A 44964-nucleotide genomic window follows, 5' to 3' on the forward strand; every position below is an offset into this window, starting at 1 on the left:
GGAGCCCGAGCCGGGCCACGACGACCAGCCCCACACCCACTGACGTTCCGCACGATCCAAGCAGAGGAGGACGCGATGAGCACGGACGCGGTGTCCGGGCGTATCGAGCTGGCGATCGGCGGTATGACGTGCGCGTCGTGCGCCAACCGGATCGAGCGGAAGCTCAACAAGATGGACGGCGTGACCGCCACGGTCAACTACGCCACCGAGAAGGCCAGGGTCGAGTTCGGGGAGGGCGTCTCCCCCGACGAGCTGATCGCCACGGTGGAGAAGGCGGGCTACTCCGCCGCCCTCCCCGCCCCGCCCAGGGCCGCGGACGACGCGGCCCCGGAGCCGCCCGACGAGCTGCGCCCGCTGCGGCAGCGGCTGGTCACCGCGGTGGTGCTGTCGATCCCGGTGATCGCGATGGCGATGGTCCCGGCGATCCAGTTCGAGGCGTGGCAGTGGCTGTCGCTGACGCTCGCCGCCCCGGTCGTGGTGTACGCGGGCTGGCCGTTCCACAAGGCCGCGGCCGTCAACCTGCGGCACGGCGCCGCGACCATGGACACGCTGATCTCGCTCGGCACACTGGCCGCTTTCGCGTGGTCGCTGTGGGCGCTGTTCTTCGGCACCGCGGGCGAGCTGGGCATCAAGCACGGGTTCGAGTTCTCCATGACCCGCTCCGACGGGTCGATGAACATCTACCTCGAGGCCGCGTCCGGCGTCATCATGTTCATCCTCGCCGGGCGGTACTTCGAGACGCGCTCCAAGCGCCGCGCCGGCGCCGCGCTGCGGGCCCTGCTGGAGCTCGGCGCCAAGGAGGTCTCGGTCGTCCGGGACGGGCGCGAGGAGCGGATCCCGGTCGACGCGCTCGCGGCGGGGGACCTGTTCGTCGTCCGCCCCGGCGAGAAGATCGCCACGGACGGGACGGTCGAGGAGGGCTCGTCCGCCGTGGACGCGTCCATGCTGACCGGCGAGTCGGTCCCGGTCGAGGTCGGGCCCGGCGACGCCGTGACCGGCGCGACCGTGAACGCGGGCGGGCGGCTGCTGGTGCGCGCCACCCGGGTCGGCTCCGACACCCAGCTCGCGCAGATGGCGCGGCTGGTGGAGGACGCGCAGACCGGCAAGGCGCAGGTGCAGCGGCTCGCCGACCGGATCTCGGGCGTCTTCGTCCCGGTCGTGATCGCGCTGGCGCTCGGCACGCTCGGCTTCTGGATCGGCACCGGCGAGCCGCTCGCGGGCGCCTTCACCGCCGCCGTCGCCGTGCTGATCATCGCCTGCCCGTGCGCCCTCGGCCTGGCCACCCCGACCGCGCTGATGGTCGGGACGGGGCGCGGCGCGCAGCTCGGCATCCTGATCAAGGGCCCGGAGGTGCTGGAGTCCACCCGGACGATCGACACCGTCGTCCTGGACAAGACCGGCACCGTCACCACCGGCAAGATGGCCCTGGTCGACGTCGTCACCGCCGAGGGCGTCTCCGAGGAGGACGTGCTGCGGCTGGCGGGGGCGCTGGAGAACGCGTCCGAGCACCCCATCGCCCAGGCCATCGCCAAGGGCGCCGTCGAGCGGGTCGGCGAGCTGGGCAGGGTCGAGGACTTCGCCAACGTCGAGGGCCTCGGCGTCCAGGGGATGGTGGACGGCCACGGCGTCCTCGCGGGCCGCCCCCGGCTGCTGGCCGAGTGGTCGCAGCACCTCACGCCCGACCTCGAACGCGCCATGGAGAAGGCCCAGGCGCTCGGCCACACCGCCGTCGCGGTCGGCTGGGACGGCGAGGCCCGCGCGGTCGTCACCGTCGCGGACCAGGTCAAGCCGACCTCGCGGGAGGCGATCGAGCGGCTGCGCGGGCTCGGGCTGCGCCCGGTCCTGCTGACCGGCGACAACGAGACGGTGGCCCGCACGGTCGCGGACGCGGTCGGGATCGAGGAGGTCATCGCCGACGTCCTGCCGCAGGACAAGGTGGACGTCGTCAAGCGCCTCCAGTCGGAGGGGCGGACGGTCGCCATGGTCGGCGACGGGGTCAACGACGCCGCCGCGCTGGCGCAGGCCGACCTCGGCCTGGCGATGGGCACCGGCACGGACGTGGCGATCGAGGCGTCCGACCTGACGCTGGTGCGCGGCGACCTGCGCGCCGCGGCCGACGCCATCCGGCTGTCGCGCCGCACGCTCGCCACGATCAAGGGCAACCTGTTCTGGGCCTTCGCCTACAACGTGGCCGCCCTGCCGCTCGCGGCGTCCGGCCTGCTCACCCCGATGATCGCCGGAGGCGCCATGGCGTTCTCCTCGGTCTTCGTCGTCACCAACAGCCTCCGCCTGAGGCGCAGTGTCTGATCGCGGTTGGTGGGGTGCCGGGCCCTGGGGGCCCGGCACCCCACCAACCGCTTGCGATTGCTGCATCGCTCCGACTCGCCCTGGGGGCTCGCTACGCGATCGGTTTCTCGCAGGCTCGAAACCGGCTTCGCACGCAATCGCGACACCTTGGGTCACCATGTGGCTGGGATGCCGGTTGATGTAGCCCCGCCAGGAAGAGCTCCGAGGCGCTGGCGGGCCTGATCAGGGACGAAGGGTTGTGAGCAGGGGGGCGAGGGTGGGGTCGGTGGCGGCCTCGTCGAGGGCCTGGGTGAGGGTCTCGTCGTAGGTCGGGGCGGCCTTGGCCTGGACGGCGCGGCCCTCGTCGGTGATGACGGTGTAGACGCCGCGGCGGTCCTTGGGGCACATGTCGCGGCGGGTGAGGCCGGCGGACTCCAGGCGCGCGACGAGCCGGCTGACCGAGCTCTGGTTGAGGCCGATGAGGTCGGCGAGCTCCTGCATGCGCAGCTCGCCGTCCGCGGCGCGGGCGAGCCGGCACAGGGCGCGGTACTCCGACAGCCCGATCCCGTGGCGGCGCTGCAGGGACTTGGAGAGCCGGTGCTCGACCCGGCCGTGCAGCGTGACGATGCCGTCCCAGAGCGCCGCGTCCGCCGCGGCCTTTCCGTCAGCGCTCATCGCGCACCCCGCTTCCTCTTGACGCCAGCTTACATGCAATGCCAATATCTGCATGTACATACAACACATGTACATGCAGGTTCTCTGCCGGGAGGAGAGGCCCGATGACCAGCCCCCTGCTCGCCCCGTACGAAGGCCCGCACCTCAGGCTGCGCAACCGGATCGCGATGGCGCCGATGACGCGGGGCCGGGCCGACGACGTGACCGGCGTCCCGCACCCGCTGACCAAGGAGTACTACGCGCAGCGCGCGAGCGCGGGCCTCATCGTCACCGAGGGGATCTGGCCGGACGTGCTCGGCAAGGGCGGTCCCGGCATCCCCGGCCTGGTGACGGACGAGCAGGTCGCCGGGTGGCGCGAGGTGACGGACGCCGTGCACGAGGCGGGCGGGACGATCTTCGCCCAGCTCTGGCACGTGGGCCGGATGACGCATCCGCTGGTCCTGCCCGGCGGCGCCACGCCCGTCGCGCCCTCGGCGGTCGGGATCCGGTCGGAGCGGATCCACACCAGCGAGGGGAGCGTCCCCCACGTCACGCCCCGCGCGATGACGACCGCCGAGGCCGAGACGACGGTGGCCGCCTTCGCCGCCGAGGCCCGCAACGCCGTCCGGGCCGGGTTCGACGGCGTCGAGGTGCACGGCGCGAACGGGTACCTGATCCAGCAGTTCCTCGCCGAGAACACCAACCGGCGCACCGACCGGTTCGGCGGCTCCCGCGAGGGCCGGCTCCGCTTCGCCCTCGACGTCGTGCACGCCGTGGCGGACGCGGTCGGCCCGGAGCGGGTCGGGCTGCGCATCTCCCCCGACAACCCGGAGAACGAGATCGCCGAGGAGGACCCGCAGGGCACCTACCGCGCCCTGGTGGACGCGCTCGACCCGCTCGGCCTCGCCTACCTGCACGTCATCGAGCGCGGCGCGTACGGGGCCCTGGCCGATCTGCGCCCCCGCTGGTCGGGCACGCTGATCGGGAACTTCAACGGGCCCGAGCCGACGTCCCAGCGCGCCGGCGAGGAGGTCCTCGCGGCCGGCCTGGCCGACGTCTTCTCCTATGGCCGGCTGTTCATCGCCAACCCCGACCTGCCCGCCCGCTTCGCGACGTCGGCCCCGCTGGCCGCCCACGTGGAGCACCTCGTCTACGGCGGCCACGCCGAGGGCTACGTCGACTACCCCTCGCTCGCCCGCGTATGACGGCTCAGGTCTCCACGGACCAGAACGCCACCTCGTGCCGCATGCCCTCCATGAAGAGGCGCTCCGCGGCGGCGGGGTCTGGGGCCGCCTCGTCGATCATCTGGGCGATGCGGGCGGCGAGGGCGGCGAAGCCCGGGTCGGCGTAGGTGTCGACCCAGCGGCGGTAGCGGGGCTCGGACGGCGGGTCCTCGGCGAGGATCCGTCCGAGCGTGGAGTAGCCCCACATGCACGGGTACAGGGCCGCGAGGCCTTCGCCGTACACGGCGGCACTGTCCAGCAGGAAGGACGTGTAGGCGGCGCACGCGGGCCCCTTCACCGCGCCGTCGAGGTCGGCGGAGAAGCTCGCGGAGAGGGAGCGGTGCAGGTCGAGCTCGTCGTGGAAGGTGGCGTGGGCCAGATCGACCAGGTCTCCCAGGTGGGCGCTGGGAGCCTGCCAGGCGAGGCGGGAGAAGACGCGCACGTAGTCGTGCAGGAAGAGGTAGTCCTGTTCCAGCCAGGAGCGGAACACGGCCTCGTCGAGGCTGCCTTGGGCGATGCCCTTCACGGTGGGGTGCTGGAGCTGCTCGTCCACCAGCGGGCGGCCGAGTTCCTCCAGGTGCGCGGCGAGACTCATGGCGCCAGTCTGCCCCAGACACGACCAAGCCCCGCCGGGTCGTGCGACCCGGCGGGGCCTTGGTCTTGCACCGGTGTGCGGGTCGCCTCTCGGCGAAAGGCACAACACGGCTCCAGCCGAACGGTATTCCGTGAAGGCGATAGGTGAGGCCCGGGGACACCAGGCACACCGGCTGTCATCTATAACCGATGGGCCCCGGGGATTGTTCCCGGGTCCCGAAATCGGCGAAGGTCCCCGTCCGCCGGATGGTGTGCCACCCCAGGCGGGCCCCCAGCAGCGCGGTCACCACGGACTGGACGACGACCAGGTACATGAGCTGCCGGTAGACGAACTGCTGGAGCGGCAGCGCCCACAGGGGCCGGACGGACTCGCCGTCCAGCCACAGGGCGTAGGCGCCGGCGGCGGCCTGCGCGGCGACGAAGAGCGTCCAGGAGACGACCGGCACCACCGGGTCCAGGAAGATCAGCCCGAACACCGCGAACAGGTCGATGACCGGGGCGAACAGGGGGAGCAGGACCTGGAACACCGTCAGGTAGGGCAGGCAGCGGCGGCCGAACCGGCCCGAGCCGCCGCGGTCGACGACGGAGCCGCGGTGCTTCCACATCGCCTGCATCGTCCCGTAGCACCAGCGGTACCGCTGCCTCCACAGCTGCCGCAGCGACGACGGCGCCTCCGTCCAGGCGAGGGCCTTCTCCTCGTAGACGACGCGCCGCCCGGTGCGGGAGATCGCCATGGTGAGGTCGGTGTCCTCGGCGAGGGTGTCGCCCGGGACGCCGCCCACCTCGGCGAGGACGGACCGCCGGAACCCCCCGATCGCGCCCGGGATGGTCGGCATGCACTGCAGGAGGTCGAACATCCGCCGGTCGAGGTTGAAGCCGATGACGTACTCGATGTGCTGCCAGCGGCCGAGCAGGCCGCCGCGGTTCGCGACCTTGGTGTTGCCGCTCACCGCCCCCACCTCCGGGTCCGCGAAGGGGGAGACCAGGTGCCGGAGGGTGTCGCGCTGGAAGACGGTGTCGCCGTCCACGAGCACGAGGATGTCGGCCTGAGCCGCGGCGATGCCCGCGTTGAGCGCGCTCGGCTTCCCGCCGTTCGGCTTGCGGATGAGGTGCAGCCCGGGCCGCCGCATGGACTCCACGATCGCGGACGTGGCGTCGGCGGACCCGTCGTCCACCACGATCACCTCGACGGTGCCCGGGTAGTCGGTGTCCAGCAGCGAGCTGACCGTCGCCGCGATGCCGGCCTCCTCGTTGTAGGCGGGGACGACCACCGAGACGGGCGGGAACGGGTCGGGCGGCAGCCCGCCCGGGGGCGGCCCCGGGCGGCCGCGGGCGCGGCGCGGGCGCCGCTGGGGCCTGCGGACCCGGCGCATGTGGACGTGCGCGAACACCAGCAGCGCGACGAGCCTGAGCACGCAGAGGACGCCCGCGACCCCGAACACCGCGCCCATGGTGCCGGTGAGCGCGGACGCCGCCCGCTGGGCGGCGACCAGCGTCCAGCCGACGGCCCGCTCGCGCGCGGGCACCGCGACCTCCGCGGACGGCATGCCCAGCGCCTGCGTGAGCGTGGTGAAGCGGTAGCCCCGCGGCTGGAGCCTGTCGATGATCTGCGCCACGGCCGCGACCGTCTCGGACCGGTCGCCGCCCGAGTCGTGCAGCATCACGACGGCGCCCTCCCCGCGCGCCTCCGCCGCCAGCGCCCGCTGGACGATCGTCGCCGTGCCGGGACGCGCCCAGTCCTCGGTGTCGCGGTCGGTGAGCACGACGACGTAGCCGTCCTTCCCCGCCCGCTCGGCCGCGCGCCACTCGGGAGCGGTCAGGCCGTCGGGGCGGGACGAGTACGGCATCCGCATCAGCCTGGTGTGGACGCCGGCCGCGCCCGCCAGCGCGCGTTGCGTGAGGTCCATCTCCAGGCGTCCCCGCCACCGCGGCGCGGCGGCGAGGTCGGCGTGCGTGTAGGTGTGGGAGCCGATCTCGTTGCCCTCGCGGAGGATGCGCCGGGTCAGCTCCGGCTCGCGGGCCACGCGCGCGCCGACGGTGAAGAACGTGGCGTGGGCGTTGCGGCGGCGCAGGACGTCCAGCAGCCGCGGCGTCCACTCGGGGTCGGGGCCGTCGTCGAACGTCAGCGCGATCGTCTTCCTGGGCATGCGGCGGCTCTGCGGGGCGCCGCCCGAGAGGTTGACCACGGGTCCGCCCCCGGTCACCTGGGACGGCGCCGGCGCGGCGTCCCCCTCGGCCCGCGGAGCCTCACCGACGGCGCCGTTCACGAAGCCGTCCAAGAGGAGCAGGATGGCGAGCACCAGGCCGCCGAGCGACAGCAGGATCCAGTGACCCCGCGGTTCACCGCGTCTCATGCTCAGCCGCTCTTCCGCTTCTTGCCGTACGCGGGAGGCGTCGCCTGCGATCTGCCGGGCCGAGCCGTCGCGGTGCCCGTCGCCGCCGGCGCGGGCGTGCCCGGCGAGGCGGCGGGCGCCGCGGGGGCGGCGGATGTCCCGGGCGCCGCCGATGCCCGGGGCGCCCCGGACGGCGCGGTGTGCCGGGGACGCACGGCGGCGGGCGGCTCCTTCGTCTTTCCGGCCGGGACGCTCGGACGGCTCAGCTTCACCTGCGGCTTGGCGGACGGCCCGCTCCACGGCGTCAGCGGGACGTCGGCGCCGGTGGTCATGCCGAGGCCGAGCGCCCCCAGGAACACCAGGAGCAGTGCCCCCACGAGCAGGCCGAGCCGGCGTCCGAGCCGGGCACGCCACCCGGTCGCGTCGACGAAGACCGGCGGCGCCTCGTCCGGCAGCGCCTCGTCCGGCAGCGCCTCCGGAACGGGTCCCGGAAGCGGCCGGGTCAGCGGCGGAGCGGCCGGCGCTATGCCGGTGACAAGGAGCTCATCCCGGTCATGTGAGGCATTGCGGATCATCTTCGTCCGTCTCGTGCGCGGGGATCGGCCGGGCGGCCGCGGGAGGGGGTTCACTGCGTCAGCGCGAACCCGCGCGTACGTGTCACACCACGGTGCAAATGCCTGCACAATGGCGCGGTGGACGAGGACGAGCTCGGCCGGGCACTGCGCGCGGCGCAGAACGGCGACGAGGAGTCCTTCCGCATGCTCTACCGCGACGTGCAGCCGCGCCTGATCCGCTTCGCCGGGGCCATCGTCGGAGCGGACGCGGAGGACGTGACGTCGGAGGCGTGGCTGCAGATCGCCCGTGACCTCCCGACGTTCCGCGGTGACCTCGACGGCTTCCGCGGCTGGACCGCGACGATCACCCGGCACCGGGCGCTGGACCACCTGCGCCGCAGGTCCCGCCGCCCCGCCTCCGACCTGCCGGTCGAGGAGCTGGTGACGATGGCCGCGGCCGCCGACACCGAACTCGACGCCATCGACGGGCTCGCCACCGAGGAGGCGCTGCGGCTCATCGCCGACCTGCCCCGCGACCAGGCCGAGGCGGTGCTGCTGCGCGTCGTCGTGGGCCTCGACGCCAAGTCCGCGGGCAAGGTCCTCGGCAAGCGCGCGGGCGCCGTGCGGACCGCCGCCTACCGCGGCCTGCGGCGCCTCGCCGAGCGGCTGCCGGCGCCCCGCGCCGACGCCGCGGACACCCGTCCCCTCGTCCGGGGTGACAGAAACGGCGGCAGTGGCGCTGAAGGGGTGACATGAGAGACCACGAGCCCGGACGGCTGGATCCGCGCGCCGCCGAGCGGCTGCTCGACGGCGCCGGCGGGCACCCCGAGCTGCGCGAACTCCTCGCGGCGGCCGCCGCCCCCGGCCGCCCAAAGGAGCTCGCCGGAGAGGACGCCGCCGTCGCCGCCTTCCTGGCGGCGCCCCGGACGGCCCGCGCCTCCCGGACGGCGCGCCTGCGCCGGTTCCTCACCGCCAAGGTCATCGCGGTGGTGGGCGGCTCGATCCTGCTGTCCGGCGGTGTGGCCTACGCGACCGGGAACTTCCCCGGCCAGGACCCGGCGCCCGCGCCGTCGCCGACGCCCCGAGAGCACAAGGGCCGCGAGCAGGGCGGCGCCCCCGGGTCCCGCACCTCGCAGCGTCCCGGGACGGCGCCCTCGTCCAAGCCGTCCCAGGAGCCGGGCAAGTCCGGCGAGCACGGCAAGACGACCGCGCCCGGCCAGCAGAGGAAGACCGAGACCCCGAAGGCGAAGCCGACGACTCCGCGCGGCCCGGGGAACAACAACGCCACGACCCGCCCGAGCATCCCGGCGAAGAAGAGCAAGAGCGGCTCCCAGGGCAACGGGGCCGCCAACAGCGGTACGTCGGACGGCACCGTCCCAAGCGACGGCGCCACGACCGGTACTCCCCTCCTCAGCGGCGGCAACTCCCGGCGCTGATCCCCGCCCGCGTCCTCCGGACCGGCGACGCGCCACCGGACGCTCCGGTCGGGGGCGAAGGTCAGAGGCAGCCCTCGAACTGCGGCACCTGCACGTCCGACAGGTCCAGCCCGGACGTGCCGAACCACTTGCGCATGAACTTCGCCATCGTCCCGTCCTGGTACATCTGGGTGATCGCCGTGTTGAGCGCCTCGCAGCCGTCCAGATCCCCGCGGCGGATCGCGATCGCCGTCCGCCGCTCGCCGAACCGGGCGTTCAGCAGCCGGAAGCCGGCGCCCCGCCGCGTCTTCATCCCGGCCAGGATGGTGTCGTTCGTGGTGATCGCGTCGATCCGGCCGTCCGCGAGCATGCCCATGCACTCCTCGTAGGACCGCGCCGCCACCGGCACGGCCGGCACCTCCCGCTCGACCGTCACCGCCTCGGCCGCGCCCGCCCCCATGACGGCGCAGATCCTCCGGCCCTTCAGGTCGCGGACGCCGCGCACGCCGTGCTCGTCGGCGCGGACGAGGATGTCCTGGTACGACGTGAGGTAAGGGCCCGCGAAGGAGAACCGCTCCTTCCACTTGGGCTCCAGCCAGAACGTCAGCACCATGTCGACGTCCCCGTCCTGGAGCAGCCGTTCCCGGTCCCGCGCCAGCGCCGGGACGAAGCGAACCTTCTTTCCCATCCGCGCGGCGAGGTAGCGGGACACGTCCACGTCCAGGCCCTCGTACGTGCCGTCCGGGCCCTTGAACCCGATGCCCGGCAGGTCCGGCCGGACGCCCGCCGTCAGCGTGTCCCCGTCGAGGATGGACGCCTCGTCGCGGCTCGCGCACCCGCCGAGCAGGAGGCAGCCCGCCAGTGCCGCCGCGATCGGTCGCCGCATGGTCCGTCCCCTCGCACGGCCCTGGTCAGGGCGCATCCGCCATCAAGATCGCAGGGCGGCCCGGCGCCCCTCCACCCGGTGGCCGGATCCGGCCCCCGACCGCCGCCCGGCCGGGGCGGGGCCGCGCTGGTGCGGCCGTCCGCGACGGCACCGCACCGGCGGCGGCCACGGGCCTTCCGGGAAGCCGTAAACATTCCGTAAACGGTGTCCGCGAAGCTGTGGGCACTGGAAACAACCGCGGAGAACCGCGGGACCGAAGGAGAAGACGATGCGGAAGTTCAAGCTCCAGGTGCAGGTCAGCGCTGACGGCTACATGGCCGGCCCGAACGGCGAGATGGACTGGATGAAGTTCCCCTGGACCGAGGACATCGGCGAGTACATCAACGGGCTGATGGAGCCGGTGGACACCATCGTGCTGGGTCGCAAGCTCGCCGAGGGGTTCATCCCGGCCTGGGAGTCCGGGCCCCAGGGCGAGACCCAGGAGGCCATCGACCAGATGAACAACACGCCCAAGGTCGTGATCTCCGACAGCCTCAGCGAGTCGCCGTGGAAGAACGCGGAGGTCGCGGGCGGCGACCTCACCGAGACCGTGAACCGGCTGAAGTCCCGCCCCGGCGGCGACATGATCGTCTACGGGGGCGGCACGCTCGTCCGCGACCTGATCGGCCGAGGACTGCTCGACGACCTGTACCTGTTCGTCAACCCGACCGCGATCGGCACCGGCATGCCGGTGTTCCCGGAGGGGTCCTACCAGCGCCTCGACCTCGTGGAGTCGCGCGTGTTCGACTGCGGCATCGCCGTCATGCACTACAGGCCGCAGAACGCGTGACGTCCGGCACGCCGATGGAGCGGGCGCAGCCCCGCCCGCTCCGCCGGAGCCGGTCCGGCCCGGCATGACCGGCCCGCGGCCGGCCGCTCACTGCAGGAGGTGGCGCAGCGTCCCGTCGCCGGCGACGGAGCGGTAGTAGCAGGTGGGGCGGGGCTCCCCGGACGGCAGGTTCGTGTGGCAGGCGCCGCCGGTGGTGCGGTTCACGAGGTAGAGCAGGGAGTTCTGCTCGCAGTTGACGCGGACATCGACCAGTTCGAGGACGTCCCCGGAGGTCGCGCCCTTGCGCCACAGCTCGTTGCGGGACGTCGACCACAGGACGGCGATCCGCTCGTCCAGGGTCGCCTTGAGCGCCTGGTCGTTCGCGTATCCGATGAACAGGACCTCTCCGCTGCCCGCGTCCTGCAGGACCACCGGGACGACCCGCGCCCCGGTCGCCGCGACGCCCGCGAGCTTGTCGAAGTCCAAGGTGAGCCGGGTGCCTTCTTCGAGTTCGTTCACCCCGCCATCCTGCCCGCCCGCGGCGCCGACCGTCTCCCCTGACACGGGCCGAGTCCCTCCGCCGGAGACGCTCCGGCGGATCACGGGCCGACGGCGACTCCCGCTCCCGCCTCGTCCCCGGCGCGGTCGTCGCGTCCGGCGCGTTCGGCGGTGCCCCTCCCGCAGCGCCGGCAGGCGCCGCGGCGCCGCAGATGGTAGGAGAGCGTGGCGGCGCCGAGCGCCGCGCCCCACGCAACGAAGATCACGCCCGGCAGGCTCACCGCCCACAGGCCGGGTTCCAGGTCGACGCGGAGGTTCATCAGGCCCGCGGGGACGAGCGCGACCGCGACGACGGACGCCGGGACGATCGCCAGCGCGGGCGGCACCCGCTTTCCGGCCTTGAACCAGATCCACCGCGGATACACCGCGCCCCAGCGGTGGACGAGGCCGTGGGTGAGGACGCCGCCGAGGAGCGAGGCGATCGCGAACCCGAGACCGGCCTCCAGCATCCCCGGCGTGTCCTGCATCATCCGCTCGAAGTCCTCGGTGATGCCGAGCGGCCAGCCGAAGTACCAGGCGACGCGGGTCACCTCGTACGGGAGGCTCGCGGCGCATGCGACCCAGACGGCCCACCTGCCCCAGCGCAGGGCCGATCCTGGGGAGGTCCAGTGGGCGGCCGGACGGTCGCCGCGCCCGCAGTGGACGCAGGCGCCGCCCGTCCGGCGCTGGTAGGCGAGGGCGGTCGCGGCCCAGAGCACGCCGCCGGCGAAGAGGACGAGGAGGTTCACCCGGTGCCAGTAGAGGATGTCGCCCACCCCGCCCTGCGCGCCGGGCACCCCGGTGAACGCGAACACCACGAGCAGCGGTGCGAGCGCGACGAAGGCGATCAGGAAGTAGTCGGGGATGACGAGCGCGAAGGTGACGGCCTGCGCCCAGGCGAGGCCGAGCAGCGCGTTCCGGAGGGCCGGGCGGCCGCGGCCGCGTGCCATCACCACGCCGAGGACGGCGCCGGCGGCCCCGACGGCGGCCATCGCGGGCGCGGTGACGCCCACGTCGGCCCCTTCCAGGACCGACCCGGAGAGGTGGTCCTCGTCCACCGGGCCGAAGGGGTAGCCGGAGCCGCCCATGGCCCAGAAGAGCCCGAGCGCCCCGTAGAGCAGTGACCACGCCGCGGCCGCGTAGCCGGTCCAGGTGGGCCACGCTCCCCACCAGCGGAAGATCCATCTCGAAGTGCGCATGCCTTCAGCGTGGGCGCGCCGCGAGTCCCGCGAACATATGCCTTTCCGCACGTTACGGGGCGGTCAGGGCGGGGCGATGTGCCGTTCGGCAGGGGGACCGGCCCCGTCATCGCTGCCTAAGCTCGAACCGTGCGAAACGGACTCGTGCGGAGGACGGGCCTGTCCGCGGCCGGAGCGCTGGTGCCGCTCGGCGCCGCCGCCGCGCCGGTGTTCGGCTGGGCCGCCGTGCCGGGCGCGGTCGCGATGGCGGGCGCCCTCGCCGCGCTCGCCATGCGGCCCGCCAGGCGGGACGCGACCTGGATCGCCGCCGCGGTGGCGGGCGGTGTCTCGCTCGCCGCGACGGCGGCGGCCTGGTCGTCGCCCGGCGCGCGGTTCCAGGAGGGCGAAGGGCCGGAGAACCTGCTGGGGCTGGTCGAGGTCGCCGCCCTGACGGTGCTGGTGGCGGTGGTCGTCCGGGTGGCGGCGTTCCGCGGTGCGCTGGTCGGAGCCGGTCTCGCAGGTCTGGCGGTGCCGTGCTGGATCCTGCGCTTCGGCGTCCCTGGAGCGGCCGGGCTCGCCGCCCTCGCCGCCTGGGCGCTGCCCCCGGTGCTCGCCGTCACGACCGGGCTCTACCTGCGCTCGCTGGACGACCGCCGGCGCCGGTCGGTCGCGTCCGCGCGGCGGCGGCAGCGCCTTGAACTGGCGAGCGACCTGCACGACTTCGTCGCCCACGACGTCAGCGAGATGCTCGCGCAGGCCCGGGCCGGCCAGATCCTGGCCGAGCGCGACCCGTCCGCGGCCGCGCGGACCTTCACGATCATCGAGGAGGCGGCGCTCCGCGCGATGGCGGCCATGGACCGCACCGTGGGGATGCTCCGCGCCGACGCCGGTTCCGAAGAGGGCGGGCCGGCCCTGGCGCCGGCCCCGTCGCTGTCCGACCTCCCCGACCTGGCCGCGAGGTTCACCGCGTCCGGCAACGCCCCCGTCCACCTGGACCTCGACCCCGACCTGGACGTGCCGCGCGAGGTGGGGACGACCGCCTACCGCATCGTGGTGGAGGCGCTGACGAACGTGCGCCGCCACGCCCCTGGCGCGGGCCGGGTGGACGTGAGCGTGCGCGGCTCGGCGGGGGACGTCCGCTCACTGCGGGTCCTCGTCACCGACGACGCACGGGGCGGTGCGGCGGGTCCGCCCGCGAGGCGGGGCGGGGCGGGTCTGCCGGGCCTGCGCGAACGGGTCGAGATGCTTGGCGGCACGCTGACCGCCGGCCCGCGCGACCCGTCCGGATGGCAGGTCGCGGCCGTCCTGCCGCTGGGCGACCGGACCCGGCGCGCGAGGCGGCGCTGACCGGCCCGGGTGAAATGATGGCGGACATGACGACGCGCATCCTGATCGCCGACGATCAGGAGCACGTCCGGGGCGCGTTCCGGATCATCCTGGACGCGCAGCCCGACCTGACCGTGATCGCGGAGGCGGCGGACGGCGCCTCGGCCGTCGAGCAGGCCCGCCTGCTGCGCCCCGACGTCGTGCTCGCCGACGTCCGCATGCCCGGGATGGACGGGCTGGAGGTCACCCGGATCCTCGCCGGACCGGACGCCGCCGACCCGATCCGGGTCGTGGTCGTCACGACGTTCGACCTCGACGAGTACGTGCACACCGCGCTGCGCAACGGCGCGTGCGGGTTCCTGCTCAAGCGGTCGAGCCCCGCGCTGCTGGTGGAGGCGGTGCGCGCGGCGGTGTCCGGCGACACGCTGATCAGCCCGCAGATCACCGTCCGGCTGCTGCGCCGGCTGGCCGAGCGGGCGGACCGGCCCCCCGCGGGCGGGCGGCTGTCCGAGCGGGAGGCCGAGGTCGCGCGGCTCGTCGCGCGCGGGCACACCAACGGCGAGATCGCCGAGGCGCTGTTCATCTCGCCGGGCACCGTCAAGAACCATGTCGCCGCGATCCAGCGCAAGGTCGGCGCCCGCAACCGGGTCGGGATCGCGGCCTGGGCATGGGACAGCGGCCACATCACCGGCATATAGCGGCCGCCCGCGGCGGCGTGCCCCGGCACGTCACGACCGCCGCCGCAGGAGCGTCGCCGTGGTGTCGTCGGCGGGCAGGAACGCTTCGAGACGCAGCTCGGAGAGCGTGACGTCCACGGCGGTCGCGAACGAGGTCAGCGTCGTGATCAGGCGCAGCTCGCCGTCCAGGACCCGCAGCCGGAGCGGGACGGCGAAGCCGAGGTGATCGCCCGCCGGCTCCACCCGGGGCAGGTAGCCGTCCAGCTCGTCGACGAACTCCGTCAGGGCCGGGTCGGGGACGCGCCGCGCCTGGTCGCGGAGGCTGCCGGTGATGTGCCGGCCCCATTCGGCGAGGTTCTCGACGCGGCGGGCCATCCCGTCCGGGTGCAGGGCGAGGCGCAGCACGTTGACCGGCGGTTCCAGCAGCGCGGGCGCGGCGCCCTCGGTGAGGACGCCGAACGCCGGGTTGGCGGCGACGAGCTCGCCGTACGGCCGGACGACGACCGCCGGGTACGGCATGTGCCCGTCGAGGATGCGTTCCAGGGCCTCGCGCACCGGGCCGAGCTCGGGGGCGTTCAGGCCCGACTCGGTGTAGACCGGCGCGTAGCCGGCGGCGAGCAGGAGCCCGTTGCGCTCCCGCAGCGGCAGCTCCAGGGATTCGGCGAGCCGCACCACCATGGCGCGGCCCGGCTGGGAGCGGCCCTGTTCGAGGAAGCTCAGATGGCGCTGGGTCGTGTCGGCCCTGATCGCCAGTTCGAGCTGGCTGAAGCGCCGGCGCGTCCGCCATCGCCGCAGGTCGCGCGCGAACGTCCCGGGCTCCGCCACCACTGTCATGCCCCCATTCCACACCGGGCGCCCGCGCCGGCTCCATTCCCTGCAGGGAATCGCGGAGCCGCAGGGCGGCCCGCAGACTGCCGCACATGAGCACTCAACTCGATGTGAAGCGATTGGCCGACCGCTATGTCGCCCAGTGGAACGAACCCGACCCGGCGGCGCGCAGCGCGCTCGTCCGCGAACTGTGGACGTCCGACGCGGTCCACGTGCTGGTCGACCCGCCGCAGGAGGTCCGGGAAGCGGCCGCGGCGCTCGCCGTCCCCGCGCCGTTCCTGGAGGTCCACGGCCACGACGCGCTGGACGCCCGGGTGGGCCGCGCCTACGAGATGTTCGTCGCGTCCGGCGAGCACGTCTTCGCCGCCGAGGAGCCGGCCGAGCTGCTCCCCAACGTGGTCGCCATCCGCTGGTCGATGGTGACGACCGGGGGACGCGAGGCCGTCGGCGGCGGGCTGGACGTCCTCTCCCTGGACTCCGCCGGCCGCATCCGGACCGACCACCAGTTCATCGCCCCGTGACGCGCTTCACGAAGATCGTCCGCACCCGGGACGGCCGATCGGCGTTCGAGAACGGCGAGCTGGCCCTCGACCGCCGGATCGTCGCCGAGGGAGTGCCGGCCATGGCGATCGGCGAACTGGGGTCGAGCGGCGGCGTCCAGTTCCTGAGCAGTGCCGCGTTCGACAGCGCACCGCACCCGGCGCCCCGCGAGCAGTGGGTCGTGATGCTGCGCGGCACCATCGAGGTGACCGTCGGCGACGGCGACCGGCGTCGCTTCGGCCCCGGTGACCTGGTGCTCGCCACCGACACCACGGGCACCGGGCATGTGACGACCGGGGTGGGCGACGCGCCGTTCGAGGCGCTGTTCATCCCGGTCTGACCGCGCGGCCGCGGGCGGACGGCGGTCAGGTCGGCGCCCCTTCCGCGCGCAGGGCGAGGGCGCCGAGGACGGCGTAGCCGCCGGTGATCGCCGTCAGGCCGGCCGCCGGTCCGCGCGGCACGTCCCCGCGGACCACGTGCGCGAGCCCGGCGGCGGTGTCGCAGGCGTCCACCATCAGGCAGAGCCTCCGCCAGCGCCGCCGCGCCCGCGGATCGCTCAGCAGGTAGCCGAGGCCGAGCGCGACGGCCCGGCTGCCGAAGACCCGGATCAGGTACCTGAGCTCGGGGCCGTCGCGGTCGCCCATGCCCGCCAGCCGCACGTTGAGGCCGGGCGCGGCCAGCGCCAGCGCACCCCACGCCACCCGGCCGCCCGCAAGCATCTCCAGTGTTCGCTCCATGCCGCGACCCTCCCATCACGCCCCGCCACGAACCGATTACCTCGGAGGTAAGGCCGCGATCCGGCACAGCCCGCCGGCCGCCCTGCGCCGGCACGGGCGATCCGGCGAAGCCTCGGCTCCGGCGCGCTCCGGCAAGAGCCGATCGCCCGGGACATGAGACCGCGGTCGGTCAGGTGGTGAGGATGGAGCGCACCGTCGCGGACACGACGCGGCCGGTCTCCTCCTCGTCCAGCCGCTCGGCGCGGGTCTCCTCGGCGGCGCCGTGCAGGACGTACTGGACCACGTTGACCAGCCATGTGATCGGCAGGTCGGTGCGGAACACGCCCTCGTCCTGGCCGCGGCGGACGATGTCCTCCACGCGCTTCGCCGGATCGGCGTGCAACTCGCGGACGCGCCCCGCCGGAAGGGCCTCCTGCGCCGCCATGAGCAGGGCCCTGGATTCGGCCACGAGGGCCCAACTGGATTCCACCAGCCGGGTGAGCGCCTCTTCGGGACTCCCGGACAGGTCGAGGCCCGACAGCTTCTCCTCACCGGCGCGCAGTGCGTCGACCAGCGCGGCCTCGACCAGGTCGGCCCGGTTGCGGAAGTGGCCATAGAGCGTCATCCGTCCGACACCGGCCGCCTTGGCGATGTCGTCGATGCTCGCGCCGGGATCCCGGCCAAGGCACTCGCGTGCGGCGGACACGATGCGGGCGATGTTGCGCTCGGCGTCTGCGCGCCGGCGCCGGCCCGGGGCGGCGGAGGACATGCCCGCATCCTAACTCGTACATCGAAGTACGTGTTACTCTCCTAACTCGTATGGTCCTATACGATTTATTGAGGAGAAGTCGTCATGACAGACACCGGTCACGACTCGGCCGCGCGGCCGCATCCGCTGCGCTGGCGCATCCTGGGGCTGCTCGGCGTGGCCCAGCTCATGCTGATCCTCGACGTCACGGTCGTCGCGATCGCGCTGCCGCACATGGAGACCGACCTGGAGCTGAGCCGCCAGGCCGTGACCTGGACGGTCAGCGCCTACACCCTGGCGTTCGGCGGCCTGATGCTGCTCGGCGGCCGGACCGCCGACCTGTTCGGCGCCAAGCGCGTCGTCCTCGCCGGCCTGCTGGTCTTCACGGCCGCGTCGCTGGTGACGGGCCTGGCCGGATCGGCCGCGGTCCTGCTGGGCGGGCGCGTCGCCCAGGGGGTGGGGGCGGCGATGCTGTCCCCGTCGGCCCTGTCCCTCGTGGTCACGCTGTTCCAGGGGGACGAGCGGAACAAGGCGCTCGGCGTCTGGTCCGCGTTGGGCGGCGGCGGGGCCGCCCTCGGCGTCCTGCTGGGCGGCGCGCTCACCGCCGGTCCCGGCTGGCCCTGGGTGTTCTTCGTCAACGTCCCCATCGGCCTGGTGATCTTCGCCGCGCTCGCCCGGATGCTGCCGCGCCACGAGGCGGCCGCGTTCCGCCCCCGGCTCGACGTCCTCGGCGCGCTGCTGGTCACCGCCTCGTCCGGCGCCCTGATCTACGCGTTCATCCGCGCCGGCGACGCCGGCTGGCTCGACCTCGGCACCGGCTGGCCGGTGCTGCTCGCCGCGGTCGGCTACCTGGCGTTCGCGGCCAGGCAGAAGACCGCCGCCTCGCCCATGATGGACCTCTCGCTGCTGGCCCGCCGCCCGGTGGCCACCGGCACGTTCCTGATCGTGACCGCGACGGCCCTGATGATCGCGATGTTCTTCCTCGGCACGTTCTACTTCCAGCACGCCCGGGACTACGGCGCGCTGCGCACCGGCCTGCTGTTCCTGCCGATCGCGGTCGCGACGATGGCCGGCGCCGACCTCACCGGGCGGACCATCGCCGCCGCGGGACCGCGCCGCCTCGCCGTCGCCGGGCTCGTCGCCGCCGCCGCCGGCATGGCGATCCCGGCCGTCTCGCTGCACCCCGTGACGGTCGTGGCCGGCACGGCGATCGCGGGCGCCGGAGCGGGCGCGATGTTCGTCGTCGCCTCCGCCACGGCCCTCGGCCAGGTGGCGCCGCACGAGTCCGGCATCGCGTCCGGCATCGTCAGCACCTTCCACGAGTTCGGCGCGTCGATCGGGGCCGCCGTCATATCCAGCGTCGCGGCCGCCAGCCTCACCGGCGACACCCTCGACGGCTTCACGAACGGCTTCGTCCTCGCCGCCGCCACCGCGGCCGTCGCGACCCTGGCGTCCGCCGTCCTCACCCCGGGCCGTCCCGCCGCCGCACCGGACCAGGCGCCGGCGGACGCTTGACCCTGACGCGCGGGTCACTGGAGCACTTCAGCATGGTGGAGGTGGACGTGCCTGTGCCGGCGGAGGGGGAGGTGCTGGTCCGCAACCGCTACTTCCAGGTCTCCCGGCGCGCCCTCAGACCTCGAACAACCGACGGATCCCGGACAGCGGACCGGAGGGGGACGCAGGCTGCTCCGGCGCGGCGGACAACGACCACCGGGCAGACCCCGCGGCGTGGACGACGATCAACCCGCGCCCACAGATCCGGGCACTTCGGCGGTCTTCGTCCCGGAGGTCGTACATCAAGGTCCTCAGCCTGCCGAACCGGCACTGCTCCCAGCGACGGTGCTCCCTCATACAGCGGTACTCGACCTCCCAACCGGACGGGCCGGCGACATGGATGCCGAGGACGGCCGGTGCCTTCGCACGGTAAACGAGTACCTCGGCGCCGCTCCCCTGGTATTCGCGGACCAGTTCCACGGCCTCGCTGAGCGGATGCAGCCGGACCGTCCATGCCCCGGTACCCCGGTGCACTTCATCGGGAGCGATCCGCAGGTGCGTCGGGGCCTCGAAGACGTCCGGGGTCGTCTCAAGATAGAAGCGAGCCCGCGCGCTGCCCCCGAGGAAGCGAGTCCTGAGGGTCTTCGGCCTGCTCTGCTCGGCCCTGACCAGTACGGAGTTGAACTCGGTGGATCCCGTACCGTTCCTGGTCACCTCCATGATGGCCGACCGGCCGGGCTCGGGCCAGTCGATCGGGACCGTGTACGCCCGCTCGTTGCTCCCCGAGTAGGAGAACCGCCGGTTCGACAGCGGCTGGGGCCCTGGCGGCTCGCCGCGTTCGCGTGCGGCGCGGGAGACGTCTACGGGCACCGGCAGCCCGTGGGCGCGGGCATCCATACGGACCAGGGCGTTCCTGGCGTTGGCGAGTTCCTGACGGACCTGCTCGAAGTCACGGGAGTCGAGGGCGTCCCTGGCGTTGGCGTAGCCGTCGAGCACACGCCGGTAGTCCTTCATGGACTCCGGCGGCACGCCGGGCGCGGCCGGGTCGAAGGTGAGCCCACCGATCTCTTCGCCCAGCTCCGTGACTGTTTCGGTGAGTTCGGCGATCCGCCGGTCCGGTGTTCGTACACCCCCGTCCCGGACGGCGTCGGCCGCGGCGGCGGTGGGATTCGGCGGCGCCGCCGAGCGCCGCATCCGGAAGACGAAGAGGAAGGGCAGGGCGCTGGCAAGCCCCAGTACATAGCCGAGTACGAGATCCACGGCGGCCCTCCCGACACCCCTGGCGCTCCGATGCAGAGGACCAGATCACATGATCGTAAGCCACCCTCGTGCCGCCGCGGTGACCAGCCGGGCCTCCGCCGGCAGGGGCGCCCGCCCGGCGGCCCGGTGCGGCTCGGGAGGCGGAGCGGTCGGCGAGATCCCCTGGTGGTGAACAGGTAGGGCGCCCAGTCATCTGACAGATGAGCCGCCCGCAGAGGTCTCCGTAGCTTCGGACGCGTCGTCAGACCGCGCCTTTGAAGGAGATACCGATGACCAAGGCACCGCTGCGCGTCGCGATCATCATCGCGAGCACGCGCGAGGGGCGGTTCGGGCCGACCGTGGGGGACTGGTTCGCCGAGCAGGCCCGGCAGCGCGAGGACCTGATCGTCGACGTCGTCGACGTGGCGGACGAGCCGCCGCCGTCCGCGCTCGGGGCGAAGGCGTCCGAGCGGTTCGCGCGGGTGACCGCGACGCTGCGCGAGGCCGACGCCTTCGTCGTGGTGACCTGCGAGTACAACCACAGCTTCCCCGGCACGCTGAAGAACCTGATCGACACCCACTTCCACGAGTGGCGGGCCAAGCCGGTCGCGTTCGTCTCGTACGGGGGGCTCGCGGGCGGGCTGCGCGCGGTCGAGCACCTGCGGGCCGTCTTCGCCGAACTGCACGCCGTCACCGTGCGCGACACCGTCAGCTTCCACAGCCCGTGGAACTGGTTCGGCGGCGACGGCCGGCCGAACGACCCCGAGGGCGCGTCCGCGGCGGCCAAGGGGATGCTCGACCAGCTCGCCTGGTGGGGGCACGCGCTGCGCGACGCCCGGGCCGTCCGCCCGTACGGGAGCTGAGATGACCGCGACGGCGGAGGCCCCGCCGCGGGAGCGGACGGGGCCGGACCCGATGGCGGTCGCGCTCGTCCTCGTCCTCGGCTCGATCATGATCACGCTGGACACCACGGTGGTGAACGTCGCGATCAATCGGCTGTCCCAGGAGTTCCGCGCGCCGCTCGGCACGATCCAGTGGGTGGCGACCGGGTACTCGCTGGCGCTCGGCGCGGTGATCCCGTCCAGCGCGTGGGCGGTCGGGCGGTTCGGCGCCCGCCGCCTCTACCTGGGCGCGATCGCGGCGTTCGGGGCCGGGTCGCTGCTGGCCGGGCTGGCGTGGAACATCGAGTCGCTGATCGCGTTCCGGGTCGTGCAGGGGTTCAGCGGCGGGCTGGTGATGCCGGTCGGCATGACGATCCTGCTGCGCGCCGCCGGGCCGGAGCGGCTCGGCCGGCTGATGAGCACGCTCGGCCTGTCGATCCTCGTCGGGCCGCTGGCCGGGCCGGTCCTCGGCGGCTGGCTGATCGACGAGGTTTCGTGGCGGTGGATGTTCTTCGTGAACCTGCCCGTGGCGGCGGCCGTCGTGGTCCTCGTCCTGCGGGTCTTCCCGCGCGACGTCCCGGCGGAGGGTCGGCCGCTGGACCTTCCGGGCCTGCTGACGCTCTCGCCCGGCATCGCCCTCGTGCTCTACGGCGTGACGACGGGCGGCGACCGCGGCGGGTTCGGCTCGCCGGGCGTCCTGGCGCCGATGGCCGCGGGCGCGGCGCTGGTCATCGCGTTCGCCGTCCGGGCGCTGACGGCCCGGCATCCGCTGATCGACCTGCGCGGGTTCCGGGACCGGACGTTCGCCGCCGCGACCGGCACGCTGACCCTGTTCTCGTTCGGCTACTTCGGCTCGATGCTGCTGCTCCCCCTGTACCTGCAGGTCGTCCGGGGCGAGAGCGCGACGATGGCCGGGGTGATCGGCATCCCGTTCGCGCTCGGCTCCGGGACGGCGATGCAGGTCGCGGGCCGCATCGCCGACCGGGTGCCGCCGGGGCGGCTCGTGCCCGTGTCGGTCGCGACCGCCCTCACCGGGTTCGCGCTGTTCACCGCCCAGCTCGACGCGGACGCGTCCTACTGGGGGCTGTGCGCGACGATGCTGCTGATGGGCGCGGGCGGCGGCGCGACGATGATGCCCGCGATGGCGGCGGCGACCCGCGGCCTGCCGCACGACCGGGCCCCGGCGGCGAGCGCGACGGTCAACCTGCTCAACACGATGTCGGGCGCCGTCGGGATGGCGGCGGCGTCGGTCGTGCTGTCCGCGCTGATGAGCGGCCTGGTGCCGGACGGGGAGGGCGGCCCGCTCCAGGCCGTCCACAGGCTGGGACCGGACGGGCACCGGGCGGTCGCCGGGCCGCTGGCGGACGCGTTCCAGCACACCTACCTCTTCGCGGTGGCCATGCTGGCCCTGGCCCTGGTCCCGGCACTGCTGCTGCCGCGCCGGAAGGCCGGATGACCGTGCGGGCCCCCGGCCGCGGGAGCCGGGGGCCGCACCGGGAGGCTCAGACCTCCTTGAGGAAGCCGGAGTCGACCGCGAAGTCGGCCCCGGTGGTGCTCGCCGACCGCGGCGACGCCAGCAGCACGACCACGTCCGCGACCTCCTGCGGCGTCGCGAGGCGGCCGGTCGTGAGGCTCATCATCTCGGCCGCGCCGCCGTCCAGCACGGCGTCGCGGTCGGAGCCGGTGGCCCCGGCGATGATGTCGGCGGCGCCGCCCTCGTCGGTCCACCAGGGCGTCCGGACCGGGCCCGGCGACACCGAGTTGACCCGCACGCCCTGCGGGGCGAACTCCTCCGACAGCCCCTTCGTCAGGTTGTTCAGCGCCGCCTTCGCCGCGTTGTAGTCGTAGTTCATCGGCCCGGGGCGCCGCCCGTTCCCCGACGACACGTTGACGATCGACGCCGCGTCGCTCTCCAGCAGGTGCGGCATCGCCGCCCGGACCGCGCGGACCACTGCGAACAGGTTGAACTCGAACATCGCACGCCAGTCGTCGTCCGACGGGGTCAGGAACCCGAACCGGGGCAGCATCGCCCCGGGCGGCGGCCCGCCCGCGTTGTTGACCAGGACGTCGAGCCGGCCGAACTCCTCCACCGCCCGCTCCACGACGTGCGCCGGGGCGGCGGCGTCCATCAGGTCGGCGGACACGTGGAGCAGGTTCGGCCCGGCGAGCGCGTCCAGTTCCCCGCCGGGCTTGCGGGACACGGCCACGACGCGGGCGCCCTCGTCCAGCAGCGTCCGCGTGACGGCCGCCCCGATCCCCTTCGACGCTCCGGTGACGATCGCGACGCGTCCGGCGAGCCGCAGGTCCATGGGTACCCCTCTCATAGGCGAGCGCGCCCGCCTCGGACGCGCCTCGCCCTCTGAACCCCGCCCCGCCGCCACCGGTTGCACCGCCGAGCGCGCGCGCCGTCCGGCACGCGGGCGGATCAGAGCCAGCCGGCGTTGCGGGAGATGCGGATGGCGTCGATGCGGTTCCGGGCGTTGACCTTCGTGATGGCGTTGGAGAGGTAGTTGCGGACCGTCGCCCGCGTCAGGGAGAGGGAGGCGGCGATCTCCTCGGTGGACAGGCCGCCGTCGGCGGCGCGGAGCACGTCGGCCTCGCGCGGCGTGAGCGGGCTGCTGCCGGTCTCCAGGGCGGCGGCGACCAGGTCGGGGTCGATGACGCGCTCCCCCGCGGCGACGCGCCGGATGCCGTCGGCGAGGGTCTCGGCGGGCGCGTCCTTGACGATGAAGCCTCGGACGTGGAGCTTGAGCGCGCGCAGCAGGTTGCCCGGCTGGCTGAGCCCGGTGAGGACGAGCGCCCGGCACTCGGGCATCCGCTCGTACAGCTCGCCCGCGGCGGTGAGGCCGTCCATGCCCGGCAGGTCGATGTCGACGACGGCCACGTCCGGCCGGGTCTCCAGGGCGGTGGCGACGATCCGGTCCCCGCGGTCGAGCTCCGCGACGACCTCCATGTCGTCCTCCAGCAGGATCAACGCGACCAGCGCGCCGCGGATCATGTGCACGTCCTCGGCGATCAGCACTTTGATCATCAGAGAGTCTCCTCGGGAACGTCGACGAGCAGCCGGAACCGGCCCCTCGCCCCGTCGGCGGACACGGTGCCGGACAGGGCCCGCGCGCGTTCGGCCAGCCCGGCCAGGCCGCTGCCCTCGCCCTTCGGCTCGCGCATCCCGTCGTTGACGATCTCCAGCCGGACGGCGCCGCCGCGGCGCCGCGCGGTGATGGAGCAGGTGCGGGCGTCGCTGTGGCGCAGCACGTTGGTCACCCCTTCCCGCACCGCCCAGGCGAGGACGTCCTGGACGGCCGGGTCGAGGTCGGGCAGGCGCACCTCCACCCGGGCCTCGATGCCGGCGGCGTCGAGCAGTGCGGCCACGCCCCTGGTCTCCTCCTCCAGCGACACCGAATGCTCGTTCCTGGCCACGGCCCGCATCCCGACCAGCGCCTCGCGGGCCACCAGGGTGAGGTTCTCGATCTGCGCGCGGGCCGCGGCCGGGTCCTTCGACAGCAGCCGCAGCGCGAGGTCGCCCTTGAGGGACACCGCCGCCAGGCTCTGGCCGAGCAGGTCGTGCAGGTCGCGGGAGACGCGCAGCCGCTCCCGCCCGATGGCGACCTCGGCCAGCTCGGTGCGGGTGGCCTGGAGCTCGTCGGCGATCCGCACCAGCCAGACCGACCCGCAGGTGGCCACCACGCCGATCGTGAAGCCGGCCGACAGCCAGAAGGCGGCCCACGCCACCCGCTCGACGACGCCCACGTCCGCGTAGTCGCCGGGCGGCGACATGATCAGCGCGACCAGGGTGCCCACCACGGGCAGGAGGGCCACCACGGCCGCGGCGGCCCCGCGCAGCAGCATGATCGCCGAGACGACCACGAACAGCTGCATGTCGATCCAGTTGCCGGTGAACCAGGGCATCGGCAGGTAGACCAGGACGACCAGCGCCAGGAACGTCCAGTGCCAGCCGCGCGGGCGTTCTCCGCGCACCGCGGCGAAGCTGTGCCGCAGTTGCAGGGCGCCGATGACCGACCCGACGAGGAGCGGCACCGCGGGATGCCGGGCGACGGGGCCGTCCGGGCCGCTGATCGCGTAGATCGGGGACGCCAGGATGAACGGCAGGTGCGCGGCGACCAGGAACCAGCGGGCCCGGCGCGGCGACCAGGCGGGCCCCTCCAGCCACTCGGCGGACGCGGCGCTCACCGGGCACCGGCCGCGATGTCGCCGGGTCCACCGGGTTCGGCGGGGTCGCCGGGTTCGGCCCTGGCCTCCAGACGCAGCCGTCCGTCGTGGCGGGCGACCACGATGACGCAGCGCCGGACCAGGTCGTCCTGCAGCAGGCGCGCGACGTCGGCGCGCAGCGCGGCATGGAGGGCCTCGTCGACGGTGTCCGGGACGTCTCCGTCCGGCAGGACGACGCGGCTCTCGATGCCCGCCGCCGACAGCAGGGTCGTCGCGGTGTCCAGCGCGGCGTGCAGCGAGGTCCGCTGGTAGCCGCGGACCAGCCGCCGGGCCTCGGCCAGCGCCTGCCGCGAGCCCCCGGCGAGCGCGCGCAGCTCGGCCTCCGCCGCGGCCCTGTCGGACCCGGCCAGCGCGCCCGCCCGCTCACCCCGTACGGTGATCGACTCCAGGGCCGCGCCCACCGTCTCCCGCAGCTCCCGGTCGATCCGCAGCCGCTCGCGCGCGACCGCCCTGTCCGCCAGCGCGCGCCGCGCCGCGTGCAGCCGGCGCACCGCGCCGACCAGCCAGATCAGCAGGAACACCGGCAGGCCCTTGAGGGCCCCGGCGATCGTGAAGAACGCGGCCATGTCGGGGCGGCCGAGCAGGACCGCCAGCGGCGGCTGGGCCGCCACGATCACCCCGAACAGCGCCACCGACCAGGGGCGGCGCAGCACGATGAGCACCGAGACCGCCAGCGCGTGGAACTGCCCCAGCCACAGCGCGCCCAGGTACGGCAGCACCCCGACGATGATCAGCGCCATCGCCGCGACCGTCCAGCCGGCTCTCGGGGGACGGGTCCCCCGGGCGGCGTGGCGCACGTGCCTGACGTGCAGGGGCAGATAGCCCGCCGTGGCCAGCACCGCCCCCGCGGTACGCGCCGTGTCGGTGGAGATGAGGACGAACCGCCACAGCTCCACCGCGGGGATCAGCACGCTGTAGGCGACCGCGCCCATCGTGGCGAGCGGAACGAAGCCCGCCGCGGGTGAGGCGAGCAGATCGGTTCTCGAACGCGGTTTCAGGTGGCCCTCCACCCGTGAACCCGGGATCCACCAGGATATGCGCTCGCCCCGGGACGCGGCCGGGAAGGCGACGGCGTCCAGCACGTGACCTCCCCGGACTCTCCGCATGGCTGTCCGCCCCGATCGTTCTCGCGACGACGATCCCGCTGGCGACGACCGCCGCCCCTGGACGATCGCGAACCATTGTCGCCACCCGGCCGGGCCCGGGGGCAGATGCCGATGTCCCCGTCTGACCGATGACGTTCATCACTGCCGACTGACGACATCGGCATCTGCCGCGTTCCCCCCGGGTCGAGCGAGGCTCGACGCATCAGGACGAGCGCCCTCCGAAAGCGGCGCGCACCACCCGGTCCACGCAGGGGCACCGGAGACGGCAGAGGGAGCGAGATGACCAGGTTCGCCGGTCCGGCCATGGGTCCGGAAGAGCCGGACGCGGATGATGTCGTCCGCCTCCAGGCGGTACGCAAGACGTTCGGGAACAAGCGGAACGGCGTCGTCGCCCTCGACGACGTCACCATCGGGATCAGGCGGGGCGGCTTCACCGCGATCATGGGCCCCTCCGGCTCGGGCAAGACCACGCTCCTGCACTGCGCGGCGGGCCTCGAAAGGCCGACCTCCGGTTCGGCCGTACTGGACGGCCACGACCTGACGAGGATGCGCGAGCGGGCCCTCACGCGGCTGCGGCGCGAACGCGTCGGGTTCGTGTTCCAGGCGTTCAACCTGCTGCCGGCGCTGAGCGTGGCCGAGAACGTCGCGCTCCCCATCCGGCTCGCGGGCGGCAGGCCGCGGCGGCGGGCCGTGGACGACGCGCTGGAGCGGGTCGGTCTCGCCTCGATGGGACGGCGCCGTCCCGCCGAGCTCTCCGGCGGCCAGCAGCAGCGGGTGGCCATCGCGCGGGCGCTGATCACCGGCCCGGCGGTCGTCTTCGGGGACGAGCCGACCGGCGCGCTGGACACCCGCAGCGCCCGGGAGGTCCTCGCCCTGCTCGGCGACGCGGTCCGCGAGGCGGGGCGGACCGTCGTGATCGTCACCCATGACCCGGTGGCGGCCGCACAGGCCGACCGGGTCGTGTTCCTGGCCGACGGGCGGATCACCGACGAGATGCGCGAGCCCTCCGCCGAAGCGATCGCCGAGCGGATGACCCGGCTGGGCGCGTGGGGCCGCGACGGCGGGCGCCCGCGCGAGGAGGTGTCGTGATGCTCCGGCTCGCCCTGCGCACCCTGCGCTTCCGGAAGGGCGGCCTCGCCGCCTCCTTCGCCGCCCTGTTCCTCGGCGTGCTGATCGTCACGGCGTGCGGGGGGCTGATGGAGACCGGCATCCGCGCCGACGCGCCGCCGCGCAGGCTGGCGGGCGCGCCCGTCGTGGTGACCGGCGACCAGTCCTACCGGGTGCCGAAGTCCGGCGACGCCGAGCATGTGACGCTCCCCGAACGGGTCCGGCTCGCACCCGAACTGGTGGACGCCGTTCGGGCCGTGCCCGGTGTCGGGAGGGCGGTGCCCGATGTCTCCTTCCCCGTCGCCGTGCTCGGCCCGGACGGCCGCGGTCCCCTGCCCATGCCCGAACGGCCGGCCGGTCACGGCTGGTCATCGGCCTCGCTCGCGCCCTACACCCTGACCGCCGGGCGGGAGCCCGGAAGTCACGGCGAAGTGGTGCTGGACGTCAGGACGGCCGCCGCTGTGGGAGCGCGGCCAGGCGGCACCGTCGATCTGGCGGTACGCGGCACGGTCGAGCGCTTCGGCGTCGCCGGCCTGGCCGCGGGCCGCCCGGAGCTGCCGGCCGGGGTGTTCTTCTCCGATCCGGACGTGCGGCGGATCGCCCCACGGCAGATCGACGCGCTCGCGGTCTTCCCGGTCCCGGGCACGGGCACCGGCGAACTCGCCGGACGGATCTCCGCCGCGCTCGCGGGACACGACGCGACCGTCGCCACCGGAGGCGACCGCGGGCACGCCGAGTTCACCGACGTCCGGCCCGCGGGGGAGGTCCTCATCGTGCTGGCGGCCGTCTTCGGCGGGTTGGCGATCATGGTGGTGGTCTTCGTCGCGGCGAGCACGCTGGGGCTGTCGGTCCAGCAGCGGCAGCGCGAGACGGCGCTGCTGCGGATCATCGGCGCCACGCCGGGGCAGCTGCGCCGGATGGTCCTCGGCGAGGCGGTCGTGGCGGCCGCCGCGGCCGCCGCGCTGGCCCGGCCGCTCGGGCCCCGGGCCGGACGGGCGCTGTTCGGCCAGATCACCGGGCACGACGTGGTCCCCGCCGAGATCGCCTTCCGGCAGGGCTGGATCCCGCCGGCCGCCGCGGCCGGGGCCGCGCTGCTGACCGCCGTGGTGGCGGCGCTGGTCGCGGTCCATGGCGCGGCGACGGCCCGTCCCGCCCGCACGCTCGTCCAGGCGTCCCTGCTGGACCGCCGGCTCGGCCCGCTCCGGATCGGCGCCGCGCTGGTCTGCCTCTGCGGCGCCTTCGCGCTGATGCTCGTCACGGCGATCGTGCTGTCCGGACCGGTGGCGGCGAGCACCGCCGGACCGTCGGCGATGCTCTGGGCGGCCGGACTGGCGCTGCTGGCCCCGCTGATCGTTCCGGTCGTCGCGGCGGCGCTGCGGCCCGCGCTGCGCGCCCTGCCGGGGAACGCCGGGTACCTGGCGCTGCTGAACGTGCGGGCACGAAGGGACAGGACGGCCGCGGCCCTCACCCCGGTGATGCTCGCGACGGGGCTGGCCACCGGCCTGATCTACCTCCAGACCTCGCAGGCGGCCGACGCGCGGCACGTGTTCGCCGACAGCCTGCGCGCGGACGCGGTGGTCACCTCGTCCACCGGAGGGGTTCCCCTCGGCCTGGTGGACACCGTCCGGGCGACCCCGGGCGTCGCGGCGGCGTCGGCGCTGGTCACCAGCACCGGGTTCGTCGAGACGCCGCGCCTCGCCGGGCAGAGCGAGGACGGGCTGGAGCTGCGCGGGGTCAGCCCGGAGGGCGCCGGCGCCACCACGGCGGTCACCGTCACCGCCGGCGCGCTCACCGACCTGCGCGACGACACTGTCGCCCTCGACGTCCGGCACGCGCGGCGGATCGGCGGCGGGGTGGGCGTGGGCGACACCGTGACGTTCCGGCTCGGCGACGGCGCGAAGGCCGGCCTCCGGGTCGTCGCGCTGTTCACCACGCGGACCGGGCCCGCGACCGTGCTGATGCCCGCCCCCCTGCTGGCCCGGCACACCACGGCCGGCATGCCCGCGGAGATCCTCGTGCGCGCCGCCCCCGGCGCCGGCCGCGGCCGGCTGGCCGCCGCGCTCTCCGCGCGGGTCTCGGACCGGCCCGGCGTACGGGTCGCGGGGCGGGACGAGGCCGTCGCGGCACAGGCCGAGCAGGAGCGGACGGGCGCCTCGGTGAACTACCTGTTCGTCGCCGTGATCATCGGCTACACGGTGATCACCCTGGTGAACACGCTGATCATCGCCGCGGCGGAACGGCGGCGCGAGTTCGCGCTGCAGCGGATTGTCGGAGCCGACCGGGACCGGCTGCTGCGGATGATCACTGTCGAGGGGCTGATCGTCGCCTTCTCCGGCGTTCTCCTCGGCTGCGCCGTCGCGGCCCTGACGCTGGTGCCGTTCGGCATCGCGCTGAACGGCTCCCCGGTACCCGGCGGGCCGCCCTGGATCTTCCTCACCGTGGTCGGCTCGGCCAGCGCGCTGACGCTCGTCGTCACGCTGCTGTCGAGCCGTGCCGCCATGCGCCCGCATCCGGCGGAGGTGATGGCGAGCCCCGCGTGACCCCACCGTTCCCCGGCCTCGCGGGCACCACCCGCCGGCACCGCAAGGAGATCATCATGTACGGCATTCTTCGGCGTTCCCCCGAGCGGCCCCGCTCACGCCGCACCCCCTGGTCGGCCGTGGCGCTGGCGCTCGCCGCCTCCGCCCTCGCGGCCTGCACCGCCTCGGCCGCGACGGTGCGGACCGGAGCCTCGGACGGCACAGGGCACCGGCCACCGGTCCCGACGCTGCGCTGGGACGAACGCTGCGCCCAGGGCGGCGGCGCGTACGTCTGCGACACCGCGCGCGTCCCGCTCGACTACGACCGTCCCGACGGCCCCCAGATCAACCTCAGGGTGATCAAACGCCCGGCGGCCGACCGGCGGCGCCGCATCGGCACCCTCTTCTTCAACTCCGGCGGGCCCGGCAACGCCCTCACGTCCTATCTCCCCGCGCTCTACGACCGGTTCCCCCAGCAGGTGAAGGAGCGTTTCGACGTCGTCGGGTTCGACCCGCGCGGGGTCGGCGAGAGCACCGCCGCGCAGTGCTTCCCGACCGCCGCCGACGAGCAGGAGCTGTTCTCCCGGCTTCCCGCCGGCTTCCCGGTCGGGAAGGCCGAGGAAAGTCGGACCCTCGACGTCTTCGCCCGCTTCGCGAAGGCGTGCGCGACGCGCGATCCGGCCCTGCTGTCCCATGTCTCCACGGCGAACACGGCCAGGGACATGGATCTGCTCCGCCGGGCCGTCGGCGATCCCAAGCTCAGCTACTACGGCCTTTCGTACGGCACGCTGATCGGCGCGACCTACGCGAACCTGTTCCCGGGGCGGGTCCGCGCGATGGTCCTCGACAGCGTCCTGGAACCGGTGGCGTACACCAAGGGACGGCACGGGGAGGCCAGGCGGCTGGGCACGGCCTTGCGCCTGCGCGAGGACGTGGACCGGATGCGGACGCTGAACGCCTTCCTCGACCTGTGCGGCCGGGCCGGGTCCGCCCGCTGCCCGTTCTCCACCGGCACCGCCGAAGGGACCCACGCCAAGTACGACGCTCTCCTCGAAGCACTGCGCCACCAACCGGTCCAGGTCGGAGACGAGACCTACACGTACGCCTCGACCGTGGCCGCCGTCTCGTGGACGCTGGAGGCCACGACGGCGATCCCCGGCGCGGTGGACGCCGGGTGGCCCCAGGGCGCAGAGCTCCTGCAGACGCTCTGGCAGGGCGCCCACGGCACCGCTCCTCGCGCCCCGCACCACACCCGCGTCCAGGACACCGGAGACAGGTACGACGGTCCCGAGCAGTTCGCCGCGATCGCCTGCTCGGAGAGCCCGAACCCGCGCGACCCTTCGTCCTACCCCGCGCAGGCCGCCTGGGCCCAGGGCCGCTCCGGCGACGCGGGACGCATGTCCGCCTGGAAACTGGTTGTGTGCGCGGACTGGGCGTTCACCGACCGCGACCGCTACGCCGGCCCCTGGAACCGGCGCACGTCCGCCCCGGTCCTGGTGATCGGCGTGACCCACGACCCGCAGACGCCCTACGCCAACTCGGTGGCCCTGACGAGAGAACTGTCCCGAGCCCGGCTCCTCACGGTCGAGGGATACGGACACAGTGCCATCCAGAACAGGAGCACCTGCGCCGACGACCACCAGGCGGCCTACCTGGTGACCGGGAAGCTTCCCGCACCCGGCACCACCTGCGCGCAGGACGAGCCCCCGTTCACCGCCCCAAGCCCGTGAGCCACCCTGCGAACGCTCTCCTGACTAGTTGAGCGCGTCGTAGACGAGGGCGGCCACCGCGCCGTACGCCAGGTGGGGGACGGCGTCGGACGCCCAGTCCGACGCCGACCACTCGCGGGGGTCGGTCAGGCCGAGGGCGGTCATCGGGACGCTCGATCCGGCCATGGCCAGCCCGGTCAGGACGGCCGTCCCGACCGGCCGCGGGAGGCGCCGGCGTCCCGCCAGCAGGCCGTAGACCAGCCCGGCGCCGAGGCCCGTGCCGAAGCCGAGCATCGGGCCGAGCCCGGCCTTGCGGTTCTCGGCCTTCTCCCCTTCGCCCAGGTCGACCCCGGCGGCGTCGGCCAGCTTCTCCACGCTCTGCTCGGGCGTGCTGCTGGCCGGCCGCCCCCGGAGGGCCATATCGAGATAGGTCACCATGTTGAGTGCGGTGGTCCCAGCCGCTCCGGCGACCAGCCCGCGCGTCATCCTGTCCATGCAGTCGCGCTACCCAGCATCCGCGCGCTCCCACCTGAGATCCCGGCCGCGCCCGCGAGGCTCAGGGGTCGGCGCGCAGGTCCTCGATCAGGGCGAGGGTGCAGGCGTGTTCGTGGCGGGCGCCGACGCGCTCCCATGCGCGGGCCGAGCCGGTGAGTTCACCGGTGTCGCGGTGGAGGCGCCCGGAGGCGCGGGCGAGGCAGGCGGCGGCCCACTCGTTCTCCGCGGCGGCGTCCGACGCGGCGGCCAGGCGCTCCGGGGCGTCGGGCAGGCCGGCGGCGACGGCGAGTTCGGCCCCGGCCGCGCGCGCGTACCCCCGGTACCAGTCCTGGGGCGGGAACGCGGCGAAAGCCCGTTCCACCAGGGCCGGAGCCTCTTCGGTCCGAACGGCCCGCAAAGCGGTCCGGGCGTCGACGAACGCCGCGTAGGAGGCCAGGTAGCGGGACCGGGCGTCCCCGGCGATCCGTTCCGCGCGGGCGCGCCACAGCCGGAGGCCGTCCTCGTCGCCGAGGAGTCCGTGGGCCAGGGCGACGGCGGCGACCGAGGGCGCCGTCCACGCGAGCGGGCTTCCGGCGTCCTCGCAGGCGTCCCACAGCGTGCCCGCTTGCGACAGCGCCCCGTCGAGGTCGCCCATGAGGACCAGCGCCTGGACGAGGGTGCTCATCGCGACGGGCGACCGGTCGCCGATGAGGTCGTCGGACGCGGCGAGCCGGGCCGCCGACAGGGCCGCGGGCAGGTCGCCGGCCGCGACGGCGCAGGCCGTGGCCATGTGGTACGTGTCGGTGATCTCCGGGGCGGTGTACGGGACGTCGCGCGGCATCGCCGGGAGCAGGCCGACGCGTTCGGCGGCGATCCGGTGCGCCGCCCGGAACCGGCCCTCGGTCAGGGCGGCGATGCCGGACGCGTCCAGCGCGGCCGACAGCAGGACCGGGTCGCCGGTGGCCCTGGCGGCGGCCAACGCGTCCTCGGCCAGGGACGGGTCCGGGGTCACCTTCTCGGCGCCGTGGTTCCACGCCCTGGCCGCGGCGACATGCGCCGCCACGACCCGGTCGCGGGCGTCCCCGGCGGCGCGGGCCCGTGCCAGCAGTCCCCGCAGGCGCTCGTGGGGGATCTCGGTGTCGAATCCGGAAGGGTGCCGCTCGGCGGTCACGACGGCGAAGGCAAGGGTCACCGCCTCGCCGTCGCCGTCACCCGCACTGCGGGACTGCTCCGCCGACTCCAGCAGGAGGTCGAAGGCCCGTCCGGTCTCGATCAGGGCGTGCGCGGCGTCCGCGGCGTCCCGCAGATCGAGCGCCGCCTCGTTCGGGGTCGGTGCCCGCCGGGCCGCCTCCCGGTAATGGCCGGGCGCCTCGTCGAGGAACCGGCGGGCATAGGTGAGATGCCCCAGCGACCGGGCGAGGCGGTGCGGCACCTCCGCCCGGCCCGGCGGCGCACCCGCGAGCGCCGCGCGCAGGTCGTCGGCGACGGCGTCGAAGCGGGCGCGCCAATCGCCGTCCAGCAGGCCTTCGAGTTCGTCGGCGGTGTCCGCGGCCCATCCCAGGTACCGCCGGCGGACGACCCCCCGCGCGGCCCCGGCGACCAGCCGCTCCGCGGCGAACGCGCGGACGGTCTCCAGCATGCGCCACCGGCCCTCCGCGGTCCGGACGACGAGGCTCTTGTCGACCAGCCGCCCGAGCAGGTCGGCGACCGCCCCAGCGCCGAGGCCGGGGAAGACGGCGCCCGCGGCCGCCAGGTCGAACCCGCCGACGAATACCGAAAGGCACTCGAACAGGTCCTTCTCGTCCTCGGTCAGCAGGTCGTGGCTCCAGCGGATGACCGCGCGCAGGGACCGGTGCCGCTCCACCGGCCCGCGCCCTCCGGCCAGCAGCCGCAGCACGTCGTCCAGCGCCGACAGCAGCCCGCCCGCCCCGAGGGACGCGCCGCGCGCCGCCGCGAGCTCGATCGCCAGCGGCATCCCGTCCAGCCGGCGGCAGATCTCGGCGACGTCCGCGCGGGCGGCCGTGAACCCCGGATCGGCCGCGGCGGCGCGGTCCAGGAAGAGCCGTTCGGCGTCGGAGCCCGTGGGTAGCGGCGGGACGGGAACGGTCCGCTCGCCCTGCACGCCGACGCGCTCGCGGCTCGTGGCCAGGACGGTCAGGGTGGGGCAGGCCGTCAGCAGCCGGTCGGCGAACTCGGCGGCGGCGTCGAGGAGATGCTCGCAGTTGTCCAGGACCAGCAGTGTCCGGCCCCGCGCGAGGCGGCGGGCGATGGCGTCCTCCAGCGCCTGGCCGGGCCGCTGGGTCACGCCGAGCGCGGACGCCGCCGCCTGCGCGACGAACCCCTCGGCGACCGGCACCAGGTCGACGAACGCGCCGCCGAGCGGGAACGCGGGCGCGGCCGCCTCCGCGGCCGCCGCCGCCAGCCGCGTCTTGCCGATCCCGCCGGCGCCGAGGAGGGTGACCAGCCGCTCGCCCTCCAGCAGGCCGAGCACCGTCGCGATCTCCTCGGCGCGCCCGAGGAACGTGGTCCGCGCGGCCGGCAGGCCGGCGATGTGCCCCGGCGGGGGCGTCCCCCGCCGCGACTCCTCCGCCAGCTCCCACCGGTCGGCCGCGCCGTACTTGCGCAGGAGCGAGGAGATGTGGCTCTCGACGGTCCGCACGGAGATGTGGAGCCTGCCGGCGATCTGGACGTTCGACAGCCGCTCGCCGAGCGCCGCGAGGACCTCCGCCTCACGTTTGGACACCTGGACCGGACGCTGGGGGGTCATCACGCCAGTCTTACCAATCCGGAGAACTCCGGTGGCGGCTTCCGTGCCGTCTCCGTGGCGGCACGGATGTCCCGGCGCCCGCCCGCCCCGGAGACTTGCGGCATACGGCGATCACCCACACGTCCCGGATCGGAGAATCACGTGCGACGCATCATCAACTCCGCGTTCGTCTCGATCGACGGTGTCATCCAGGACCCGCAGGACTGGCCGTCCCTCGGGGGCGGCGACTCCGGCGCGCAGACGGAGCTGCTGCTCGGCTGCGACGGCGTCCTCCTGGGCCGGCATACCTACGACAGCTTCGCCTCGGTGTGGAAGGGGCGGTCCGGCGACCCCTACACCGACAAGATGAACGCGGTGACGAAGTACGTCGTCTCGTCCACCCTCGAGAAGGCCGACTGGGACAACTCCGTCGTCATCGGCGGCGACGTGGTCGGCGAGATCTCCCGCCTGAAGGAGCAGCCCGGCGGGGACATCCTCCTGTACGGGTTCGGCCGCCTCTCCCACACCCTGATGCGGCACGGACTGCTCGACGAGCTCCGGCTCTGGGTCCACCCGTTCTTCGTCGGGAAGGCCGACGAGGAGGGGCTGCTCTTCCGGCAGGACACCCACGCCATGTTCGACGTCGTCGAGACCCGGACGTTCGACTCCGGCATCGTGCTGCTGTCGTACCGGCTCAAGCCCTCCGCCGGCAAGGACTGACCCCTGCCCGCGGTCTCCGGGGCGCCGGTCCTTACGAGAGCCGGCGCCACCCGGTCACGGCGACGGGGCGGCCGCGAAGACGCCCTGGCCTGGCGTCAGAACGCGACCGGGGTCGAACCGCTCCTTGGCGGAACGGAAGGCGGGCCACCGCTCGCCGAAGTGGTCGCGCCAGTCGTCGGGCGTGAAGGGGAACCCGCTGACCGGGTAGAGCACGCCGCCCGCCGCACGCACCCGGTCGTAGAGCACGCGGTTCTGCGTCACCATCCGCTCGGCCTGCGCTGGATCATCATCCACGGGGAACCGGACGAGGTTGAACGGGAACACCGTCTCCTCGGCAGGGAGGCGGAGGAACGGCGTCGTGATCCGGCCGGTCGGGATCGGATAGAACGTCACCCGGCCGTACTCGCCCAGGTCGTCCGCGGTGAGGGTGCCCAGGATGTCGCCCGCGATCCGTTCCGCGGTGGAGCCCGGCAGGACGGTGAGCAGCCAGGGATGGGGGTTCGACCATTGACCGGTCGAACGCAGGGCCGACTCCAGGGCGTCGAAGGACAGCGCGTACTCCCAGTAGGACTGCTCTTCCACGCGTCCCCCTGCCCGGTCGTCGGTGAGACCGGCGAGCACCTCGGCGTCGGGCGGCAGCTCGCCGTCCCGGGCGAAGACGACCATCTCCAGCTGGTACTGCCGGCCCGCGCCTCCGGCGAGGATCGCTCCTTGCAGGTGCTCCGCCCGGCCGTCCTCGACGACCAGCCGCTGGTCGCGCACCAGGCCCGCGAGGTCCGGATAGGCGAGGGTGTAGCGGCGGACCCGTTCGGGTGCGGGCATGAGGGCGAGGCGCGCACGGGTGATGGTCCCGAACTGGCCCAGCCCGGCGCGCACCGCGTCGAACAGGTCGGTCCGTTCGTGCGCCGAGCACGTCAGGAGCCGCCCGTCGCCGGTGACCACCTCCAGTTCGAGCACCTGGTCGGTCTGGAGCCCGTACCGGTGGGTCGTGCCGCCGAGCCCGCCGACCGACAGGGTGCCGCCCACCGACAGGTCGAGGAAGTTGGTCAGCACCGGCGGCGTGAGCCCGCGCGGCAGCGTCCCGGCCAGGACCGAGCGCCATGTCGCGCCGGCGTCCACGGCCACCTGGTCCTCGCCGAGGTCGTGGACGCCGTTCAGCCCGCTCATGTCGACGACGATGCCGCCGTCCACCTGCGCCCGGCCGTAGAGGGAGTGCCCTTCCCCGCGGGGCGCGATCTTCCATCCCCGCTCGGCGGCCCATCGGGTCGCGCGGACGACGTCCGCCGCCGTGCGCGGCCTGACCACCGCCAGCGGCTCCCGCCGGACGAGATGCCCGAAGTCGTCCGCCGCGGCCTCAAGGGCCGGGCCCCCGAACACCAGGTCGCCGTCGAACAGGGGAGGTGAAAGTCGCTCTACCGACGTCATGCCATCTCCGTACCCCGTCCCCCGGAGCGCCCATCAAGCTTCGCGCGGGTTGCCGTTGCGCTGCGCGTGTGCCGCCGACCAGAGGACGTGATGGCCAACCGGCCTCGGCGCGGACCACTCGTGCGGTGGTCTTGGCGCCGGGGTCGTGCGTCAGTTCTCGGGGTGGATCATCAGGAGGACGGCGCGGGCGTCCGCGGTGTGACCTCGGTACAGGTGCGGGTGGGCGGCGTCGAACCGGATGGAATCGCCTTCGGACAGGTCGGTGGGGGACGCGGCCGGGCCCGTGGTGACGCGTCCCCGGGTGAGCACGAGGCATTCCTCCACACCGGGCAGGTGGGCGTCGGAGTGCTGGGTGCTCTCGGCGATGGCGATGTCGTAGACCTCCACGGTGCCGCGCAGCCTGATGCGGTGGAGGAGGCGCGCGCTGACCGCGTCGCCCTCGACCCGCGGCCGCCGGTCACCGGCGCGGACCACCTCCAGCGTCGAGGGGGGCGCTTCCAGCAGTTCGCCGAGGGACGCCTTCAGCGCGGTGGCCATGGCCCACAGGGTGCTCAGGGTCGGGTTGCCCTGGCCCTGTTCGATGCCGTGCAGCGTGGTCTTGCTGATGCCGCTGGCGGACGCCAGGTCGGCCAGCGATATCCCCGCCGCCGTCCGCAGCCGGTGCACGTTCCGCCCCACCACTTGCGCAGAATCCATGCGTATCAGCATAGTGGTATGTCTGTACCAGTGAAACTGAACGACGGTGGAGGCGGTCATGACGGTGACGCGGTTGCGCGACATCCCGGGCATCGGCGTGGACGCCGTCGGTGACGCGGCCGACGCCGTGAACGACCCGGAGTTCCTGCGGCTGGAGAACCTCGACACCGACCTCCGGCCGCCCGCCGTCGCCCTCGCCGCCACGCATGCGGCCGTCGACGACGACGCGGCCAACAGCTATCTGCCGTTCCAGGGGCACCGCTCCCTTCGCGAGGCCGCCGCGGCGCACGTGGGACGAATCGCGGGACGTCACTACGACCCCGCCACCGAGTGCGTCAGCGTGGCCGGCGGGCTCAACGGCATCCTCAACACGCTGCTGGCGACGGTGGAACCAGGGCAGGAGGTCGTGTTGTGCGACCCCATCTACGCCGGTCTGGTCAACAGGGTGCGGCTGGCGGGCGGCGTTCCGCGGTTCGTCCCCGCGGAGCCCACCGCGGACGGCTGGACCATCGACGCCGAACGGCTCGCCGGTGCCGTCGGCCCCGAGACGGCGGCGGTCCTGATGATGGGCCCGGCGATGCCGACGGGCCTCGTCCTGGACGACCGCCACTGGTCCGCCCTCGCCGGCGCCTGCGAGCGCCACGACGCCTGGCTGATCTATGACGCGGCCATGGAGCGCATCCGCTTCGACGGCCGTCCTCCCAGCCACCCCGCGGCCCACGACGGCCTGGCGGCGCGCACCATCACCGTCGGCTCGGCCTCGAAGGAGCTGCGGCTCATCGGCTGGCGCGTCGGCTGGGTCGTGGGCCCGGCCCCGATCGTCGCCGACATCCGCATGGTCGGCCTGACCAACGTCGTCTGCCAGGTCGGCCTCGCCCAGAACGCCGTGGCCGCCGCGCTGGACGCGCCCGACGCCGAGGCCGACGTCGCCGCCGCCACCGCCGAATGGCAGCGGCGCTGCGAGCGGGTCCTGGACCAGCTCGCCGGCCACCCGGTCATCCGGCCGCACGGCGGCTGGTCACTCCTCATCGACACGAGGCCCCTGGATCTGACCGCCGCCGAGCTGTCCCGGCGCCTCTTCCACCGGGCGAAGACCGCGGCCACCCCCATGGACGGCTGGGGCCCCAGCGGAACGCACTACCTGCGGCTCGTGTTCGCCAACGAACCCCTCGAACGCCTCACCGGCCTCAAGGACCGCTTCGACCTGGCCGTCCGATGACGCGAACGGCGGTGACCGGGTCCTCAGCGCTTCACTTGGATTCGAGGCGGCCCATGGGGTTCGCGCCGTCCGCCAAGGCCTTCTGCGCCGCGGTCCAACCCGCGTCGTCGACGCCGAGCGCATGGCGAAGGTAGGCCCAGGTGACCCGCTGGATCAGGGCGACCCGTTCGGGGTTCTCGTCCGTCGTCTCCCGGACCTCGTAGCCGGCGATCCCGCCGAGCGAGTGTTCGGCCCCGGACAGGGTGAGCAGGCTCTTGGGCCCCGGGCTCAGGAAGTACGGGTCGGCGAGCCACTCCGGTCCCCGGACCGACAGCGGGGAGTCGTCGTTCTCACCGGCGACCACGAGGGCCGGCGTGGTCATGTCCGCGGAGTCGGGGTCCATGAACGGGAAGTGCTCGGCCGCGAACGGCGTCAGGTCCGCTCCGCCCCTTCCGGCCGTGGCGAGCAGCACCCCCGCCGTGATCCGCGGATCGGAGAGGTCCTCGCCCCGTCCGCCTCCCGGATCGAGGACGCGCAGGCCCAGCAGGTTGCCCGCCGTCTGGCCGCCGAAGGAGTGCCCGGCGGCGGCGATGCGGCCGCGGTCGAGACGGCCGCTGAGACCGGGCACGGCGGCTTCCAGCAGATCGAGCCGGTCGAGGACACGCTTCATGTCCTCGGCGCGAAACCGCCAGAGCCGCGGAGTGCGGGGATCGTCCTGGGGAAGGCCCACCGTCCTGGAGTCGAGGTGGGTGGGCTGCACGACCACGAAGCCGTGCGCGGCCCAGAAGTCGGCCAGAGGCCCGTAGCCGTCCAGCGACGAGCCGAAGCCGTGCGAGAAGACGACGAGGGGCAGTTCGCTTCCGGTCACCGGCGCGGAGACCCTCACAGCGTCTGTACGCCGCCGGGCTGGCGAGCAGGTCGATCCGGGACCTGCTGCCGTGCGTCGTGGACGGCGAGGCCACACCGGAACTGCTCGACCGCCTCTCGGTCGAACGGGACCGCATCGACCGGCAGATCACCGATCTGGCGGGCACACGGGACCGCCTCGACACCGTCATCGCCAACGCCACGACGAACCTGCGAACAGGCCGCCACTGCCGCCCCCGGTGACCGGCACGCCGGCCCTGGAAGCCGCCCGCCGGGCCGTCCCGACGATCGGCAGCGGTCCCGCCGTCGGCTTGCGCCGATTCCTCGATGCCTTGATGCCGCATATCGCGGGCGTATCGAGAACCGCATACGCCACCGCAACAGGCCCCCGACTTCAGTGGAGGCATGAAACACAGCGCATCCAAGGCCGGTTCGTCGAGCAGGGGAAAGGCGTGATCATGGGCTCGGATTCCGCACCCGGGATGGACCGGCGGCGGCTGCTCGGATGGGGCGGGCTGGCGGCCGCCGGCGTGGTGGCGGCCGGCGCGCCGCTGGCAGACGCCCGAAGCGGCCACGCCGACGAGGCCCCGGCCGCCTCCGACATCCCGCCGGCCACTCGGCCCGGCGGGGCCTACGACCGGTTCGTCGCGAACCTGGCCGCCGAGGACAAGTTCTCCGGCGTGGTGCTCCTGTCGCACCGGGGACGGACGGTGCTGTCGCGCAGCTACGGCATGGCCGACAAGGAGAGAGGGGTCCGCAACCACGAGGGCATCGCGGTCAACCTCTCCTCAGCGATCCAGCCGTTCCTGGCGGTGGCCGTCCTGCAGCTGGCACAGCAGGGCAAGGTGAATCTGGCGGACACGGTGGGCGCCCACCTGACGGGCATCGACAAGGAGATCGCGGAGCGGGTGACGATCCACCATCTGCTCACCACCTCCGGCGGGATGGACGCCCCGGAACTGGACCTGCGCCGCGTCTTCAACGGCAAGGAGGAAGTGCACGAGTTCAACCGGCAGTGGATCCGGCAGGCGAGGCTGGTGGTCCCGCCCGGCTCGGCCAACCAGGGCCACATCGCGGGCGGGGGCGTCGGGCTCTCCATGGCCGCCCAGATCGTGGAGGCCGTGACTGGCATGACCTACTGGGACTACGTGCACGAGCACATCTTCGCGCGCTGCGGCATGAGCGGCTCGGGGTTCTACACCAGGCCGCAATGGCTCGCCGACGAGCACATCGCGCACTCGTACATGCGGCAGGCCGACGGGGGCCGGGTGGACGCCGTCCGCAACCTGGACAAGGGCAGCGTGCAGCCGGAGATAGCAGGCAAGAACCCGGGCCGCGCCTTCATCGGCTACGCGAGCGACGACGGCTTCGCCACCGCGCGCGACCTGGTCCGGTTCGCGCAGGCCCTGCAGGAAGGCAAAGTGCTGGACCGGCCCTACGCCGACCTGCTCACCGGGGCCAAGTACCCCCTGGCTCCGCAGGAGAACGGCGGGGGCCGCCGGGCGGCCTCCGCCGACGCGTCTTTCGAGGGCTACACGGGGCCGATGCGCATCGTCAACGGCCAGTGGCAGTTCGGGCGCGGCGGCGGCACCGCCGGCAGCGGCGCCAACTGGAACATCTACCCCGACACCGGCTGGGTCGGCGTCGTCCTGACCAACTACGACGACATACCGCTCGTGGAGATCCTCGAACAGGAGGAGCGCGCCGTCACCGGACGGCGCTGACGCGCCGCGGCCGGGTCCGCGGTGAGGTCGTCCGGCCCGCTGCGCCCCGGCCGCCAGTCGGCGAGGACCGCTCCGGAACGCCGGTCGCCCGGTCTTTCCCTAACGCTTCCACATGATTACTCCTAGTGACATATACATGGTTGTGGTGGTGATTGTTCGGGCTTTTGGGGCGGTGGAAGGCTCGTGCCGCATCGAGTGGTCCCGGTGGACCAAGCCCCCCGCGACAGGAGTCCGTCATGATCATGACCAACGCCACGCACTCCGCCGACACCCTCGACGAGGTCGAGGGGGCGTACCCCTTCCACATCACCAAGGAAGAGGAGCGGCGACTGCGCCTGCAGGGCGCGCGGGCCGTCCCGTCGCCGGTGATCGGGCAGGCGACGTCGTTCGACGAGTACAACCGGCAGCTGATGATCCCGCCCGCGGTGATGGACCTGGCGCGGAAGGCCGCGGACCTGCGGCTCTCCGCGTGGGAGGTGGAGGCGATGCGCAAGCACCTTGCCCCCTCCGAGAGCGACGAGGACATGGGGCTCCTGCGCCGGATCCTGCTGAAGAAGAACGACAAGGACGACTCGCACCCGCCCTACATCCGCGTCGCCTGCACCGGCCGGGGAGACTTCGACCATCTGGCGACCGAACACGGGCACCTCGACAGCCTCGACGACACCGAAGGCGACATCGGCTCACCGGTGGTGCTGGAGATCTGGCCGGCGCAGCACTACTCGCCCATCCACTCCCACGGGCACACGTCCGGGATCGTCTTCTGCCTCGCCGGCCAGCTCGACGTCATGCTCTACGACGACCTGGACTGGGACGCCACCAAGCTCGGCCTGGTCACCCTCACCCCGGGGCAGTGCGCCTGGCTCACCAAGGAGACCTACGCCGTGCACCGGGTGTTCTGCCCCATGGACGGCGGCGACGGCACCACCGGCCCGGGCTTCGTGAACTCCACCGACGAGTTCGGCGCCAGCTTCCACGTGTACCTCAACCCCGACGAGACCGCCATCGAGATCAACGACGGCGAGAGCCACAACCGCAACGTCTTCGACTACATCCGCGAGGACAACCAGGAGCGGGACAAGTTCACGACCCACTCCGACCTCTCCTGGAGCGTCCTGCGCCGCGTCCTGTCCAGCACCCCGCTGACCTGATTCGCAACGCCGGTGCACTGCCGGGCGGCCCGCCGCCGCCCGGCATCACCGCGCGCCGAGCATGATCATGTTTCGGCCCGCCTCACGGGGAGGACGCGTGGGACGAGGCAAGGGCGGTGAAGGCGGAGCCGAAGACCCATGGAGAGGTCTCGGCGATGAAGTCGTTCGGGAAACCGGGCGTGAACTCGGTGGCCTCGGTCAGGCGAGTGACGATCTCGGGCGGGAGGGCGAGGTCGACGGCGGCGAGGTTCTCGCGCAGCTGATCACTGGTGCGCGCCCCGATGATGGGCTGGACGATGGGCGAACGGCTCATCGTCCAAGCGATCGCCACCTGCGCCGGCGTGGCTCCGAGCTCGTCGGCGGCCTCTCCGACAACGCGGGCGACGGCGTGGTCGCCGTCCGAGAGGGGTGCGCCGGCGAGCCGGCCGCCGGAGGTCCCCGATCGGGTGTACTTTCCCGACAGCACCCCGCCGGCCAGCGGGCTCCAGGCCGTGACGCCGAGTCCGAGCATCTCGGCCATCGGCAGCAGGTCTCGTTCGATATCGCGCTTCAGCAGGCTGTAGGGGACCTGCAGAGCGATGAACCGGCTCCAGCTGCGGCACTGGGCCAGCGTGTTGGCGTGCGCGACGACCCAGGCGGGGGCATCGGAGATCCCCACGTACAGCACCTTGCCGGCCTGGACCGCGTCGTCGAGCGCGCGCATTGTCTCCTCGACCGGCGTGTGCCGGTCCCACATGTGCACCCAGTACACGTCGAGGTAGTCGGTGCGCAGCCGGCGCAGGCTGGTCTCCAGCGATGCGCGCAGATTCTTGCGCTGGTTGCCGGCCGCGTTCGGATCATTGCGGTCGCGGGAGACGGTGTACTTGGTGCCGAGCACGAACGAGTCCCGCCGGCCTTCCAGGAGTTCGCCGAGGAAGTCCTCGCTGGCCCCGTCGCGGTAGTTCACCGCGGTGTCGATCATGTTTCCGCCGGCTTCGGCGTACTGGTCGAGCATCCGGCGGCACTCGGGCAGGGGCGCGCCCACTCCGCCCTGTTCGCCGAAGGTCATCGCACCCAGGATCGCCTCGGAGACCCGTAGGCCGCTGGCGCCCAGCGTGCGGTACCTCATGCCTCCTCCGACCCGGAGAACATCTGCGCGGCCCGCGCGACGACCTCCTCGTGCGGCACGTCGCGCACGTGCTGGTCCAGCGCCCACCGGTGCCCGAACGGATCAAGGAACTGGCCGGTGCGATCACCCCAGAACGCGTCGTGCACCGGCTCGAAGACCGTGGCACCGGCCGCCGTCGCCCGCGCCCATGCCGCGTCGACGTCGGAGACGTCGACATGCAGCGCGGCGGGGGTGCCACCGAGGACGGCCGGTGCGCGCATGCCGCGTTCGGGCATCTCTCCCGCCACCGCCAGGACGGTGTCGCCGAGCCGCAGTTCGACGGTCAGCGTCGGCCCGCCGGGAAGGGTTATGCGGCTCGTCTCGCGTGCGCCCAACGCCTCGGCGTACCAGACGGCCGCCCGGTCGGGATCGGTGACGACCAGATGAATCGCGATATCTGCCATGGAGCGGACCATACACGTTGTACGGACATAGCGTATAGACATGGCGTATGATCTTAAAATGGCCGCCAAGCGCTCCACCCCGCCCGCTCGCCGATCGGACACGCCGCCCGCCTCCGGCCGAACCCGGGAGCAGATCCTGTCGGCGACGCGCGAGCTGCTGCGGGAGCGCCGGTTCGACAGCCTCAGCGTCGCCGACGTCCTGACCGCCGCCGGGGTGTCCCGCGCCAGCTTCTACTTCTACTTCCCCAACAAGCAGGCCGTGCTGGCCGAGCTGGTACGACGGGCCGTGGCGCAGGGCCGGCAGGCCGCCGATCCCTGGACCGGCGGACGGCAGGACCCGATCACCGCGCTGCGAGCGGGGACGCGGGAAGGCGCCCGGCTGTGGCGCGACAACGCGGGCGTCCTCACGGCGATCGTGGAGAACTGGGCCTCCGACGCGGACCTGCGAGCTCTCTGGCTCGAACAGATGGACCTCTTCACCGAAGCCGCCGTGACGCGTATCCGGTCCGACCCGCAGGCCATGGAACGACTCGCCGGGATGAACGTGCGCGCCATCGCCGCGTCACTGACCTGGCACGGCGAGCGGCTCTACTATCTGGCCGCGGCCGGGATCCCGCCCTTCGACGACGAGGACACCCTCGTCGACGTCCTCACCAACGCCTGGACCACCACCCTCTACGGGCGGCCGGCCGAGGCGGCGCCGGATCATTGAGACGGGACCCGGCCCGTCACCGCGACGCCCGGCGGCATCGCCTCAACGACGATCCCGTTGGGCCCACGCAGGGCCGTCGAACCAGGCGAGCGTGTCGTCGGCGAGTTCGCGC

At 73.7% G+C, this 44964-nt stretch carries 44 protein-coding genes (1 of these 44 only partly in view); 22 read left to right on the top strand and 22 right to left on the bottom strand.

Annotation, left to right across the window (positions count from 1 at the left end):
• Together K4S16_RS21020 and K4S16_RS21025 are read left to right on the top strand one after the other, a co-directional pair.
• A protein-coding gene (locus K4S16_RS21020; protein ID WP_235036955.1) for a hypothetical protein crosses the window boundary here: on the top strand, positions 1–43 show its 3' end. It extends 932 nt beyond the left edge of the window; the window shows 43 of its 975 coding nt (coding positions 933–975); its start codon lies beyond the left edge, outside the window; the stop codon is at positions 41–43.
• A gap of 32 nt (positions 44–75) precedes the next feature.
• Entirely contained in the window at positions 76–2307 is a 2232-nt protein-coding gene (locus tag K4S16_RS21025; protein ID WP_149260671.1) for a cation-translocating P-type ATPase, read from the top strand.
• A gap of 222 nt (positions 2308–2529) precedes the next feature.
• Here the strand turns inward: K4S16_RS21025 and K4S16_RS21030 are convergent, their stop codons facing one another.
• Complete coding sequence (locus K4S16_RS21030; RefSeq protein WP_149260672.1) at positions 2530–2961, bottom strand: MarR family winged helix-turn-helix transcriptional regulator; 432 nt, start codon at positions 2959–2961, stop codon at positions 2530–2532.
• Between the two features lie 104 nt (positions 2962–3065).
• Between K4S16_RS21030 and K4S16_RS21035 the strand changes: the two genes are divergently transcribed.
• Positions 3066–4145: an alkene reductase gene (locus K4S16_RS21035; RefSeq protein WP_149260673.1), complete on the top strand. Its 1080-nt coding sequence runs from the start codon at positions 3066–3068 to the stop codon at positions 4143–4145.
• A gap of 4 nt (positions 4146–4149) precedes the next feature.
• Here the strand turns inward: K4S16_RS21035 and K4S16_RS21040 are convergent, their stop codons facing one another.
• From K4S16_RS21040 to K4S16_RS21050, 3 genes are all read right to left on the bottom strand, one after another.
• Positions 4150–4758: a TenA family protein gene (locus tag K4S16_RS21040; protein WP_149260674.1), complete on the bottom strand. Its 609-nt coding sequence runs from the start codon at positions 4756–4758 to the stop codon at positions 4150–4152.
• A 175-nt stretch (positions 4759–4933) separates the two neighbouring features.
• A complete protein-coding gene (locus K4S16_RS21045; RefSeq protein WP_149260675.1) occupies positions 4934–7111 on the bottom strand; it encodes a bifunctional polysaccharide deacetylase/glycosyltransferase family 2 protein in 2178 nt (725 codons plus the stop codon).
• Positions 7112–7113: 2 nt separating this feature from the next.
• On the bottom strand, positions 7114–7665 hold the full coding sequence (locus tag K4S16_RS21050; RefSeq protein ID WP_149260676.1) for a hypothetical protein: 552 nt from the start codon (positions 7663–7665) through the stop codon (positions 7114–7116).
• Positions 7666–7782: 117 nt separating this feature from the next.
• On the opposite strand from K4S16_RS21050, the gene K4S16_RS21055 reads away from it, so the two are divergent.
• Both K4S16_RS21055 and K4S16_RS21060 read left to right on the top strand, forming a co-directional pair.
• Positions 7783–8400 carry an RNA polymerase sigma factor gene (locus K4S16_RS21055; protein ID WP_149260677.1) on the top strand — a complete coding sequence of 206 codons (618 nt, stop codon included), beginning with the start codon at positions 7783–7785 and terminating at the stop codon, positions 8398–8400.
• On the top strand, positions 8397–9080 hold the full coding sequence (locus K4S16_RS21060; protein ID WP_149260678.1) for a hypothetical protein: 684 nt from the start codon (positions 8397–8399) through the stop codon (positions 9078–9080). Before K4S16_RS21055 ends, K4S16_RS21060 begins: the two co-directional genes overlap by 4 nt.
• 61 nt (positions 9081–9141) lie before the next feature.
• Here K4S16_RS21060 and K4S16_RS21065 read toward each other — a convergent pair whose 3' ends face one another.
• A complete protein-coding gene (locus K4S16_RS21065) occupies positions 9142–9945 on the bottom strand; it encodes a transporter substrate-binding domain-containing protein (RefSeq protein ID WP_149260679.1) in 804 nt (267 codons plus the stop codon).
• 268 nt (positions 9946–10213) lie between these two features.
• On the opposite strand from K4S16_RS21065, the gene K4S16_RS21070 reads away from it, so the two are divergent.
• On the top strand, positions 10214–10774 hold the full coding sequence (locus K4S16_RS21070) for a dihydrofolate reductase family protein (protein ID WP_149260680.1): 561 nt from the start codon (positions 10214–10216) through the stop codon (positions 10772–10774).
• Between the two features lie 87 nt (positions 10775–10861).
• Here the strand turns inward: K4S16_RS21070 and K4S16_RS21075 are convergent, their stop codons facing one another.
• Both K4S16_RS21075 and K4S16_RS21080 read right to left on the bottom strand, forming a co-directional pair.
• Positions 10862–11272 (bottom strand): phosphoribosyl-AMP cyclohydrolase, encoded by a 411-nt coding sequence (locus K4S16_RS21075; protein ID WP_200841996.1) that lies wholly within the window; start codon positions 11270–11272, stop codon positions 10862–10864.
• Between the two features lie 80 nt (positions 11273–11352).
• A complete protein-coding gene (locus tag K4S16_RS21080; RefSeq protein ID WP_200841997.1) occupies positions 11353–12489 on the bottom strand; it encodes a hypothetical protein in 1137 nt (378 codons plus the stop codon).
• A gap of 129 nt (positions 12490–12618) precedes the next feature.
• Between K4S16_RS21080 and K4S16_RS21085 the strand changes: the two genes are divergently transcribed.
• Together K4S16_RS21085 and K4S16_RS21090 are read left to right on the top strand one after the other, a co-directional pair.
• Positions 12619–13815, top strand: coding sequence for a sensor histidine kinase (locus tag K4S16_RS21085; protein ID WP_149260681.1), 1197 nt, complete (start codon positions 12619–12621; stop codon positions 13813–13815).
• A 26-nt stretch (positions 13816–13841) separates the two neighbouring features.
• A complete protein-coding gene (locus K4S16_RS21090; protein ID WP_149260682.1) occupies positions 13842–14492 on the top strand; it encodes a response regulator transcription factor in 651 nt (216 codons plus the stop codon).
• A 30-nt stretch (positions 14493–14522) separates the two neighbouring features.
• Here K4S16_RS21090 and K4S16_RS21095 read toward each other — a convergent pair whose 3' ends face one another.
• Positions 14523–15305, bottom strand: a complete 783-nt coding sequence (locus K4S16_RS21095; protein WP_149260683.1) for a helix-turn-helix domain-containing protein — start codon at positions 15303–15305, stop codon at positions 14523–14525.
• Positions 15306–15391: 86 nt separating this feature from the next.
• Here K4S16_RS21095 and K4S16_RS21100 point away from each other — a divergent pair, with 86 nt between their 5' ends.
• Entirely contained in the window at positions 15392–15820 is a 429-nt protein-coding gene (locus tag K4S16_RS21100; RefSeq protein ID WP_149260684.1) for a hypothetical protein, read from the top strand.
• A complete protein-coding gene (locus K4S16_RS21105) occupies positions 15817–16179 on the top strand; it encodes a cupin domain-containing protein (RefSeq protein WP_149260685.1) in 363 nt (120 codons plus the stop codon). The genes K4S16_RS21100 and K4S16_RS21105 overlap by 4 nt, the downstream gene beginning before the upstream one ends.
• A gap of 25 nt (positions 16180–16204) precedes the next feature.
• Here the strand turns inward: K4S16_RS21105 and K4S16_RS21110 are convergent, their stop codons facing one another.
• Together K4S16_RS21110 and K4S16_RS21115 are read right to left on the bottom strand one after the other, a co-directional pair.
• Positions 16205–16576, bottom strand: coding sequence for a hypothetical protein (locus K4S16_RS21110; RefSeq protein WP_149260686.1), 372 nt, complete (start codon positions 16574–16576; stop codon positions 16205–16207).
• A 169-nt stretch (positions 16577–16745) separates the two neighbouring features.
• Positions 16746–17324 carry a TetR/AcrR family transcriptional regulator gene (locus tag K4S16_RS21115; protein ID WP_149260687.1) on the bottom strand — a complete coding sequence of 193 codons (579 nt, stop codon included), beginning with the start codon at positions 17322–17324 and terminating at the stop codon, positions 16746–16748.
• 84 nt (positions 17325–17408) lie between these two features.
• On the opposite strand from K4S16_RS21115, the gene K4S16_RS21120 reads away from it, so the two are divergent.
• Positions 17409–18818, top strand: a complete 1410-nt coding sequence (locus K4S16_RS21120) for an MFS transporter (RefSeq protein ID WP_149260688.1) — start codon at positions 17409–17411, stop codon at positions 18816–18818.
• A 114-nt stretch (positions 18819–18932) separates the two neighbouring features.
• Here K4S16_RS21120 and K4S16_RS21125 read toward each other — a convergent pair whose 3' ends face one another.
• Complete coding sequence (locus K4S16_RS21125) at positions 18933–20057, bottom strand: hypothetical protein (protein ID WP_149260689.1); 1125 nt, start codon at positions 20055–20057, stop codon at positions 18933–18935.
• Between the two features lie 269 nt (positions 20058–20326).
• On the opposite strand from K4S16_RS21125, the gene K4S16_RS21130 reads away from it, so the two are divergent.
• Together K4S16_RS21130 and K4S16_RS21135 are read left to right on the top strand one after the other, a co-directional pair.
• Entirely contained in the window at positions 20327–20899 is a 573-nt protein-coding gene (locus K4S16_RS21130) for an NADPH-dependent FMN reductase (RefSeq protein ID WP_149260690.1), read from the top strand.
• A gap of 1 nt (position 20900) precedes the next feature.
• Entirely contained in the window at positions 20901–22373 is a 1473-nt protein-coding gene (locus K4S16_RS21135; RefSeq protein WP_149260691.1) for a DHA2 family efflux MFS transporter permease subunit, read from the top strand.
• Positions 22374–22419: 46 nt separating this feature from the next.
• Here K4S16_RS21135 and K4S16_RS21140 read toward each other — a convergent pair whose 3' ends face one another.
• The 4 genes from K4S16_RS21140 to K4S16_RS21155 all read right to left on the bottom strand — a co-directional run bounded on the left by K4S16_RS21140 (position 22420) and on the right by K4S16_RS21155 (position 26229).
• Complete coding sequence (locus tag K4S16_RS21140) at positions 22420–23226, bottom strand: SDR family NAD(P)-dependent oxidoreductase (RefSeq protein WP_149260692.1); 807 nt, start codon at positions 23224–23226, stop codon at positions 22420–22422.
• A 116-nt stretch (positions 23227–23342) separates the two neighbouring features.
• On the bottom strand, positions 23343–23948 hold the full coding sequence (locus K4S16_RS21145; protein WP_149260693.1) for a DNA-binding response regulator: 606 nt from the start codon (positions 23946–23948) through the stop codon (positions 23343–23345).
• Positions 23948–25108, bottom strand: a complete 1161-nt coding sequence (locus K4S16_RS21150) for a sensor histidine kinase (protein ID WP_149260694.1) — start codon at positions 25106–25108, stop codon at positions 23948–23950. Before K4S16_RS21150 ends, K4S16_RS21145 begins: the two co-directional genes overlap by 1 nt.
• Entirely contained in the window at positions 25105–26229 is a 1125-nt protein-coding gene (locus tag K4S16_RS21155) for a histidine kinase (protein ID WP_160160972.1), read from the bottom strand. Before K4S16_RS21155 ends, K4S16_RS21150 begins: the two co-directional genes overlap by 4 nt.
• A gap of 303 nt (positions 26230–26532) precedes the next feature.
• Between K4S16_RS21155 and K4S16_RS21160 the strand changes: the two genes are divergently transcribed.
• Genes K4S16_RS21160 through K4S16_RS21170 form a run of 3 tightly spaced genes read left to right on the top strand, consistent with a single transcriptional unit; the run spans position 26533 to position 31609 of the window.
• Positions 26533–27342 (top strand): ABC transporter ATP-binding protein, encoded by an 810-nt coding sequence (locus K4S16_RS21160; RefSeq protein WP_235036956.1) that lies wholly within the window; start codon positions 26533–26535, stop codon positions 27340–27342.
• Positions 27342–29900 carry an ABC transporter permease gene (locus K4S16_RS21165; RefSeq protein WP_149260696.1) on the top strand — a complete coding sequence of 853 codons (2559 nt, stop codon included), beginning with the start codon at positions 27342–27344 and terminating at the stop codon, positions 29898–29900. The genes K4S16_RS21160 and K4S16_RS21165 overlap by 1 nt, the downstream gene beginning before the upstream one ends.
• Positions 29897–31609, top strand: a complete 1713-nt coding sequence (locus K4S16_RS21170) for an alpha/beta hydrolase (protein ID WP_149260697.1) — start codon at positions 29897–29899, stop codon at positions 31607–31609. The genes K4S16_RS21165 and K4S16_RS21170 overlap by 4 nt, the downstream gene beginning before the upstream one ends.
• A gap of 24 nt (positions 31610–31633) precedes the next feature.
• Here K4S16_RS21170 and K4S16_RS21175 read toward each other — a convergent pair whose 3' ends face one another.
• Positions 31634–32083 (bottom strand): hypothetical protein, encoded by a 450-nt coding sequence (locus tag K4S16_RS21175; protein ID WP_149260698.1) that lies wholly within the window; start codon positions 32081–32083, stop codon positions 31634–31636.
• Between the two features lie 61 nt (positions 32084–32144).
• Positions 32145–34829: a LuxR C-terminal-related transcriptional regulator gene (locus K4S16_RS21180; RefSeq protein WP_149260699.1), complete on the bottom strand. Its 2685-nt coding sequence runs from the start codon at positions 34827–34829 to the stop codon at positions 32145–32147.
• 141 nt (positions 34830–34970) lie between these two features.
• Between K4S16_RS21180 and K4S16_RS21185 the strand changes: the two genes are divergently transcribed.
• A complete protein-coding gene (locus K4S16_RS21185) occupies positions 34971–35528 on the top strand; it encodes a dihydrofolate reductase family protein (RefSeq protein WP_149260700.1) in 558 nt (185 codons plus the stop codon).
• Between the two features lie 54 nt (positions 35529–35582).
• Here the strand turns inward: K4S16_RS21185 and K4S16_RS21190 are convergent, their stop codons facing one another.
• Positions 35583–36953 carry an FAD-binding protein gene (locus tag K4S16_RS21190; protein ID WP_149260701.1) on the bottom strand — a complete coding sequence of 457 codons (1371 nt, stop codon included), beginning with the start codon at positions 36951–36953 and terminating at the stop codon, positions 35583–35585.
• 150 nt (positions 36954–37103) lie between these two features.
• Positions 37104–37649 (bottom strand): helix-turn-helix domain-containing protein, encoded by a 546-nt coding sequence (locus K4S16_RS21195; protein ID WP_149260702.1) that lies wholly within the window; start codon positions 37647–37649, stop codon positions 37104–37106.
• A gap of 58 nt (positions 37650–37707) precedes the next feature.
• Here K4S16_RS21195 and K4S16_RS21200 point away from each other — a divergent pair, with 58 nt between their 5' ends.
• Entirely contained in the window at positions 37708–38868 is a 1161-nt protein-coding gene (locus K4S16_RS21200; protein WP_149260703.1) for a pyridoxal phosphate-dependent aminotransferase, read from the top strand.
• 31 nt (positions 38869–38899) lie between these two features.
• Here the strand turns inward: K4S16_RS21200 and K4S16_RS21205 are convergent, their stop codons facing one another.
• The gene (locus K4S16_RS21205; protein WP_149260704.1) at positions 38900–39811 is read right to left on the bottom strand and encodes a chlorophyllase; all 912 of its coding nucleotides are present in this window, start codon (positions 39809–39811) and stop codon (positions 38900–38902) included.
• Between K4S16_RS21205 and K4S16_RS21210 the strand changes: the two genes are divergently transcribed.
• The 3 genes from K4S16_RS21210 (at position 39793) to K4S16_RS21220 (ending at position 42589) form a co-directional block, all read left to right on the top strand.
• Positions 39793–39957, top strand: a complete 165-nt coding sequence (locus tag K4S16_RS21210; RefSeq protein ID WP_200841999.1) for a hypothetical protein — start codon at positions 39793–39795, stop codon at positions 39955–39957. The two genes, K4S16_RS21205 and K4S16_RS21210, sit on opposite strands and share 19 nt — an antisense overlap.
• A 215-nt stretch (positions 39958–40172) precedes the next feature.
• A complete protein-coding gene (locus tag K4S16_RS21215) occupies positions 40173–41438 on the top strand; it encodes a serine hydrolase (protein WP_149260705.1) in 1266 nt (421 codons plus the stop codon).
• A 236-nt stretch (positions 41439–41674) separates the two neighbouring features.
• Positions 41675–42589: a hypothetical protein gene (locus tag K4S16_RS21220; RefSeq protein ID WP_149260706.1), complete on the top strand. Its 915-nt coding sequence runs from the start codon at positions 41675–41677 to the stop codon at positions 42587–42589.
• Positions 42590–42671: 82 nt separating this feature from the next.
• Here the strand turns inward: K4S16_RS21220 and K4S16_RS21225 are convergent, their stop codons facing one another.
• Positions 42672–43697 (bottom strand): aldo/keto reductase, encoded by a 1026-nt coding sequence (locus tag K4S16_RS21225; RefSeq protein ID WP_149260707.1) that lies wholly within the window; start codon positions 43695–43697, stop codon positions 42672–42674.
• Entirely contained in the window at positions 43694–44140 is a 447-nt protein-coding gene (locus K4S16_RS21230; protein ID WP_149260708.1) for a VOC family protein, read from the bottom strand. Before K4S16_RS21230 ends, K4S16_RS21225 begins: the two co-directional genes overlap by 4 nt.
• A gap of 40 nt (positions 44141–44180) precedes the next feature.
• On the opposite strand from K4S16_RS21230, the gene K4S16_RS21235 reads away from it, so the two are divergent.
• On the top strand, positions 44181–44852 hold the full coding sequence (locus K4S16_RS21235) for a TetR/AcrR family transcriptional regulator (RefSeq protein WP_200842000.1): 672 nt from the start codon (positions 44181–44183) through the stop codon (positions 44850–44852).
• The last annotated feature ends 112 nt before the right edge of the window (positions 44853–44964 follow it).

Source organism: Actinomadura sp. K4S16, from assembly GCF_008327685.1.
GTDB lineage: Bacteria > Actinomycetota > Actinomycetes > Streptosporangiales > Streptosporangiaceae > Spirillospora.

Coding starts and splice junctions, on each gene's coding strand:
- K4S16_RS21045 (WP_149260675.1), bottom strand. CDS start 7,111: ATGAGACGCGGTGAACCGCGGGGTCACTGGATCCTGCTGTCGCTCGGC.
- K4S16_RS21145 (WP_149260693.1), bottom strand. CDS start 23,948: ATGATCAAAGTGCTGATCGCCGAGGACGTGCACATGATCCGCGGCGCG.
- K4S16_RS21030 (WP_149260672.1), bottom strand. CDS start 2,961: ATGAGCGCTGACGGAAAGGCCGCGGCGGACGCGGCGCTCTGGGACGGC.
- K4S16_RS21235 (WP_200842000.1), top strand. CDS start 44,181: ATGGCGTATGATCTTAAAATGGCCGCCAAGCGCTCCACCCCGCCCGCT.
- K4S16_RS21115 (WP_149260687.1), bottom strand. CDS start 17,324: ATGTCCTCCGCCGCCCCGGGCCGGCGCCGGCGCGCAGACGCCGAGCGC.
- K4S16_RS21140 (WP_149260692.1), bottom strand. CDS start 23,226: ATGGACCTGCGGCTCGCCGGACGCGTCGCGATCGTCACCGGAGCGTCG.
- K4S16_RS21080 (WP_200841997.1), bottom strand. CDS start 12,489: ATGCGCACTTCGAGATGGATCTTCCGCTGGTGGGGAGCGTGGCCCACC.
- K4S16_RS21095 (WP_149260683.1), bottom strand. CDS start 15,305: ATGACAGTGGTGGCGGAGCCCGGGACGTTCGCGCGCGACCTGCGGCGA.
- K4S16_RS21230 (WP_149260708.1), bottom strand. CDS start 44,140: ATGGCAGATATCGCGATTCATCTGGTCGTCACCGATCCCGACCGGGCG.
- K4S16_RS21165 (WP_149260696.1), top strand. CDS start 27,342: ATGCTCCGGCTCGCCCTGCGCACCCTGCGCTTCCGGAAGGGCGGCCTC.
- K4S16_RS21120 (WP_149260688.1), top strand. CDS start 17,409: ATGACAGACACCGGTCACGACTCGGCCGCGCGGCCGCATCCGCTGCGC.
- K4S16_RS21225 (WP_149260707.1), bottom strand. CDS start 43,697: ATGAGGTACCGCACGCTGGGCGCCAGCGGCCTACGGGTCTCCGAGGCG.
- K4S16_RS21220 (WP_149260706.1), top strand. CDS start 41,675: ATGATCATGACCAACGCCACGCACTCCGCCGACACCCTCGACGAGGTC.
- K4S16_RS21040 (WP_149260674.1), bottom strand. CDS start 4,758: ATGAGTCTCGCCGCGCACCTGGAGGAACTCGGCCGCCCGCTGGTGGAC.
- K4S16_RS21160 (WP_235036956.1), top strand. CDS start 26,533: ATGACCAGGTTCGCCGGTCCGGCCATGGGTCCGGAAGAGCCGGACGCG.
- K4S16_RS21100 (WP_149260684.1), top strand. CDS start 15,392: ATGAGCACTCAACTCGATGTGAAGCGATTGGCCGACCGCTATGTCGCC.
- K4S16_RS21215 (WP_149260705.1), top strand. CDS start 40,173: ATGGGCTCGGATTCCGCACCCGGGATGGACCGGCGGCGGCTGCTCGGA.
- K4S16_RS21135 (WP_149260691.1), top strand. CDS start 20,901: ATGACCGCGACGGCGGAGGCCCCGCCGCGGGAGCGGACGGGGCCGGAC.
- K4S16_RS21070 (WP_149260680.1), top strand. CDS start 10,214: ATGCGGAAGTTCAAGCTCCAGGTGCAGGTCAGCGCTGACGGCTACATG.
- K4S16_RS21200 (WP_149260703.1), top strand. CDS start 37,708: ATGACGGTGACGCGGTTGCGCGACATCCCGGGCATCGGCGTGGACGCC.
- K4S16_RS21110 (WP_149260686.1), bottom strand. CDS start 16,576: ATGGAGCGAACACTGGAGATGCTTGCGGGCGGCCGGGTGGCGTGGGGT.
- K4S16_RS21195 (WP_149260702.1), bottom strand. CDS start 37,649: ATGGATTCTGCGCAAGTGGTGGGGCGGAACGTGCACCGGCTGCGGACG.
- K4S16_RS21090 (WP_149260682.1), top strand. CDS start 13,842: ATGACGACGCGCATCCTGATCGCCGACGATCAGGAGCACGTCCGGGGC.
- K4S16_RS21035 (WP_149260673.1), top strand. CDS start 3,066: ATGACCAGCCCCCTGCTCGCCCCGTACGAAGGCCCGCACCTCAGGCTG.
- K4S16_RS21175 (WP_149260698.1), bottom strand. CDS start 32,083: ATGGACAGGATGACGCGCGGGCTGGTCGCCGGAGCGGCTGGGACCACC.
- K4S16_RS21060 (WP_149260678.1), top strand. CDS start 8,397: ATGAGAGACCACGAGCCCGGACGGCTGGATCCGCGCGCCGCCGAGCGG.
- K4S16_RS21025 (WP_149260671.1), top strand. CDS start 76: ATGAGCACGGACGCGGTGTCCGGGCGTATCGAGCTGGCGATCGGCGGT.
- K4S16_RS21190 (WP_149260701.1), bottom strand. CDS start 36,953: ATGACGTCGGTAGAGCGACTTTCACCTCCCCTGTTCGACGGCGACCTG.
- K4S16_RS21065 (WP_149260679.1), bottom strand. CDS start 9,945: ATGCGGCGACCGATCGCGGCGGCACTGGCGGGCTGCCTCCTGCTCGGC.
- K4S16_RS21050 (WP_149260676.1), bottom strand. CDS start 7,665: ATGATCCGCAATGCCTCACATGACCGGGATGAGCTCCTTGTCACCGGC.
- K4S16_RS21130 (WP_149260690.1), top strand. CDS start 20,327: ATGACCAAGGCACCGCTGCGCGTCGCGATCATCATCGCGAGCACGCGC.
- K4S16_RS21180 (WP_149260699.1), bottom strand. CDS start 34,829: ATGACCCCCCAGCGTCCGGTCCAGGTGTCCAAACGTGAGGCGGAGGTC.